This window comes from Microbacterium sp. Z11_20 (assembly GCF_057197605.1).
In genome coordinates this window covers 508,405-564,241 of the sequence record NZ_JBXVOQ010000001.1, presented here as the reverse complement: position 1 = coordinate 564,241, position 55,837 = coordinate 508,405, and the positions used below count along the sequence as shown (strand labels likewise).

The following is a 55,837-nucleotide window of genomic DNA, read 5'->3' as shown; positions in this document are numbered from 1 at the left end:
GCCCGGCGCGACCTCGCGCGACGAGCTTGATCCAGATGAGCGCCTTCTCCCCCACCTGGAGCAGGTACGCGCGGCGATCGCCGATCGGGATGGAGTACCCGCCGACCTCGCTGATGGCCTCGGTCGCGCCGGCGAACCATTCGGGGCGGTCGCGCACGACCAGTCCGGAACCCTCGATGCCCCCGTTCTCCTCGTCGGCGAAGAACGTCAGCACGAGGTCGCGTTCGGGCTGGCCGCCGGAACGGAGGATGTCGGCGACGGACGTGAGGATCATCGCGTTCATGTTCTTCATGTCCACCGCGCCGCGGCCCCACAGGAGCCCGTCACGGATCTCACCGGCGAACGGGTCGACGCTCCAGTCCTCCGCGATCGCGGGGACCACATCGAGGTGCCCGTGCAGCACGAGCGCGGGCTTGTGCGCATCACGTCCCGGCACGCGCGCCATCACGTTGGTACGGCGCGGGATGGGCTCGTAGTACTCGGGCCGCAGTCCGAGCGTCTCCAGATAGGCGCCGACGTACTCGGCCGCCTCACGCTCGCCCTCGGCGCGGCCGCCGCCGTAGTTCGACGTATCGAAGCGGATCAGTTCGGAGGCGATTCGGGCGACTTCGGGGTAGTCGGACGAGCTCGGTGCCATGCCGACTACGCTACCGGTCGCGCGAGTCCGCCCCGTGTTGCGCCGGGGCCCCTCCTCGAGCGCCGTCGGTCCCCGAGGGGGGACGGGCGATTATCGACGCCCTGCGCCGACGTGCTAATCTCGATCTTCGGTTGCGAAACCGATACACCCATGCGCGGGTGGCGGAATAGGTAGACGCGCTAGCTTGAGGTGCTAGTGCCCGTATAGGGCGTGGGGGTTCAAGTCCCCCCTCGCGCACAGAACGAAAAGGGTCCCGATAGGGGCCCTTTTCGCATTCCCCCCGCGCCGGGGCGACCGGCCGGGAGGGCCGGCGTGCAGGGGTGGTTTCCCGGATCGCGGCGGGCGGATAGCGTCGATGGCGGCGGGCCCCGTTCCCGGCGCGCCTGTCGCGTGCGGCAGAGCACCACCGGAAGGAGCATCCGTGTCCGTTCTCGAGCCCAGCCTCATCCCCGTCTACGACGAGGTCGTCCGCCGCAACCCCGGGGAGGCGGAGTTCCACCAGGCCGTGCGCGAGGTGTTCGAAAGCCTCGCTCCCGTCGTGGCGAAGCATCCGCAGTACGCCGACGACGAGATCATCCGCCGGCTGTGCGAGCCCGAGCGCCAGATCATCTTCCGCGTGCCGTGGACCGATGACGCGGGGCGCGTGCAGTTGAACCGCGGGTTCCGCGTGGAGTTCAACTCCGCGCTCGGCCCCTACAAGGGCGGCCTCCGCTTCCACCCGAGCGTGTACCTGGGCATCGTGAAGTTCCTCGGGTTCGAGCAGATCTTCAAGAACGCCCTCACCGGCATGCCCATCGGCGGCGGGAAGGGCGGCAGCGACTTCGACCCCAAGGGCCGCTCGAACGGCGAGATCATGCGGTTCTGCCAGTCGTTCATGACCGAGCTGTACCGCCACCTCGGCGAGCACACCGATGTCCCCGCCGGCGACATCGGGGTCGGCGGCCGCGAGATCGGCTACCTGTTCGGTCAGTACAAGCGCATCACGAATCGTTACGAGTCGGGCGTTCTCACCGGCAAGGGCCTCACGTGGGGCGGATCGCAGGTGCGCACCGAGGCGACCGGGTACGGCGTGGTGTTCTTCGTCGACGAGATGCTGCGCGGTGCCGGCGACGGTCTGGAGGGCAAGCGCGTCGTCGTGTCGGGCTCGGGGAACGTCGCCATCTACGCGATCGAGAAGGTGCACCAGCTCGGGGGCACGGTCATCGCGTGCTCGGATTCCGCCGGATTCGTCATGGATGAGGGCGGCATCGATCTCGATCTGCTGAAGGAGATCAAGAACGCCCGGCGCGGACGCATGAGCGACTACGCCGACGAGCGCCCCGGCGCGCAGTTCGTCGCCGGCGGATCGATCTGGGACGTGCCGTGCGATATCGCGCTCCCGTGTGCGACGCAGAACGAGTTGGACGCCGACGGCGCTCGGGCCCTGGCCCGCGGCGGGTGCCGCATCGTGGCCGAGGGCGCCAACATGCCCACGACCCCGGCGGCGATCCGGGCGCTGCGTGAGGCCGGCGTGCAGTTCGCGCCGGGTAAGGCCGTCAACGCCGGTGGTGTGGCCACGAGTGCGCTCGAAATGCAGCAGAACGCCTCGCGCGACTCGTGGACGTTCGCGCACACGGAGGAGCGGCTCGAGCAGATCATGCGCTCCATCCACGACCGGTGCCTCGAGACCGCGGACGAGTACGGCGTCCCGGGCGACTACGTCGCCGGAGCGAACATCTCCGCGTTCATCCACGTCGCCGACGCGATGCTCGCGCTCGGGCACATCTGACCGGCGATCAGCCGAGGCTCACGCCGAAGGCGAGTCCGACGAGGTAGGTCACGGCGGCGGCGCCGTAGCCGATCAGCAACTGGCGCAGCGCGCGGCGGAGCGGGGATGCTCCGGAGAGGAGGCCCACCGTCGCACCCGTGCCGAGCAGCGCCACGCCCACCAGCACGAGGGCCACGGCGACGGCGGCCAGTCCGGAAAGCCCGAAGATCCACGGCAGGACGGGGATGATCGCACCGGAGGCGAAGAAGAGGAAGCTGGAGGACGCCGCGCGCCACGCGCTGCCGACGATCTCGTGCGCATCGCCCGGTTCGGGTTCCCCGGCGCGCACGGCTCCGCGGCCGGACACCTGCGCTGCCGAGACGATGCGGCGCGCGCGCTCCAGGGACTCGTCGACGGGGAGTCCGCGCGTGCGGTAGACCAGCGCGAGCTCGTTGGCGTCGAGGTCGAGGTGCGGCAACGCGTCGTCGGCGTACTCGTTCGGTTCGGTGGCCTGGAGCAGCTCCCGCTGCGACCGCACGGAGACGAACTCGCCCGCGCCCATCGAGAGCGCACCGGCGAGGAGCCCGGCGATTCCGCTGAACAGGACGAACCCGGGCGCCACCCCGGCCGCGCCGATCCCCATCACCAGCGCGAGGTTGGAGACGAGTCCGTCGTTCGCGCCGAAGACCGCCGCGCGGAAGGTGCCGGAGAGCCGGCGGCGGCCCCGGGCGGCGAGCCCCCGCACGACCTCGTGATGCACCTTCTCGTCCGCGGCCATCGCGGCCGTCGCGTACGGCTCGTCGTCGTACGGCGAGCGTCCCTCGGCGTTCTGGGCGAGGGCGAGGACGAACAGCCATCCGAACCGGCGCGCCATCCAGGTCAGTACGCGAGTGCCCGCGCCCGGGCGCGGCAGGCGCGGGAGCTCGTCGCCGAGCAGATCGAGCCAGTGCGCGGCATGTCGGTCCTCGGCCTCGGCGAGGGCCAGGAGGATCGCCCGCTCCTCGCCGCTCCGACGCGTGGCGAGCTCCCGGTACACGCGGGCCTCGGCACGCTCATCGACGAGGTAGCGCGCCCATCGGCGACGGTCTCGGTCGGTGGGTGCGGCGGGCGCGCGGGTCACGAAGGCTCCGTTCGGGGTGGGATGCTTCCACGCTATCCATGCGCACCCGGCTGTCCGCTGCCGGGGTCGGAACTGCCAGCATTTCGGGGATCCGAAGCGCCCAGGACGGCGGGAGACGGCGCGCCTCCTGTGTCACGAGTGGACGCGCCTGCGCAGCACGTCGATGCGGGCCTGCAGTTGCGCCACGGTGGCGTGCGAGACGGCCGGGCCCCCGCACACCCTCCGCAACTCCGCGTGGACCAGTCCGTGCGCTTCGCCCGTCTGCCGCGCATACAGACCGACGAGGCTGTTGAGGAGCTGCCGCTGCTCTTTGAGGGTGCGGTGCAGCGGCTGCGGCAGGGTCGCCTCGGGGGGTTCGGCTGTCGTCTCGGGCGACGAGCGCGACTCCCGCGCCTCGCGTGACGTGCGGTGACGCGACTGGCGTGACACGCGCGACATCAGCACCTCGTGAACCTGGTCGGGCTCCAGGAGCCCGGGGATTCCGAGGAACTCCTCCTCCTCGGGGGTTCCCGGCAGCGCCAGCTGGCCGAAGTCCTTGCCGTCGTACATGACCCGGTCGAAGTGGGCGCGGGACCCCAGCGCCTGGAAGGCGAACTCCTCGGTGAGGCCGTCGGATGCCTTCTCGTCACGCTCGGCGGCGTCCATGAGGTCTTCTTCGGCGTTCCACTGGTCGTCGTCGGAATCGCGGTCCAGAGCGTGGTCGCGCTGACGCTCCAGCTCGCCGGCGAGGGCGAGGAGGATCGGCACGTTGGGGAGGAAGACGCTCGCCGTTTCGCCGCGCCGCCGCGCCCGCACGAAGCGCCCGATCGCCTGGGCGAAGTACAGCGGGGTGGCCGCGGACGTGGCGTACACGCCCACCGCGAGGCGAGGCACGTCCACCCCCTCCGACACCATGCGCACCGCCACCATCCATCGACTGGTGCTCTGGGAGAACTGCTCGATGCGCGTGGAGGCCTCGGCTTCGTCGGAGAGGACGACGGTGGGCGGCTCCCCGGTGAGGTCGGCGAGGATCGCGGCGTAGGCGCGCGCGGCGGTCTGGTCGGTGGCGATGACGAGGCCGCCGGCGTCGGGGATGTGCTCGCGCACCTCCGTGAGGCGCCGATCGGCCGAGCGGAGCACCGCGGGGATCCACTCGCCGTGGGGATCCAGCGCGGTACGCCATGCCTGGGCGGTGATGTCCTTGGTGTTGTCCTGGCCGAGCTGGGCTTCCATCTCGTCGCCGGCCTTCGTCCGCCACCGCATCTGCCCGGCGTAGACGAGGAACAGGACGGGGCGCACGACGCCGTCTTCCAGCGCCCGGCGGTACCCGTACGCGAAGTCGGTGCGCGAGACCCGGATGCCCTTCGCGTCGGGGTGGTACTCGACGAAGGGGATCGGGGCCGTGTCACTGCGGAAGGGGGTGCCCGACAGGAGCAGCCGGCGGGTGGCGCGGCTGTACGCCTCGCGCAGCGCATCGCCCCAGCTGAGTGCGTCGCCGCCATGGTGCACCTCGTCGAGGATCACGAGGGTGCGCGCATCGAGCGTCAGGCGGTGATGCACGGATGCCTTGACGGCGACCTGCGCGTAGGTGACGGCGACCCCGTGGTACTGCCGGGAGGGTGCCGCATGCCGGTTGCTGAAGGACGGGTCGAGCCGGATGCCGACGCGGGCCGCCGCATCCGCCCACTGGGTCTTCAGGTGCTCCGTGGGGGCGACCACCACGATCCGATCGACGACGCCCCGCCGCACGAGCTCGCTCGCCAGGCGCAGCGCGAACGTCGTCTTGCCGGCGCCGGGGGTGGCCGCAGCGAGGAAGTCGCGCGGGCCCTTCCCCACGCCGTCCGGGCCGTCGAGGCCGAAGTAGGTGTCGAGGGCTTCGGCCTGCCACGCACGCAGGCGCTGGGCCGTTCCCCACGGCGCGCGTTGCGGATAGGTCGGTGAGAGGTGTTCGGCCGCGAAGCTGCCGAAGTGCGCCTCGTTCCCCAGGGGATTCTCGGGGGTGAGGACCGGGTCTTCGTCCACGTTTCCTCCCCTCTCCGATCGACGCGACTCACTACCCTAGGCGATGCCGCCGACCTCTCCGCGCGGGTGGGAGGGGTAGCCGGTGGCCCGGGTGGGAGGGGTAGCCTGTCGCCCGGAGGAACGATGACGACAGACCCCGACGTCCCCGACCACGCCCCCGTCACCACGCACCCCGGAGCCCACCCCTGGCGCCGCTACGTCGCGATCGGCGACTCCTTCACCGAGGGCGTCGGCGACCCCGAACCCGGCTCCCCCGGCGAATTCCGCGGCTGGGCCGACCGGGTCGCCGAGGTGCTCGCCGCCCAGGCCGACGACTTCGCGTACGCCAACCTCGCGGTGCGCGGAAAACTCATCGCGCAGATCGCTGCGGACCAGATCGAGCCGGCCCTCGCGCTTCGGCCCGACCTCATCACCCTCTCCGCCGGTGGGAACGACGTCATCCGCCCGGGCACCGATCCGGATGCCGTCGCCCAGCAGTTCGAAGACGCCGTGGTGCACCTCACCCGCGACGGGGCGACGCTGGTGGTGTTCACCGGCATCGACACGAACTTCACGCCCGTGTTCCGCGGCATCCGCGGCAAGGTCGCGATCTACAACGAGAACGTCCGCGCGATCGCCGAGACCTACGGCTGCGTCGTGGCCGACCAGTGGGGTCTGAAGGTGGTGCAGGACATGCGGTTCTTCACCGACGACCGGTTGCACTACAACTCCCTCGGGCACCATGAGGTCGCGCGCATGGTGCTGCGCGCCCTGAACGTCCCGAACGACCTGCAGCCGATGCAGCCCGACCCGCTCCCCAGGACCACGTGGCGGGCCGCCCGCGCCCACGATCTCGTGTGGGCGCGCGAGCACCTCATGCCATGGGTGCTCCGGCGCCTGCGTCACAAGTCCTCGGGCGACCTCGTCACGCCCAAACGCCCTGAGCCGCTTCCGGTCGCCGCCGCTGCTGCTGCCGCCGCAGCCGCCCTGGCCCACGGGGCGGATGAGGCGGAGGCGGAGGAAGCCGCCCGTGCCGCCGCCCGTGGCCGGGGCTTCTGACGCGACCAGCGAGGACCCGCACCCCCGGGGCTAGTGGCGCAGGGCCCACAGGGCGACGGCCGATGCCGCCGCGACGTTGAGGGAATCCACTCCCCCGGCCATCGGGATGGTCACGATCGTGTCCGCCGCCGCGAGCGCCCGACGGCTCAGGCCGTCGCCTTCGGCGCCGAGGAGGAGCGCCACGCGGCCGGGGCGGGAGGCGGCGAATTCGTCCAGGGGCACCGCTGTGTCCGACAGGGCGAGCGCGGCCAGGTGCAGCCCGGCCTCGTGCAGCAGCGGGCCCGCCGCATCCCATTCGGGAAGACGCGTCCACGGCACCTGGAACACCGTCCCCATACTGACGCGGACGCTCCGGCGGTAGAGCGGGTCGGCGCACCGCGGCGTGACCAGCACGGCATCGGCCCCCAACGCCGCGACGCTGCGGAAGGCGGCTCCGACATTGGTGTGATCGACGATGTCTTCGAGCACGACCACGAGGCGCGCACCGGCGACCACCTCGGCCACCGGCCTGAGGGCGGGCCGGTGCATCGCCGCCAGCACGCCACGGTGCACCGCGTAACCGGTCACCCGCGCCGCGATCTCCTCCGAGACCACGTACACCGGCGCATCCCCGGCACCCTCGACCGTGGACATCAGCTCCTGCGCGTCGTCGATCCACTTCTCCTGCACCAGCAGCGACCGCGGCCGGTGACCGGCGGCGAGGGCACGCGCGAGCACTTTTGCCGACTCGGCGATGTAGAGCCCCTCGGCCGGTTCGCGCACGCGGCGGAGGGCGACGTCGGTGAGGTCGCGGTAGTCGCCCAGCCGCGGGTCGGCGGCATCCGTGATCTCGATCGTGCGCATGTTCTCACTCTGCCAGCAGGGCGGCGGCCCGCCGCCGCACGCCTACACTCGGAGGCGGAGGTGGGCCCGTGGCTGCTGTGTTCGCGCAGGATGCTGCGACGTCGGCTGCGCTCGGCCGTGCGGTGGACGCTCTGGCCGGACGCCGCCTCGCGATCCTCACGGGCGCGGGGGTGTCCACCGACTCGGGAATCCCCGACTACCGCGGGGCGGGCGCGCCGGTGCGCACCCCCATGACCGCGCAGCAGTTCCTCGCCGGCGAGGACGCTCGACGCCGCTACTGGGTGGGCAGCCATCTGGGGTGGCGCACCTTCGCCGGGGCACAGCCCAACGCCGGTCATGCCGCCATCGCGGACCTCGAGCGCTCGGGCGTGGCGACGGGGGTCATCACGCAGAACGTCGACGGGCTGCACATCCGCGCGGGCAGCCGCCGGGTGGTGGAACTCCACGGCACGATGCGGCGCGTGTTCTGCACGCACTGCGGCCAGGTGTTCGACCGGCGCGACCTCGCCGAGCGGATCGAGGCGGACAACCCGTGGCTGCGGGTGGATCAGGACCTGCCACTCGGACCGGACGGCGACGTCCGCCCCGAGACCGTGGAGGGCTTCCGCATTCCCGCCTGCACGGTGTGCGGGGGGACCTTGAAGCCGGATGTGGTGTTCTTCGGGGAGTTCATCCCCGCGGAGAAGTTCCGGGAGGCCGAGCAGCTGTTGCACGCCAGCGGTGCCCTGGTCGTGGCGGGGTCCTCCCTCGTCGTGAACTCGGGGATGCGTCTGGTCGAGCGGGCGCGGCGGCGCCGCATCCCCGTGGTGATCATCAACCGCGGCGAGACCCGCGCCGACGCGCGCGCGACGGTCAAGATCGACGCCGGCACGAGCGAGGTGCTCACCGCCCTTCGCGCGGCCCTCACCGCCGACCCGGCCCCTGACCCCGGTTAAACTCGTGCGGTGACGCTCCTCACCCTCATCCGCCACGGCGAGACCGACTGGAACCGTGACGGACGCGTCCAGGGCGCGACCGACATCCCCCTCAACGACACCGGCCGCGCTCAGGCACGGGAGGCGGGGATGCTGCTGGCCGGGCACCGCGACACCGACACCCCGCTCGTCGTGGTCTCCAGTGATCTCTCGCGGGCCGCCGAGACCGCCGACATCATCGCCGACGTCCTGGGCGTCGCCGCTCCCTCGCGATATCCGGGGCTCCGCGAGCGGGCGTACGGCGACGCGGAGGGGCTGACCGCCGCCGAATTCCACGAGCGCTGGGGCACCTGGCACGGCGCGGAGGTGCCCGGCGCCGAGGCGTGGCCCGACGTCCGCGAGCGCGCGGTGCGCGCCATCCGCGAGGTGGTGCGCGACGCGCGGATCGCCACGGCACCGCGTGCGCCGGAGGTCGTCGCCGTCGCCCACGGCGCCCTCATCCGCCAGGTCATCCGTCACGCCAGCGGCGAGGAACTGCCGCCCGAGGGCGAGCGCCTCCCCAACGGATCGGCGCACACGTTCCTCGTCGAGCGCGACCACATCCGGCTGCTGTCCTACGTCGGCGCGGCGTAGAACGCGCGCGGCACCGGAGGCGCGGCACCGCGACCCGGGGCGTGCTCAGAGTCGTGAGCGCTCCAGGATGCGCCGGGCGTGGACGAGCACGGGTTCGTCGACCATCCGGCCCTCGTAGCGGAACACCCCGCCCGCGTTCTCCGCGGCGCGGAGCACCCCCTCCGCCCACGCGACGCTGGCGGCATCGGGAAGATAGGCCGCGCGGATGATGGCCGCCTGGGACGGGTGGATGCACGCGGTCGCACCGAACCCGGAGGCGGCGGCGTCCTCGGCTTCTGCCCGGAGCCCCGCGACGTCGGCGATGTCGAGGTGCACGGCATCGATCGCCGCCTTGCCGTTCGCCCGGGCGGCCAGGAGCACCCGCGACCGGGCGTAGCGGGCCACATCGCGGTACCGGCCGCTCCCGTCGCGGCTGGACGTGCCGCCGAGACTTGCCACGAGGTCTTCCGCCCCCCACATGAGGGCCACGACCCGGTCGGATGCGGCGAGTGCCTCCGCCTCGGCGACCCCCTTCGCCGTCTCACACAGCGCGACGATGCGGAAGCGGGGGTCAAGCGCCCGCAGTGCCGGCACCGACTCGCTCTTGGCGACCATGACCGTGCGGAAATCGGTCTGCGAGAGGGTCGCCAGGTCGGCCACGAACGCGTCGGTTCCCGGCGCCGATACGCGCACGATGGTGCGGTCGGGATCGAGGTCGGCGTCGATGAGCGCACCACGAGCGGCGGTCTTGTCTCCCGGGGCGACGGCGTCCTCGAGGTCGAGGATCACCCCGTCGGCGCGGGCGGCGGCCTTCGCGTAGCGCTCGGGACGGTCGGCCGGGCAGAAGAGCAGCGCGGGCCCGAGCGTGAACCCGCTCACGATCGGCCCTCCGCATCCTCGCGCCACATCAGGACCGTGCGCGTCGCGGTGGCCACGACCGTGTCGAGCTGCGAGCGGCCGGTGTGCCGCATCGTCACGATGCCCTGCCCCGGTCGTGAGGCCGACGGGCGCGCCGCGAGGATCTCGGTGTCGGTGTAGAGCGTGTCGTCGGGAAACAGCGGCGCGGGGAACGCGATGTCCGCCAGTCCCAGCTGGGCCACGAGAGTCCCCTGCGTGAGCTGGTCCACCGACGCACCGACCATCGTGGCCAGGGTCCACAGGGAGTTCACGAGCGGCCGTCCGAACGGCTGGGTCGCCGCATACGCGGCGTCCACGTGCAGCGCCTGCGGATTGGCGGTCAGGGAGGAGAAGAGGATGTTGTCGGCCTGTGTCACCGTCCGGCCGGGGCGATGGAGGTACCGTGCTCCGACCTGGAACTCCTCGAACCACAGGCCACGTTGCACGATGCCGCTCACGTCATCACGCTACCCGGTCAGGCCCAGCGCGCGTGAGATGACCAGCAGCTGCACCTCCGTCGTGCCCTCGCCGATCTCGAGGATCTTCGAGTCGCGGTAGTGCCGTGCCACCGGGTACTCATTCATGAAGCCGTTGCCGCCGAACACCTGGGTGGCATCGCGCGCATTGTCCATCGCGGCCTCTCCTGCGACGAGCTTGGCGATGGCGGCCTCCTCCTTGAACCGCTCCCCCACGTCGCGCAGGCGCGCGGCGTGCAGCCACGCCAGACGCGCCGTGTGCACGCGGGCGCGCATGCGGGCGAGGAGGAACTGGATGGACTGCCGTGACGACAGTCGCTCGCCGAAGACCGTGCGGCTCTTGGCGTAGTCGACGGCCGCCTCCAGGCATCCCTCCGCAGCGCCCGTGGCCAGGGCGGCGATCGCGATCCGCCCCTCGTCGAGGATGTGGAGGAAGTTCGCGTAGCCGCGGCCGCGCTCGCCGAGGAGGTTGCCCTCGGGCACGCGCGCGCCGGTGAAGGCGAGCGGATGCGTGTCGGAGGCGTGCCAGCCCACCTTGTCGTAGCCCGGTCCCACGACGAATCCGGGGGTGCCGTGGGGAACGATGATGGTCGAGATCTCCGGGCGACCGTCGGCGCCGCGGCCGGTCACCGCGGTGACCGTGACGAACCGCGTGATGGCGGTGCCCGAGTTGGTGATGAACTGCTTCGTGCCGTCGATCACCCACTCGCCGTCCTCCAGCCGCGCGGTCGTGCGCGTCGCGCCCGCATCGCTCCCGGCTTCGGGTTCGGTCAGACCGAACCCGGCCAGTGCGCGGCCGGCGAGCAGGTCGGGGAGAAGGTCGGCTCGCTGCGCGTCGGTGCCGAAGCGGAAGACCGGCATGGCCCCGAGGCTCACCCCGGCCTCGAGGGTGATGGCGATGGATTGGTCCACACGCCCGAGCGCTTCGAGTGCGACGCAGAGTGCGGCATAGTCGCCGCCCTGGCCGCCGACCTCTTCGGGGAAGGGCAATCCGAACAGCCCCAGATCGCCCATCTGGGCGACGATGTCCAGCGGCAAGGTCGCCGTGCGGTCGGCCTCGTACGACCGGGGCGCCACGACCTCATCGGCGAAGGCGCGGACCATTCCGGCGAGCTCGCGCTCGTCCCCGGTGAGTCCGACGGTCAGGGTGTCAGTGCGCACGGCGCTCCTCCTCGGCATGGGGTTCGACGTCGGCCACGCTCTGGTCGCGGGCAACGGACGCCCCGACGGCGACCCGCAGGCGCGCGATCCCGTCGCGGGGGGCGGTGAGGGTGTGCTCCATCTTCATGGCCTCGATGGTCAGCATCCGGTCACCGGCGGCCACGCGCTCGCCGTCGGCGACGTGGAGGGCGACCACGGTTCCCGGCAGGGGCGCGTCCAGCGAGGGAGCGATAGCCGCCGATGCGTGACCCTCGAGCCGGCGCATCGTCGCCTCGCGTCGCGAGACCGGTACGACCCGCACCGTCGACCCGGCGTGGTGCACCCACACGCCCTGCCCCGCCTCCCGGGCGATGACGGCGCGGGGGGATGCGGCCGTCTCGCCGCCGACGGCGACCATGCCGGCAGCGGTGTCGAAGACCGTGTCGGTGACGCGGCGCCCGCCGCCCGTCCGCCAGCCGTCCCCGCGTGCCCAGAGTTCCCCGCGAGGAGGCGCGAGCGCGTCGCGCGCGGCGGCGAGGACCGCCTCCGACGGCGGGCCCGGTGCGGCAGGCGGCAGGCGGTCCAGCAGCCCGGTATCGAGGTCGCCGCGACGCACCCGCTCGTCGGCGAGCACCGTCCGCAGGTAGGCGATGTTGGTCTCCACACCCAGGAGCACGGTGTCTGCGAGGGCGGCATCCAGCCGCGCCAGGGCACTTCCCCGATCGGGGCCACCGGCGATCACCTTCGCCACGAGCGGGTCGTAGTCCACGCCCACGCTGCTGCCCGTCTCCACCGCACCGTCGGTACGGGCCCCTGGCGCCGATCGCCACACGAGCACGTCACCGGTGGCGGGGAGGAAGCCGCGTTCAGGACTCTCCGCGTAGACGCGGGCCTCGATCGCCCACCCCCGGATCCTCACGTCCTCCTGGCCGAACGGCAGCGGCCGGCCCGCCGCGATCTGCACCTGCTGCTCGACGAGGTCGAGTCCGGTGACCAGTTCCGTGACCGGATGCTCCACCTGCAGGCGCGTGTTCATCTCGAGGAAGAAGAAGTCGTCGGGGCGCTCTCCCGAGACGAGGAACTCGACGGTTCCGGCGCCCCGATACTGCACGCTGGCCGCCGCCGCACAGGCTGCCGCTCCCAGGCGCTCGCGCAATGCCGGACCGACGACCGGTGACGGCGCCTCCTCGATCACCTTCTGGTGGCGTCGCTGCAGAGTGCACTCCCGTTCGCCCAGATGCACGACGGTGCCGGCCGCGTCGCCCAGCACCTGCACCTCGATGTGGCGGGGCGCGGAGATGAACCGCTCGAGCAGCAGCGTGTCGTCGCCGAACGCCGCCGCAGCCACCCGCCGCGCCGTCGCGAGCGCGGACGCGAGGTCTCCGGCGTCGCGGACGACCTCCATGCCCTTGCCGCCCCCGCCGGCCGACGGCTTCACGATCAGCGGGTAGCCCACCTCGGCCGCCCGCTCGGCGATCTCGGCGTCGCTCATCCCCTCCGCTCCGAAGCCCGGAACGATGGGGACCCCGGATGCGGCGACGTGATCGCGCGCGCGGATCTTGTCGCCCATGACCTCGATCGCGCGCTCCCCCGGACCGATGAAGACCAGGCCGGCGTCCTGGCACGCGCGGGCGAAGGCGGCGTTCTCGGAGAGGAATCCGTAGCCGGGGTGGATCGCCTGCGCCCCCGTCGCCCGTGCGGCGGCGAGGATCGCCTCGGAGTCGAGGTACGACGATCGCGCCGCGGCCGGGCCGATGCGCACCGCGACGTCGGCCTCGCGCACGTGGGGCTCGCCCGCGTCGGCGTCGCTGTAGACGGCCACCGAGCGGATTCCGAGGCGCCGGAGTGTCCGCAGGATGCGCCGCGCGATCTCCCCGCGGTTCGCCACGAGTACGGTGTCGAACCCTTCGACAGGCTCAGGGACCGCCCTTCCGCCAGGCTCAGAGGTCGGGTGCACTCTCATGGCGCTCACATCCGGAAGACGCCGAAGCGCGGGTCGGGAAGCGGGGAACGTGAGACGACCTCGAGGGCGAGGCCGATCACGGTGCGGGTGTCGGCGGGGTCGAGGATTCCGTCGTCCCACAGCCGCGCGGTGGCGTAGTACGGGTCGCCCTGCGCGTCGTAGCGCTCGCGGATCGGGGCGCGGAACGCCTCCTCGTCCTGGGCGGACCACTCCTGACCCCGCGCGTCGAGCTGATCGCGCTTGACCGTGCCCAGCACCGCGGCCGCCTGGGGCCCGCCCATCACGGAGATGCGAGCGGCCGGCCAGGTCCACAGGAATCGCGGGTCGTACGCCCTGCCGCACATCGCATAGTTGCCGGCCCCGAAGGATCCGCCGATGATGACGGTGAGCTTGGGCACGCGGGTCGTGGCGACGGCGGTGACCATCTTGGCCCCGTCCTTGGCGATGCCTCCCGCCTCGGCATCCTTCCCCACCATGAATCCGGAGATGTTCTGCAGGAACAGCAGCGGGATGCCCCGCTGGTCGCACAGTTCGATGAAGTGCGCGGTCTTCAGCGCCGATTCACTGAAGAGCACGCCGTTGTTCGCCACGATGCCCACAGGATGCCCGTGGATCCGCGCGAACGCGGTGACCACCGTGGTGGCGTACTCCCGCTTGAACTCGTGCACCGACCCGGCGTCCACGAGCCGGTCGAGGACGGCGTGGACGTCGTAGGGCTGGGCCACGTCGACCGGTACGACGTCGTAGAGGGTGGCGGGGTCGGCCACCGGCGGAACGGATGCGACAACCTCCCACGCTCGGGGAGGGGGCGGCGGAAGCGTCGCGACGATGTCGCGCACGATCTCCAGCGCGTGCTCGTCGCTCTCGGCCAGGTGGTCGACCACCCCGGAGCGGCGCGCGTGCACCTCACCTCCGCCGAGCTCTTCGGGCGTGACGGTCTCGCCGATCGCGGCCTTCACCAGGGGTGGTCCGCCGAGGAAGATCGTCCCCTGCCCCCGCACGATCACGCTCTCATCGCTCATGGCCGGGACGTACGCGCCCCCGGCCGTGCACGAGCCCAGGACGGCTGCGATCTGCGGGACGCCGGCGGCCGACAGATGCGCCTGGTTCCGGAAGATCCGGCCGAAGTGATCGCGGTCGGGGAACACCTCATCCTGCAGGGGCAGATACGCGCCGCCCGAATCGACGAGGTACACGCACGGGAGGCGGTTGTCGCGGGCGATCTCCTGCGCGCGCAGATGCTTCTTGACGGTGAGGGGGAAGTACGCGCCGCCCTTGACGGTCGCATCGTTGGCGACGACCATCACGAGCCGCCCGTGCACCAGCCCGATGCCCGCAATGACGCCGGCTGAGGGCGCATCGCCGTCGTACATTCCTTCCGCGGCGAGCGGCGCGACCTCGAGGAACGGGCTCCCCTCATCCAGCAGCCGATCCACCCGGTCGCGAGCGAGGAGTTTTCCGCGCGCGACGTGGCGCTCGCGGGAGCTCTCCGGTCCGCCCAGGGCGACCTCGGCGAGACGCCGACGGAGGCGTTCGGCCAGCTCGGCCTGCGTCGGGCCGGTATCGGTCGTGGTCATCAGCGCAGCAGCATCGCGCGGCCGGGGGCGCGGAGCACCCCGGCGACGTCGGTGAGGAAGCGGGCGGCTTCGACACCATCGGCGAGCCGGTGGTCGAAGGACAGGGTGAGGGTGACCACGTCGCGGAGGGCGACGGCGTCCTCGTGCTCCCATGGTCGACGCCGCACAGCGCCGACGGCCAGGATGCCGGCCTCCCCCGGGTTCAGGATCGGTGTTCCCCCGTCCACCCCGAAGACGCCCACGTTCGTGATCGTGAAGGTGCCGCCGGTCAGCTGCGCGGGTGAGAGCGTGCCGGCGCGGGCGGTGGTGACGATCTCCCCGATCGCGTCGGCGAGGTCGACCAGGCTCAGCGTCTCCGCATCCGGGAGGTTCGGCACGACCAGGCCGCGGTCGCTCGCGACGGCGATGCCCAGGTTGACGTAGGACGGCTGGAGGATCTCGCCGGCCTCCTCGTCCCAGCGCGAACCGAGCACGGGGGTACGCCCCAGTGCGAGGCAGACCGCCTTCGCGACCACCGTGAGGATGCCGATGCGATGCCCGTCCAGCGCGCGGTCGTGCGCCAGCTCGTCGAGGAGCCGCAGCGTCTCGGTGACGTCGATCGTCACGAACGTGGCCGCGTGCGGCGCCGTGAAGGCGCTTCGCACCATCGCGGCGGCCGTGTGCTTGCGGACGCCCCGGATCGGGATGCGGGTGACCCGCGTGTCGCCGACGGCCCCCGGTTGCCCGCCGCTCGGCAGAGGGCTTTGACCCGCGGGGAGAGGCCGGACCGCGGCCTCGACATCCGCCCGCGTGATGGGGCGATCCTCCACTCCGAGCGAGTCGAGGTCGACCCCCAGGCTCTTCGCGAGCCGGCGGACGGGAGGGGTCGACCGCGGGCGTTGCCGGTCGCCCTCGCCGCGGGTGGGAACCGGGTCCGGCGCGAGGGGTGCACGTCCGCGCCGGGCCCGGCGGTGCGGACGGGCACCGGAGCGTCCGACGGCGCCGTACCCGACGAGGGTCGCCTGCCGCGCGCCGGCGTTCTCCGGCGCGTCGCCGGGCGAGGCCGTCGGGGATTCCACCGCCGCGGGGGTGGCCTGCTCGACGGCGGGTGGGGCGGGCATCTCGGCGGCGGGACCCTCCGGCGACGCGTCATCCCCCGCGATCGCGAAGGTCACCAGCGGCGCACCGACCTCGATCGTGTCGCCGGGGTCGGCGTGGAGGCGATGCACGGCTCCCGCGTAGGGCGAGGGCAGTTCGACGACGGCCTTGGCCGTCTCCATCTCGGCGATGGTCTGGTTCAGCGCGACCTCCTCGCCCTCGGCGACGAGCCACTGCACCAGCTCGGCGTCGGTGAGGCCCTCGCCGAGGTCGGGGAGGCGGAATTCCTGAATCATCACCGCACGTCCTGCAGGTCGCGCGGGCGGTCGAGCACCCGGTCGACCGCGTCGAGGATGCGGTCGAGGTCGGGGAGATGGTGACGCTCGAGCTTCGCCGGCGGATACGGGATGTCGTGGCCCGTCACCCGCCGCGGGGCGGCTTCGAGGTAGTCGAAGCAGCGCTCGGTGATGCTGGCCACCAACTCCGCTCCGACCCCGGCCTCACGGGCCGCCTCGTGGCTGACCACGGCACGGCCGGTCTTGCGCACCGAGGCGGTGACGGTGCCGTAGTCCACCGGAGAGATCGAGCGCAGGTCGATCACCTCGATGGAGACGCCCTCGTCCTCCGCGGCGATCGCGGCGTCCAGTGCGACCGGCACCTGGGCGCCGTAGGTCACCAGGGTGACATCCGTGCCCTCCCGGACGACGCGCGCGAGCCCCATCGGGGGCTCATCGGCCAGATCGAGCTCGAGGTCGACCTCGCCCTTGGTGTGGTACAGCCGCTTGGGTTCGAAGAAGACCACCGGATCGTCGCTTGCGATGGCCTGGCGCAGCAGCACGTAGGCATCGCGCGGATCGGATGCGGCCACCACCCGCAGCCCCGCGGTGTGCACGAAGTACGCCTCCGGCGACTCCGAGTGATGCTCGGCGGCGCCGATGCCCCCGGCCCACGGGATGCGGATGGTGAGGGGCATCGTCACCGCGCCGCGGGTGCGGTAGTGGAGCTTGGCGACCTGGCAGACGATCTGGTCGAACGCCGGATAGACGAAACCGTCGAACTGGATCTCCACCACGGGCCGATAGCCGCGATAGGCCAGTCCCACGGCGGTGCCCATGATGCCCGCCTCGGCCAGGGGCGTGTCCACCACGCGCTCGGCGCCGAACCGATCGAGCAGGCCGTCGGTCACGCGGAAGACTCCGCCGAGCTTCCCGATGTCCTCGCCCATCACGAGCACCCGGGGGTCGTCCTCCATCGCAGAGCGCAGGCCCGCGTTCACGGCCTGCGCGAGAGTCAGCGTGGTCATGAGCCCACCTCCGTGTCGGCGAATCCGGCGAGGTACGCCTCGTAGTCGCGGCGCTGCTCGGCCAGCCCCGAGTGCGGCTCGGCGTACACCGTGTCGAGCACCTCCAGCGCCGGGCGCGTCCGTGCCCCGATGCAGGCCGCGCGCACCTCCGCGGCCAGCGCGTCGGCTGCCGCGGCGACCTCGGCCACGGCGGCATCGTCCAGGACGCCCTCGGCGCGCAGGTACGCCTCGAAGCGGGTGATCGGATCGCGTCGCGCCCACGCCTCCACCTCGGCCGCGTCGCGGTACCGCGTGGGGTCGTCGGCGGTGGTGTGCGGTCCCATCCGGTAGGTCACCGCCTCGATGAACGTCGGCCCGTCGCCTCGGCGGGCGCGCTCGCGCGCCCAGGTCATCGCTGCGTAGCAGGCCAGAACGTCGTTGCCGTCCACCCGCACGCTCGGAACGCCGAATCCGGGGGCGCGCGCTGCCAGCGGCACCCGGGACTGCACGTCGACCGGTTCGGAGATGGCCCACTGATTGTTCGAGCACACGAACACCACCGGCGCCTGGTACGACGCGGAGAACACCAGCGCCTCGCTGACGTCGCCCTGGCTGGTCGCGCCGTCGCCGAAGTAAGCGACGGCGATCTCATCGGCCCGGTCGCGCTGGATCCCCATCGCGTAGCCGGTGGCGTGCAGCGAGTGCGCGCCGATGATGATCTGCATCGGGGCCATGCGGAGCCGCACGGTGTCGTAGGCGGCGTGGGCCTCGCCGCGCCACGCCAGGATGAACTCCGACGGCCGTCCGCCGCGGGCCAGGAGGACGCCGGTCTCCCGGTAGCTGGGGAAGATCATGTCGGTGCCGGCCAGGGCGTGCGTCGTGCCCACCTGCACGGCCTCCTGGCCGCGGGCCGGGGGCCACAGGCCGAGCTGGCCCTGTCGTTGCAGGGCGAAGCCCTCGGCATCGACGCGGCGAGTGAAGACCATGTCGCGGTAAAGGGTGCGCAGGAGCGCCGGATCGGGATCCCCCAGCCACGGGTCCAAGGCGGGGTCGGGCACACGCTGGCCGTGGGGGGTGAGCAGCCGCACCGCGTCGTCCCCAGTCAGGGCGAGGTCGGCGGCAGGGGTAGGAGCGGGCACCATTGTCAGTCCTCCAGGTCGGCCCTCGGCCCTCGTGGGGCCGGGGAGCGTCCGGCGCCGGCAGCGTCGCCGAACACCGCGACCATACGTCCGCCGCGCACCTAGCTCAAGGCTCCCGCGCAGTATTGAGCAGGTTGCGCTACTTCGCCGGTTCTTGGCTGCTAGGGTTGCGCATCATGTCTCATCTGGATGCTGTCGACCTCGACCTCCTCCGCGCCCTCGCGGATGACCCGCGCGCCACGGTCGTCGCCCTGGCCGATCGCCTGGGCATGTCGCGCAACACGGTTCAGGCGCGCATGGCCCGTCTGGAGCGGACCGAGGTGCTGCTGTCGTACGAGCGCGCTCTCTCCCCCGCCGCCATGGGCTTTCCGATCGAGGCGTTCATCCACGTGACCGTGCGACAGGCCGAACTCCCCCGCATCCGCGCCGAACTCGAGCAGATCCCCGAGATCCTCCAGGCGCACGGCATGAGCGGACAGATCGATCTCGTGGCCCGCGTGGCGTGCCGCGACACCCAGCATCTGTTCGACGTCGATGCGCGGATCCTTGCGGTCGACGGGGTCGAGCGCACCGAGACCTCCCTCGTGATGCGGGAGATCATCCCCTATCGCGTCGGCCCGCTCATGGAGCTGGCACGGCGGGAGCGGTAGCGACCTCCCGCGGGACGGCTGCCGGGTCGGCCCGGACGAGGACGACGCCGGCGAGGATCAGGACTCCGCCGGCTGCTTGGACGAGCGAGGGGGCTTCGCCCAGCAGCATCCACGCGAAGATCATCGCGAAGAGCACCTCGGTCAATCCCACGAACGAGGCCAGCCGTGCCCCGATGCGCGGCACGGCGAGGATGCCGAGGCCGTAGCCGAACGCCGTCGCCACGAGGGCGACCCACGCGATCGAGACGAACCACGGCATGCTCGCACCCAGGACATCGGTGGTCACGGCCGGCGCGACGAAGGGCAGGACGCCGACCAGGCACAGCACGCCCGTCAGCACGGCGCCCACGAACAACCCACCGGCTGCCAGAGCGACCGGCGGCATCGCCGCGGTGGTGCGCTCGGCGAGGGCGAAGTACGCCGCCAGGCACACCGCGGCGCCGAGGGCCAGCAGCATCCCGATCGGATCGAATGCCGCGCCGGTGAGGTCGATCACGAAGACGAGTCCGACCACGGCCACCGCCGTGCCGCCCAGCACGAGAGCGGACGGGCGCCGATGCGTGCGCATCCACACCCAGGCCACCAGGAGGACGGGGGCGATGTACTGCACGAGCAGGGCGATGGCCACCGGCATCCGCTGCATCGCGGAGAAGAAGAACAGCTGGCAGCCCGCGACGCCGGTCAGGCCGAAGCCGACGATGAGCGCCCCGTGCCGCCGCACGATGCTGCGGTCGCGGACGAACGCCCGGATCAGCCACGGGGAGAGCAGGAGGGCAGCGCCCCCCATGCGCAGGAGGAGCGCGGCACCCACCGACCACCCCGCCTCCAGGAGCGGCTTGACCACCGGACCGCTCGAGGCGAACCCCAGGGCCGAGGCGAGTCCGATGACCACGCCGGCGGTACGCGACGTGACGGCGAGCGGGTGTGCGATCGTCGCGGTCATGCGGTCACCTGTCAGGAGTGTTCGGTCGGTACACTTGTGACACTACGGCAGGCGAACGTCAGGAGTCAACGTGGTATTCATCCATGACACGCAGATGTCGCTCACGGCGGCAGTCCTCCTTGTCAACACGCTCCCCGACACCTCGTCCGCGGGGGTGGACGCCCTGACGACGGTGGACGATCTCAACCGGTTCCTCCACGGGCAGCCCTACAGCGGCCGGATCGACCGGGACGCCGAGGAGCTCGCGCAGGTACGCGGCATCCGCACCCGGCTGCACGAGCTGTGGCAGGTCGACCGCGACGGGGCGGTACCGCTGGTGAACGCGATGCTCGTCGATGGCCGGGCCCTCCCCCAGCTCGTGACCCACGACGGAGTCGAGGAGTGGCACATCCATGCCACCGACGGCGACGCTCCTCTGCACACCCGCATCCTCGTCGAGACCGCGATGGCCTTCATCGACGTCATCCGCGCCGACGAGTACGGGCGGGTGCGCGTGTGCTCCGCGGACGACTGCCGCTCGGTCTACATCGACTACTCGCGCAACGGGTCCAAGCGCTACTGCGACACGGGCAACTGCGGCAACCGCATGAACGTCAACGCGTATCGGCGCCGGAAGGCTCGAGAAAGCGCCTGATGGCGTCGGCGGCCTGCGCGGGCGTCTCGTAGTGGATGAGGTGTCCCACGTCGGCGATCTCGACCAGCTCCGCACGCGGGAAGAGCGTGGCCAGCCGCCGCTCCGCCTCGATCGGGGTGATGTCGTCGCGGACGGCGGCGACCAGAAGCACCGGCTGAATGATGCGCGGCGCGAATTCGCGCACGTCGTGCGACACCGATGTGAGGAACGCCTGGTGCAGCACATCGCGGTCGGAGAACCGGGAGAAGTAGAGGTCGTGCTGCTCGTGCACGAAGCGGCGGAGGCTCCGGTCCTTCGTCTTGGCCATGGCGAGGCTCATGACACGCACGATGACGCGGTTGCGCAGGAGCGCCTCGCCGATCCGGCGAGGGAGGCGCGCACCGGCCCAGTAGTAGAAGACCGCCAGCCGCGTGAGGACGCCGCGGGGTCCTTCCAGCGCCGGAGCGCCGATGGGGTTCACCAGCACCAGAGCGGGGGTGCCGAGACCGCCGGCCACGGCTGCCGCCGACACGATCGAGCCGAACGAATGCCCGAGGATGACGGCCCCCGGGGCGACCGCGCCCGCGAAGGCGGCGAGCCACTCCGCGTACAGCGCGAGGTCGTGTCTCCGGCCGGGGATCGGGGCTGTCTCGCCGAACCCGGGGAGGTCGGGTGAGAGGACGCGGACGCCGGGCAGGTGCGCGATCACCGGCTCCAGGCCGTGGTGCTCGCCGCGGAAGCCGTGCACGGCGATCACGGTGGTCACCGCATCCGCATCGCCGTAGGTCCAGTACGCCGTCGTTCCGCCGAGCACCTCCGCCTCGCGCCGCTCGACGGCGACGCGGGACAGCAGCGGGGCGTAGGGATTCGGCATCCCTCGAGTCTACGGAGTGCGGCCTTGCGGGCCCGTCCGTGCGCCTCTCCGGCGATGTCGGATGCCGCGCATAGCGTGTGGGGCATGCACCGCACGGAGCGACCCGAGCCGCTTCCGCTGTTCCAGGCCCCGGAGTGGACGCGCGTCATCGGGGTGTTCGACCTCGAGACCACCGGTGTGGACGTGGCGCGCGACCGCATCGTCACCGCGCACGTCGGGGTGCTCGACGCCGACGGCGCGGTGCTGACCGCCCGCGACTGGCTCGCCGACCCGGGGGTCGCGATCCCCGACGGCGCCGCCGCCATCCACGGCATCTCCACCGAGCACGCCCGCACGCACGGGCGCGATGCCGCGGCCGTGGTCGCCGAGGTGGTCGAAGCCCTTGCAGGAGTGTTCGCCGCGGGCATCCCTGTCGTCGCCTACAACGCGCCGTACGACTTCTCCCTCCTCAAGCACGAGACGCTCCGCCACGGGGTGACCCCGCTGGCGTCGCCCTCGCCCGTCATCGACCCGCTCGTGGTCGACAAGCGGTACGACCGCTACCGGCGCGGCAAGCGGCCGCTCTCGGTGGTCGCAGAGCACTACGCCGTCCGCCTGGACGGCGCCCACGAGGCATCCGCCGACGCCGTCGCGGCCGGCCGGGTGGCGCTCGCCCTGGCCGAGCGGTTCGCCGCGTGGCTGCCCCCCACGCTCGAGGAGCTGCACACGCGGCAGATCGGGTGGGCGCGATCGCAGGCCGAGAGCCTCACGGAGTACTTCGTGCAGATCGGCCGCCTAGACCCCGACGACAGCCTCGACGGCCGCTGGCCCATCCGCTGACCCCTCCCGTCCCGTCCGTCCCCCGTCCCCCGCCGAGAAACGACGATCCGGACGAGAAACGGCGCGGCGCGGCGTTTCTCGTCCGGGATGTTGTTTCTCGATGCGGGCGGGAACGACGAAGGCCCCGCCGAAGCGGGGCCTTCGAGGAGCGGAGCTTACTTGCCGCCGAAGTTCTTGAAGCGCTGGTTGAACTTCTCGACGCGACCGGCCGAGTCCATGATGCGCTGCTTGCCCGTGTAGAACGGGTGCGAGGCGGAGGAGATCTCCACGTCGATGACGGGGTACTCGACGCCGTCCAGCTCGATGGTCTTGGCGCTCGACACGGTCGAACGGGTGAGGAACGTCTCGCCCGAGCCGAGGTCGCGGAACACGACGGCGCGGTACTCGGGGTGGGTGTCAGTCTTCATGCGGAATCCTTGCGGTTGGGCGTGGTCCATCAGGACCGGGAAAGTCTGCAGTGCCTGCGGCACCAACCACCTACTCTACCAGCCCCGGCTCGGGGGCTGGAACAGTCAGGATGCGGCGCGCGCGGCGTAGCGACCGCCGTCTTCGTTCAGCACGATCCGGGTGCCGAAGGTGGCGGTGAGGTTCTCCGCCGTGAGCGCCGAGGGGATCGGGCCCGCCGCGACGACAGCGCCGTCGCGCAGCAGCAGGACGTGGGTGAATCCGACCGGGATCTCCTCGACATGGTGGGTGACCATCACCATCGCCGGCGTGGTCGGCGCCTGCGCGTAGCCGGCCAGAAGGGTGAGAAGTTCTTCGCGGGCGCCCAGATCGAGGCTGGCGGTCGGCTCGTCCAACAGCAGCAGTTCGGGGTCGGTCATCACGGCGCGTGCGATCTGCACGCGCTTCTGCTCGCCGTCCGACAGCGTTCCGAACGTGCGATCGGCGAGGTGATCCAGGCGCCACTCGCTCAGCACGCGCAGCGCGCGCCGCTCGTCGATGTCCTCGTACTCCTCGCGCCAGCGACCCATCACCGAGTACGCGGCGGTGAGCACCACGTCCAGCACCGTCTCCTCCGGCGGCACGCGGCGCGCCATCGCGGAGGAGGCGAAGCCGATGCGCGGACGCAGCTCGAACACGTCGGTGCGCCCGAGCCGCTCGCCGAGGATCGTCACCGTTCCCGACGTGGGGTGAATCAGGGTGTCGGCGAGCTGGAGCACCGTGGTCTTCCCGGCGCCGTTGGGTCCGAGGATCACCCAGCGTTCGTCGTCGGATACCGTCCAGTCCAGGTGCGCGACGATGTCGCGGGCGTTCCGGCGGACGACGACGTCGGAGAACTCCAGGACCTCAGGCATGCGCCCAGCCTATCGGCCGGTGCCGGCCAGACCGGCGTACAGCGCGGCCGTCTGCTCGGCGATCCGCGCCCAGCTGAACTCCTCCGCGGCGCGCCGGCGCCCCGCCTGGCCGTACTCGGCCGCGCGCGCCGGATCGGTCACGACCTCCGTCAGCACGCGCGCGAGGTCGTCGACGAAGCGCTGCGGATCGACCGGGGTCCCCGTGCCGTCCTGGACCTGCTCGATGGGGACGAGGCGTCCGGTGACCCCGTCGGCGACGACCTCGGGGATGCCGCCGGTCGCGGTGCCCACGACGGCGGCGCCGCACGCCATGGCCTCGAGGTTCACGATGCCCAGCGGTTCGTACACCGACGGGCACACGAACGTCGTGGCTGCGGTCAGGATCGCCGAGAGCTCGGTGCGCGGGAGGAGCCGGTCGATCCAGACGACCCCCTCGCGGGTGGCCTGGAGCCCGCGGACGAGCTCCTGTACCTCGGCGAGGATCTGCGGGGTGTCCGGCGCCCCGGCGCAGAGCACCAGCTGCACCTCCGGTGGCAGCTGCTCGGCCGCGCGCAGGAGGTACGGGAGGCCCTTCTGCCGCGTGATGCGCCCGACGAACACCACCGAGGGGCGGGCGGGATCGATTCCGGCTTCCGCGAGGAACGCCGCATCCTCCACCGGATGCCACGCCTCGGTGTCGATGCCGTTGTAGATCACGTGCACCTTGGCGGGATCGAGCGCGGGGTAACTCCGCAGGATGTCGGTGCGCATCCCCTCGCTCACCGCGACGATGGCGGCGGCGCCCTCGTAGGCGGTCTTCTCGATGTAGCTGGAGACGGCGTAGCCGCCGCCGAGCTGCTCGGCCTTCCACGGCCGCAGCGGCTCCAGGCTGTGCGCAGTGACCACGTGCGGGATGCCATGGAGGAGGGAGGCGAGGTGGCCGGCGAAGTTCGCGTACCAGGTGTGGCTGTGCACGACGTCCGCCCCGGCGACATCAGCGACGATCTCGAGATCGGTGCCCAGGGTCTGGATCGCACCGTTGGCCGTAGCCAGCTCGGCCGGAACCGCGTAGGCGCTCGTGCCCTCCTCGTCACGCGCGGCACCGAAGGCGCGGACGCGCACCTCGATGGAGAGACGCAGCGCGCGCACCAGCTCCGTCACGTGCACACCGGCCCCGCCATAGATCTCGGGGGGGTATTCCTTGGTCACGATGTCGACGCGCATGAGGGAACGGTAGTACAGGTGTCAAGGGCGCGTGGGCGGGTGGTTCCCTCGCAGCACGCACCCTAGGGTTGGTTCATGCCAGCAGCGCCGAAGGTCTTCGGAATCATCCTCGCCGGGGGCGAGGGAAAGCGACTCATGCCCCTCACGGCCGACCGGGCCAAGCCCGCGGTGCCCTTCGGCGGACAGTATCGGCTCATCGACTTCGCGATCTCGAACCTGATCAATTCCGGTTTGCAGCAGCTGGTGGTGCTCACCCAGTACAAGTCGCACAGCCTCGACCGGCACATCTCGCAGACGTGGCGGATGTCGCCGATGCTCGGCTCGTATGTCGCGTCGGTGCCGGCGCAGCAGCGCCTGGGTAAGCGGTGGTTCTCCGGCTCGGCCGACGCCATCCTGCAGAGCCTGAACCTCCTGAACGACGAGAAGCCCGACATCGTCATGGTGATCGGCGCCGACCACGTGTACCGCATGGACTTCGGTCAGATGCTGGAGGCGCACATCGCATCCGGCGCGCGCGCGACGGTCGCCGGCATCCGCCAGCCGATCTCCCTGGCGAACCAGTTCGGCGTGATCGACGTCGATCCCAAGGACAACATCCGCATCCGCGACTTCCTGGAGAAGCCCCAGAATCCGACGGGGCTCTCGGATGCTCCGCACGAGGTGCTCGCGTCGATGGGCAACTACATCTTCGACGCCGATGCCCTCATCGAGGCCGTGCAGGTGGACGGCGAATCCCCCACGTCCAACCACGACATGGGCGGGGACATCGTCCCCTACTTCGTCGAGCGAGGCGAAGCCGCCGTGTACGACTTCAAGCGCAACGACGTGCCCGGTTCGACCCCGCGCGACCGCGCCTACTGGCGCGACGTGGGAACGATCGACTCGTTCTACGACGCGCACGCCGACCTGATCGCGACGCTGCCGATCTTCAACCTGTACAACACCGCGTGGCCGATCTTCTCGCAGACCGTCAATTCGCCGCCGGCGAAGTTCGTGCGCGACTCGGTGGGCCGCATCGGCAATGCGATCGACTCGATCGTGTCGCTCGGTTCGGTGCTGTCCGGCACGCATCTCGAGCGCAGCGTCGTGGGCCCGTGGACCCTCGCCGGCGGCGGATCGACGATCACCGATTCCGTGCTGTTCGACCACGTGCACGTGGGAGCGGGGGCGCGGGTGCACCGCGCGATCCTCGACAAGAACGTCATGCTCGCCGACGGTGCCACCGTCGGGGTGGACCGGGAGCGCGACATCGCGCGCGGCTTCACCGTCACCGACACCGGCATCACCGTCGTCGGCAAGGGCGTCCGCGTCGACGCCTGACCACTCGGATCGGATGCGGGGGGCGGGTCAGACGCCGACGCGCTGGAACGCGTCGAGGCTGATGCCCTGCTCGAGGATGAGCTTCGACCACTCGCGGGCGGTGTGGAGGCTGTGGTCACGGTAGTTTCCGCAGCTGAACGCGTCGACGCCGGGGATGTCGGCCTCCGTCGCCTCCTCGGCGATGAACCGCAGGCTATCGCGCAAGGCCGCGACGAGCTCCGGCAGGGGCGGTTCGCCCCACGCGATGAGGTGGAACCCGGTGCGGCAGCCGAACGGGGAGATGTCGATGAGACCCTCCATCCGGTCGCGCAGGAGGCTGGCGAGCATGTGCTCGATCGTGTGGATACCGGCGGTGGGGATCTCCCCCTCGTTGGGCTGGACGAAGCGCACGTCGAAGTTCGAGATGACGTCGCCGCGCAGGCCCTGCTCCGTGCCGATGAGACGGACGTAGGGCGCCTTCACGGCGGTGTGGTCCAGGGTGAAGCTCTCGACGTCGGCCATGGCGGATTCTCCTCGGGTGGCGAAGCGGGCGTCGCGCGCGCGACCTTCCGAGCCTACGACGGCCGGGCAGTCGCCGGCTCCCGGATGACGCCGTGAGGCACGCTAGGGTCGAGGCCGTGCCCGACGCCACCCGCCTGCTCGTCGTTCTCGACGCCGACTCCACCCTCCTCCGCAACGAGGTCATCGAGCTCATCGCCGATGAGGCGGGCCGGGGCGCGGAGGTGGCTGCGGCCACGGAGGCGGCGATGCGGGGCGAGGTCGACTTCGCCGAGAGCCTCCGTGCGCGCGTCTGTGAGCTGCGCGCAGTGCCGGTATCGGCGTTCACTCGGGTGATCTCGCGGGTCCAGCCGACGCCCGGCGTGCGGGAGCTCGTCGCCGCTGTGCACGACCGCGGCGGCATCGTGGGAGTGGTCTCCGGAGGCTTCCACGAGGTGCTGGACGAGATCGCGCCGCGTCTGGGCGTGGATCGCTGGCGCGCGAACCGTCTGGAGGCCGACGGCGGCGTGCTCACCGGACGCGTCTCCGGCCCGATCATCGACGGGGCGGGGAAGGCCGCGACGCTGCGCGAATGGGCCGATGAGCTCGGCGTCCCGCTCCAGCGGACGATCGCCGTCGGTGACGGAGCGAACGACCTCCTCATGCTCGCCGCCGCCGGGCTCGGCATCGCCTTCAACGCCAAGCCGGCCGTCCGCGAGCGCGCCGACCTCGTCATCGGTCCCGTCGACCTCGCGCAGGTGATCGCGCTCCTGCCGTGATCGTGTCGGAGGCCCGGCGTAGCGTGCGGTCATGGACGTCATCCTCGTACCCGGTCTCTGGCTGGACGCCTCCACCTGGGACACCGTCATCCCCGCGGTGGAGGCGGCCGGTCATACCGCTCACCCGCTGACCATGCCCGGCATGGGCGAGCCCGCCGACAGCTCGTCCGAGATCGGCATCGCCGACTGGGTGGCGGCGGTCGTCGCAGAGATCGACCGTCTTTCCGGGCCCATCGCGCTCGTCGGTCATTCCGGCGGTGGCAACGTGGTGTGGGGCGCCGCGGACGCGAGGGCCGACCGCGTGGCGCGCGTGGTGTTCGTGGACACCTTCCCTCCTGCCGACGGCGGATCCATCTGGGAGTTCCCGATCATCGACGGCGTCATCCCCTTCCCCGGGTGGGACACGTTCGAGGACGCCGAGGTGGGCGACCTCGACGAGGCGACGAGAGCGGCGGCCGCCTCCCGGACCCTGTCCGTTCCGGCGCGCGTGCCGACCGACCCGATCCGCCTGACCGACACCCGCCGGTATGCGGTGCCGGCGACGATCCTGACCGGCACGATGCCCGCGGCCGACCTCCGAGAGATCATCGCCGCAGCGCCCGGCTGGGCCGCCGACCTCGCCGCCCTCCAGGACCTCGAGATCGTGGAACTGCAGTCCGGCCACTGGCCGCAGCTCTCGCAGCCGGTCGAGCTGGCTCGCCTCTTGGCCGCCGCCCTGCGGTGACCGACCAGCGGTGACCGACCCGGGTTCGGCGGGGTATCAGTGCCCCATGCCGAGGCCGCCGTCGACCGGGATGACGGCGCCCGCGATGTACGCGGCGTCGTCGGAGGCGAGCCACGTCACGACGCCGGCGACCTCGTCGGTGGTCGCGAAACGTCCGACGGGAACCCGCCCCTTGTACTCCGCCTGGGTGGCTTCGGGCAGTTCGGCCGTCATGTCGGTCTCGATGAATCCCGGCGCCACGACGTTGGCCGTGATGCCGCGCCCACCCAGTTCGCGCGTCAGCGAGCGCGCGAAGCCGACCAGCCCGCTCTTGGAGGCGGCGTAGTTGATCTGTCCGGCGGAGCCCAGGAGACCCACGACGCTGGAGATGAGGATGACGCGGCCCCACCGGGCACGCAGCATCCCCTTCGACGCACGCTTGACGACGCGGAACGCTCCACCGAGGTTCGTCGCGATCACCGAGTCGAAGTCCTCTTCGCTCATGCGCAGGAGCAGCGTGTCCTTCGTGATGCCGGCGTTGGCGACGACGATCTCCACGGGCCCGAGCGTGGCCTCGATCTCCCGGAAGGCCGCGTCGACGGCTGCGGCATCGGTGACGTCGGCGCGGACGGTCAGGGTGCCCATCGGCCCGTCGCCCGAGCGCGCGGTGACGGCCACGCGGTATCCTTCCGCGACGAACCGCTCGGCGATCGCACGGCCGATGCCGCGGTTTCCACCGGTGACGAGCACGACGCGATCGGTCGCCATGAGCACGCTCCATTCCAGGCGAGGGGATGAGACGGCCCCAGCCTAGGCGAGCGGGAGGAGCCGCGTTTGACACCACGACGACGGCGCTGGGACTCTGGGAGCATCCGAGCAGAAAGGGGCCCGCCGTGAGCGACCCCGCTTCACCCTCCCCCGACGACACCGCGGCGATCCCGCCGGTTCCGCCTCCGCCTCCCGCCGTCCCGCCGTACGCCGCTGCCACCGGGGCCGCACCCGCCGCGCCGCAGAGCTACGCCTCGCTCCCGGCGCACCCCACTCCGCAGGGCTACCCGGCGCCGCAGGGGTACGGCCCGCCTCCCTACCCGGCGCCGCAGGGGTACGGCCCGCCGGCGGGTTATGCGCAGCCGTCGCCGTACGCGGGAGCGGCCTACCCGCAGCGCAAGACCGACGCGCTCGCCATCGCATCGCTCGTGTGCGCGATCGGTGGCATCGTCTTCTCCTGGACGATCGTCCTCGGGCTCGCGTCGATCGCCGCCGTCATCCTCGGCCACCTCTCCCTCAAGCGCCTGAAGACCTCGAACGACGCCGGTTACGGCATGGCGATGGCCGGCACCATCATCGGATGGGTGGGGGTCGGAATCCTGATCCTGCTCGTCATCTTCGCCGTCGTCCTTCCGATCCTCCTGCTCCTGGGCATCGTGGGCGCCGCGACGACGTACAGTTCCTGAGCCTTCGTCCCGGGTGCCCGGCGTAGTCTGGGAGGACCGTGAAATCCTCCTCCCGCGCGCTCTCCGCGACGTCGCTGCCCCGCGCTCCCCGCGACGACGCCGGCTCGCGGTTTGCCAAGTACATGATCACGATGGGCATCCGCCTCGCGTGCATCCTCGGCATGGTCCTCATCACGCCCCACGGGTGGTACACCTGGGTGCTGGCGATCGGGGCGATCTTCCTCCCCTACATCGCGGTGGTGATCGCGAACGTCGGCCAGGACACGCGCCGCACGGTCGCCGAGCACCCCGAGCGCGCGCTCACCGAACCGGCTGCGGCCTCCGCGCCGCCGGCTCCCGCCCCCAGCGTGATCCGCATCTCCGAGAGCACGGCACCGGACCAGGGACGGCGCACGCCATGACGGCGGATTGCTCCCGAGCAGGATGCCGCGACGCGGCCTCCTGGCGGATCACGTGGCGGAACCCCCGCATCCACACCGCCGACCGGCGGAAGGAGTGGGTGGCGTGCGACGCGCACGTGACCTACCTCCGCGACTTCCTGGCCGCGCGCGACTTCCCGCTCGAGGTCGCTCCGCTCTCCACGGCCGAGGTGACGTCGTGAGCCGCCGGGACGCCCCGGCCGCGGTGCGGTGGACGGCCTACGTCGCAGTCGCCATCGTGTTCGCGATCGCCTGCGGGTTCCTCTCGAATTGGCAGTTCGCCCGCAACGAGGAACGAGCCCGCCAGCTCGCCCTCGTCGAGGCCAACTACGACCAGAGCCCCGTGCCGCTGGACGCCGTGCTCTCCCCCGGCGGAGAACTCGACCCCTCGGACGAGTGGACGCCCGTGGAGGTCACCGGGCGCTACCTCCCGGACGCGCAGCAACTCGTCCGCAACCGCCCGCACGGAGGCACGGCGGCCTTCGAGGTGCTCGTTCCCTTCCGCCTCGACGACGGGCGCACGCTCCTGGTGAACCGCGGCTGGGTGCCCCCGGGAACCGACCAGCCCGATCCCGACGTGGTCCCGCCACCCCCGGCCGGCGATGCGACCGTCATCGTGCGGCTCCGGCCCGGCGAGCCGCTGCCCACCTCGGGCCGCACCGCCGGCGAGGGTCAGGTGCCCACCATCCACCTCCCGCTCATCGCGGAGCGAACCGCGCAACCGTCACTGGAAACCGGCGCCTACGGGATGCTCGTGTCCGAGGATCCCGCGCCGGCGACGGCTCCCGAGGCGGTCGCCTCTCCGTCCGAGGATCCCGGTCCGCACCTGTCCTACGCCGTGCAATGGATCCTGTTCGCCGTCATGGGCTTCAGCTTCATCATCTACATCCTCGTGACCGAGCGTCGTCACGCGCGCGAGGACGCCGAGGCGCGGCGTCCTCGCCGCCGCGACCGCGACGCCGAGGCCGAGGACGCGCTGCTGGACGCCTGAGCCGCTCCGGTATCGTCCGCCGGTACCCACATCGGCCGAGGCCGGCGAATCAGGCCAGGGCGATCAGGTCGGCGTAGTCGCGACCCCAGATGTCTTCCACGCCGTCGGGCAGGATGAGCACGCGTTCGGGGTTGAGGGCCTCGACGGCGCCCTCGTCGTGGGAGACCAGCACCACGGCGCCCTCATAGTGCGCCAGGGCACCGAGGATCTCTTCGCGGGACGCCGGGTCGAGGTTGTTCGTGGGCTCGTCCAGGAGCAGCATGTTCGCCGACGACACCACGAGCGTGGCCAGCGACAGCCGCGTCTTCTCGCCTCCGGAGAGCACGCCGGCGGGCTTGAGCACGTCATCGCCGGTGAACAGGAACGACCCGAGCACCTTGCGGGCGTCGGTCGCGGTGATGTCCGGCGCTGCCGACATCATGTTCTCCAGCACCGACCGGTTCACGTCGAGGTTCTCGTGCTCCTGTGCGTAGTAGCCGATCTTCAAGCCGTACCCCGGCTCGATCACGCCGGTGTCGGGCTTGTCCACCCCCGCGAGCATGCGCAGGAGCGTCGTCTTGCCGGCGCCGTTGAGCCCGAGGATGACCACGCGGGACCCGCGGTCGATGGCGAGGTCCACGTCGGTGAAGATCTCCAGCGACCCGTACGACTTCGACAGCCCCCGTGCCATCAGCGGAGTCTTGCCGCACGGCGCAGGTTTGGGGAAGCGGAGCTTGGCGACGCGTTCCTCCTGGCGGACGTCGTCGAGGCCGGCGAGCATCTTCTCGGCGCGCGCGACCATCTGGTGGGCTGCGGCCGCCTTGGACGCCTTGGCACCGAAACGAGCGGCCTGCTGCTGCAGCACGGTCGCCTTCTTCTCGACGTTGGTGCGCTCCTTCTTGCGGCGCTCCTCGTCCGCCACCCGCTGACGCAGGTAGTTCTTCCAGTTCATGTTGTAGACGTCGATCACCTGACGGTTCGCGTCGAGGTAGAACACGCGGTTGACCGTCTCGCCGACGAGTTCCACGTCGTGGCTGATCACGATCAGCCCGCCCTTGTAGCCCTTGAGGAACTCGCGCAGCCACATCACGCTGTCGGCGTCGAGGTGGTTGGTCGGCTCGTCGAGGATCATCGTCTGCGCGTCCGAGAACAGGATGCGCGCCAGTTCGATGCGGCGTCGCTGGCCGCCCGAGAGGGTCTTGAGCGGCTGGTCGAGGATCCGGTCGGGAAGCGACAGGTTGTGCGCGATGGAGGCGGCCTCGGCTTCGGCCGCGTAGCCCCCCAGGGCCTCGAAGCGCTCGGTGAGGTTCCCGTACCGCCGCATCGCCCGTGCCGCGACATCGACGTCGTCGTCGGCCATCTGCAGCGACGCCTCGTGCATCCCGATCGCGAGGGAACCCAGGCCCCGCGCGTCGAGGATGCGGGTGCGCGCGAGCATCTCCGGATCGCCCGACCGCGGGTCCTGCGGCAGATAGCCCAGTTCGCCGGATCGGTCGACGCGCCCCTCGCTGGGCTGCAGGTCGCCTGCCAGCACCTTCGTCAACGTGGTCTTGCCGGCGCCGTTGCGTCCGACCAGACCGATCTTGTCGCCGTCGGACACGCGGAACGACACGTCCGACATGAGGACGCGGGCGCCCACGCGGATCTGAAGGTCGTGCACGGCGAGCACAGCGGATGTCCGATCTATCAGCAGGAGGGGGTTCGAGGTGGCCGATGGCCAGCCCTCTAGTATAAGCCGCCGCGCCCGCCCAGCCTTCCCAGGACCGGGGGCCATCCGCCGCGCGGACCGTCCCCGATTTCTCGTCGTCGAGCGATCGCAGTCGCGGCGAACGCGCAGAGGTGCATAAACTAAGGCCACCCTTACCTAACTTCGAGGAGATCCCCGTGCCCCGCATCCGCACTGCCGCCGCCCTCGCGGCCGGAGCCGCCCTCGTGCTCACCGGCTGTTCCACCGCGAGCCAGACCTCCGACGCCGGGGATTCCGCCGGCAACGGCGACGTGTTCCCGGTGACGATCGAGCACGCTTTCGGCGAGACGGTCATCGAATCCGCCCCCGAACGCGTCGCCACGGTGGCGTGGGGCAACCACGAGGTTCCCCTCGCACTGGGAGTGGTCCCGGTCGGGATGGAGAAGGCCACGTGGGGCGATGACGACAACGATGGCGTCCTCCCCTGGGTCGAAGAGCGCCTCGAAGAGCTCGACGCCGAAACTCCCGTGCTCTTCGACGGCGGGGACAGCATCGACTTCGAGGCGGTCAATGACACGCAGCCGGACGTCATCCTCGCCTCTTACTCGGGCCTGACCCAGGAGGACTACGACACCCTCTCCAAGATCGCTCCGGTCGTGGCGTACCCCGAGGTCGCGTGGGGCACCTCTTACCAGGACATGATCCGCCTGAACTCGACGGCGCTCGGTCTCGCGGAGGAGGGCGAGGCGCTGATCGAGGACCTCGAGGCGGAGGTGGATGCGGCGCTCGAGGAATACCCGGCGCTGGCTGAGGGCACAGCCCTCTTCTCGTACCTGGATCCGACCGATCTGAGCCAGATCGGCTTCTACACCAGCCACGACACGCGTCCCGGGTTCCTGGCCGACCACGGAATGCCCCTGCCGAGCATCGTCGAGGAGGAGTCTGCGGGCACGGAGGAGTTCTACGTGACCGTCAGCGCCGAGGAGGCCGACCGTTTCGCGGATGTCGACGTCTTCGTGACCTACGGCGACCCCGACGGCGAGCTCGTCGCCCAGCTGCAGGCCGACCCCCTCCTCTCGCAGATCCCCGCCATCGCCGAGGGACGCATCGCGGTGCTCGAAGACAGCACCCCGCTGGCGGCGTCGGCCAACCCGACCCCGCTGTCGATTCCGTGGGGCGTGCGGGACTACTTCGCCGTGCTCTCGGCCCCGCTCGGCTGAGACCGATGACCCTCCTCCAGCGGCAGGCGTCGCTGCCGGACACCGCACTCCTGCGGCGTCCGGCAGCGGTACGTCTGTTGTGGCTCGGCGCCCTCGTGGTGGCCCTGCTGCTGCTGGTGGTCGCGTCCGTCGCGTTCGGCACCCGTACGGTGTCGCTCGCGGAGATCTGGGGCGGGCTCAGCGGCACCTCCGCCGGCGTCGGCGAGGGCGCCGTGGTCGCGCGTCTTCCGCGGACAGTGCTCGGGATCCTCGTCGGTGCCGCGCTGGCGCTGTCGGGGATGACGATGCAGGCGGTCACGCGCAACCCGCTGGCCGACCCCGGCATCCTCGGGGTGTCCGGGGGTGCGGCCCTGGCCGTGGTGATCGGAATCGCCTTCTTCGGGCTGTCGAATCCCTACGGCTATCTCGCATTCGCCACCGTGGGAGCCGCGGCCGCGGCCGTCTTCGTCTACGCGGTGGGTTCTCTCGGCCGGGGCGGAGCCACCCCGCTCAAGCTCGCCCTCGCGGGCGCGTCCATCACCGCCGCATCCATGTCTCTCGTCAGCGCGATCCTGCTCCCCCGGGTCGACCTCCTCGAGACGTTCCGGTTCTGGCAGATCGGGGGCATCGGCGGCGCCACGTGGGACCGGATCGGCGTCGTCCTGCCTGCCCTCGCGCTCGGCGCCCTCGTGTGCGTGTTCACTTCCCGGGGGATGAACTCGCTCGCTCTCGGCGACGACATGGCCACGGGGCTCGGTGAGCGCGTGGCCCGGACGCGCCTGATCGCCTCGTCCGGCGCCGTTCTCCTCTGCGCCGCCGCGACGGCGATCGCCGGGCCGATCGCCTTCGTGGGGCTTGTCATTCCTCACCTGTGCCGCCTGCTCGTGGGAACCGACCACCGCTGGTTGCTCCCTTACTGCGCCCTCGCCGGCGCGAGTCTCCTCCTCCTCGCCGATGTGGTCGGGCGCGTCGTCGCCCGGCCCTCCGAGATCGAGGTGGGCATCATCACGGCTCTCATCGGCGCACCGGTGTTCATCGCGATCGTGCGGCGCCAGAAGGTGCGGGAACTGTGAGCGTCGCGGTCGTCCTCGCGGGGCGGCGGGCTCGCATCCGACGGCACGCCGCCGTCACGGTGGTGCTCGCCGCCCTCTGCGTGGGGTTGTTCGTGGTCAGCCTCATGGTCGGCCGCACGTTCTACGACCTGTCGGATGTCCTGCGTGTCGTCCTCGGCGAGACGGTGCCCGGCGCGTCCTTCACGGTCGGCGAGCTCCGCCTCCCCCGGGCGGTCCTGGCGATCCTCTCGGGCCTCGCGTTCGGCGTCGGGGGCGTCATCTTCCAGACGATGCTGCGCAATCCTCTCGCCGCGCCCGACATCATCGGCATCACCTCCGGCGCCAGCGCTGCCGCGGTGGTGGCGATCGTGCTCCTCTCGCTGAACCAGACCGCGGTGTCCTTCTTCGCCCTCGGCGGCGCTCTGGTCACCGCGACCGCGATCTACCTCCTCTCCCATCGCGGCGGCTTCGCAGGCACCCGTCTCATCCTCATCGGCATCGGGGTGGCCGCGATGCTCGACAGCGTCGTGACGTACGTGCTGTCACGGGCGGCCGCGTGGGACCTGCAGACCGCGATGCAGTGGCTTACCGGCAGTCTCAACGGCGCGTCATGGGGCTCGATCGCGCCGCTGATGATCGCCACCCTCGTCCTCGTCCCCGTGCTCCTCGGCAGCGGCCGCGACCTGGGGGTGCTGCGTCTGGGCGATGACTCCGCCACCGCGCTCGGCGTCTCCGTGCACCGCACCCGGGTGCTCCTGCTGATCGGCGCGGTGGCGCTCCTGGCCTTCGCGACCGCCGCCGCGGGGCCGATCGCGTTCGTGGCCTTCATGGCGGGGCCCATTGCGGCGCGCATCGTCGGCCCCGGAGCATCCCTCATCGTTCCGGCCGGACTGGTCGGAGTCGTCCTCGTCCTCGCCGCCGACCTCATCGGACAGTTCGGCTTCGACAATCGCTACCCCGTCGGTGTCATCACCGGCGTCCTCGGGGCCCCCTACCTCGTCTATCTGCTCATCCGGACCAACCGCTCGGGAGGCTCCCTGTGACCGTGTCACACCAACTCGCCGCCGAGGACGTGACCCTGGCGTACGGTGACCGCGTGATCGTGGAGGGTCTGGACCTCATCATCCCGCCCGGCCGCATCACGGCCATCGTCGGCGCCAACGGCTGCGGCAAGTCGACGCTGCTGCGCGCCCTCGCCCGCCTCCTCCGCCCCCGGCAGGGATCCGTGGTCCTCGACGGGAAGGCCGTGCACACCCGCCCGTCGCGCGAGGTCGCCCGCACCCTCGGCCTGCTCCCGCAGAGCCCGATCGCCCCCGAAGGAATCGCCGTCGCCGACCTCGTCGGGCGGGGGCGTCATCCGCATCAGAAACCCCTCGCGCGGTGGAACACCCGGGACTACGAGGTGGTCGCGCAGTCGCTCGAGGCCACGGGTATCGCCGATCTCGCCGACCGCGCCGTCGACGAACTCTCCGGCGGACAGCGCCAGCGGGTCTGGATCGCGATGGCGCTCGCGCAGGAGACGGACATCCTCCTGCTGGATGAGCCGACGACGTTCCTGGATGTCGCCCACCAGATCGACGTCCTCGACCTCATCACCGACCTCAACCGCGATCGCGGCACCACGACCGTGATGGTCCTGCACGACATCAACCTGGCGGCCCGCTACGCGGACCACGTGTTCGCGATGTCCGACGGCGAGGTGGTCGCCGGCGGCCCACCGGCCGAGGTCATCACGAGCGACCTCATCCGTGACGTGTTCGGCCTGGAGTCTCTCGTGGTTCCCGACCCCGTCTCCGGCACCCCCCTCGTCCTCCCCCGCGGCCGCCACCACGCCACCGCCGTCTGAAACGGATCCCATGACTGTGAGCACCGTCGCCACCAATCGCTTCTTCCACGCGCGCGTTCAGGCGATCACCGACGTCACCCCCAGCTTCCGCCGCTTCACCTTCGCCGGCCCCGATCTCGCCGACTACGGCGACCCGGGGCTCGATCAGCGGATCAAGATCGTGTTCCCGACCGAGGTCGCCGGCATCCACGCCATGCCGACCGACGAGGACTGGTACACGCGGTGGCGGGCGCTCGAGCAGGCAGCCCGACCGCCGTTCCGCACGTACACGACGCGCGCCGTGCGCAACGACGTCTCGGAAGTCGACGTCGACATGGTCGCGCACGAGGTCCTCGGTCCGGCTTCGGCGTGGATCGATCGCGCCACGATCGGCGATGAGGTGCTGATCTTCGCGCCCACCACGGCGCACACCGGCGTGAGCTTCGGCATCGACTTCGTCCCGCCCGCGGCCACGGGGTCCTACCTCCTGGCCGGGGACGAGACGGCGGCGCCCGCGATCTCGGTGATCCTGGAGCACCTGCCGCCGACGGCCCGTGGGGTGGTCGTGCTGGAGGTTCCCGATGCGAGGGACGCCGCCTATCTCCCGCGGCATCCCGGATTCAGCTATCGCGTCGCCGCGCGTGGCTCGGCCCCCCGGCACGCGCACCTCAAAGCCGCTGTCGTGGCCGCCGCGGCAGAACTCATCCCTCCCGGCCACGGTGCCGAGGTCGAGGAGGTCGACGTCGACGAAGGCATCCTGTGGGAGGTCCCCCGCACCGCCAAGGGCGGTGCGGCGCTCAAGAGCGCACCCCTGTACGCGTGGCTGGCGGGCGAAGCCGGCGCGATCAAGACCCTGCGCCGGCACCTCGTCGCAGAGCATGGGGTCGACCGCCGCGCGGTGGCCTTCATGGGCTACTGGCGCGAGGGTCGCGCGGAGAGCTGACCGGAGAGCGGGGCGCTCGCCCCGCCGAAGCAGATCCGCGAGCAACCGACGGGACCAAGGTCCCTGGTCCCCGGTGGACCGAGGACCGACGATGAGTTATGGCTCCCCCCGCCACGTCCCCCTCCTCTGTCCTCGCCGCGGCCGGCGCCATTGCTCTCGGCTGCCTCCTCGTGGTCGGATCGCTTCCGGCCGGAGCAGCGCCGGGCGACCCGATCGGCCCGATCAACCCGGTCACCCAGCCTGTGAACGGGTCGCCGGCGAACGGCAACTTCCTGGTCTTCGTGGAAGACGACGTCGCACTCGACGGCGATGAGGCGGAGGGAACCGTGGCCGCCGGAGGCGATCTCTCGTTCTCCTCGGGGTACAACATCTTCGGCGGCCGACCGACCGTGACGGCGCCGGGCGACGCCCAGCACATCGCGCTGTACGTCGGCGGGGGCATCACCTGGGATCCGGACGGCCAGATTCTTCGCATCCTCCAAGGGGGCTACGTGAAGGTGGCGGATACCACCACCTACCTCGCGCTGGACACGGACAGCAACGGCGCTGCCGCCCCCCTCCGTGTGGTGGAGCCGGGCGCCTCCTACGACTCGACACCCCGCATCGAAAGCGTCGTCACGCAACCCGCCGCCTCGGTGGGCGAGCCTGTGCCCTCGGACGTGCTCGACATCGCAAGCGCCTACGAGCTGTACCGGGACACCTCCGCCACCCTGGGCACGTGCGCGACCACGGTGACACTGCTCCAGCGAGACGACGGGCAGCCGGCCACGCGCCCGGTGCCCGCCGGGGGGAACGTTCGGGCGCCCCTCGTCTCCGGAGTGACGAATGTGCTCTCTTTCACCGCAGAGGAGTTCGCCGGGCTCGGTGAGCTCGTCATCGATCCCGCGCCCAGCAGCACGACACCGCTGCTGGTCAACATCACGGGCGATTTCAACGGCGAGATTCCGGGTATGCCGGGCCTCAGCGGCGCTTCGGCGCCCTACACCCTCTGGAACTTCGTCGACGCGACGAGCGTGCTCGTCACAGGCGGAGACAGTCTGCGCGGCACGATCTACGCTCCGCGCGCACAGCTGAACTGGCAGGTCACGCAGAATATCGAGGGTAACGTGATCGCTGCGTCGTTCATTCACGGCGGCGTTGCAGGCCGCGGGCCGCGCGAGGTGCACGACTTCCCGTTCGCGACCACTCTGTCGTGCGTCGAAGCGGGGCCAACGCCGACGCCAACCCCAACCCCGACCCCCACCCCGACCCCGACGCCCACGCCCACGCCCACGCCCACGCCCACTCCGACTCCGACGAGCACAGCCCCCACGCCCGCTGAGCCCACCGCGACTCCCGGCGGGAGCGCGTCGGGTCCCCTGACGCCGGATCCGTCCATCAGCACACTCCCGGCGACGGGAGGCAACGCTTCCGGTGGCGCCGTGCTCTGGCCTCTGGGGGCACTGCTCATCGCGGGGGGCGGGACATTCTTCGCGGCAGCACGCCGCCGTCGCAAGGTCTAGCGCGAGAGGCGCCGGCGGTCACGTCCGCTCGCGCGCGCGACCCAGACGAAGCCCCGGCACGAGCGCGAACACCGCCAGGGCGGCCGCGATCGCGAAGACCGCGGGGAAACCCAGCCCCGTGCCGGTCAGTGCGGTGAAGACCAGGCCCATCACGGCGATCGTCATGGCCGTTCCGAGCGAGTCGGAGATCGACAGCGCCGAGGAGTGGAAGCCCTGATCGTGCGGCGCGGAGTAGGCGAGGGTCAAGACCGTCAGGCGGGGATACATCAGCCCCATCCCGCCGCCGGCGAACGCCCACCCCGCGATCAGCAGCGCGGGGTGGACGTGAAGGAGCGCCGTGAGGAACGCCGTGACGGTCGCGGTGGTGAGCATGGCCGTACCGATCACGGCGATGCGCGTGTTCCCGAGGCGATCTCCGATCCGCCCCTGGATCTCCGCCGCGGTGGCCCACGACAGCGCGGCCGCGGTGAGAGCCAGCCCTGCCCACGTGGGCGAGAACCCGTACTCGTCGATCAGCAGGTACGGGATGTAGACCTCGGCGCCGAAGAGCGCTCCGGCGATCAGCCCGCGCATCAGCACGACGCTGGGGAGCCCCCGCCCCAGAAGCAGCGTCCGGGCGGGGAGGAGAGGACGCACCGCCAGGCCGATGACGACGACGGACCCGATCACTCCCGCCCACGACAGTGCGCCGAGCTGACCCGAGAGTCCGAGAGCCAGGGCCCCCAGCGCGACTGCGGCCGCGCACGCCAGCCGCGGACCGACGCGCTGCGTCGCGGGGTGGTCCGTTCCCAGCGGCTGCCCGTGCAGCCGTGCGACGACCATGGCGAAAGCGACGACCGTGAGCGCCGCGACGCCGAGGAAGACCCACCGCCAGTGCAGGAACTCCGCGACGGCGCCGGCGAGGAAGGGCCCGACCAGCGACGGAACCACCCATGCCGCCGAGAACGCCGCGAACACGCGTCCGTGGAGCATCGGCGGGTACATGCGCGCGACGACGACGTACAGTGCCACGGTCTGTCCCCCCGTGCCCAGCCCCTGGATCAGACGGCCGACGACAAGCACTTCCATCGTCGCGGCGAGCCCGGCGATGACCAGTCCCACGACGAAGAGCACCACCGCGGTGGTCAACGGGGCGAGGACTCCGCCGCGGTCGCACCACGCCCCGACAGCGACCATCCCGATGACGCTGGTGGCCAACGTGCCGGAGAAGGCAACGGCGTACAGGGCGTCGCCGTCGAGGTCGGCACTGACAACCGGCATCACGGTGGTCACGGCGAGTGACTGGATGGCCGCGAGGAAGATGAGCGCGACGGCCCCCGCGGTGACCCAGACGAATGGAGCTCCCCAGACCCCCGTCCTCGCCGACGTGTTCCCGCTCACGCCCTGGCCAAAGCGCCGATGCGCTCCATGGCCTCGCGGAGGACCTCCGGCGAGCAGCCGAAATTCACCCGCACCCGGCCGGCGCCCTCGTTCCCGAACATCGGACCGTGGTGGAGCGCGACGCGGGCCTCCCGCCGGATGTGCACGGCGGGGTTCTCGCCCCACCCGTACGCCGACAGGTCGATCCATGCGAGGAATCCGGCATCAGGAACCCGGTAGACCGCCTCGGGCAGCTGCTCGGCGAGCAGGTCCGCGAGTAGGCGCCGGTTCTCATCGAGTGCGGCCAGCTGCGCGTCCAGCCAGGCGTCGCTTTCGGGTGCGAACGCCGCGACGGATGCCAGGGCGCCGAAGTGCCCCGTGCGCCACTCCACCTCGGCAGGGAGCGCACGGATCACCCCGGCGTGCTCGTCGGACGCGGCCACCATCAGTGCGCACTTCAGCCCCGCGAGATTGAAGGCCTTGCTCGCGCTGACGAGCGCGAAGCCGACGCGTGCCGCGTCATCGGACGCCGACAGGAACGGCGTGAAGACGACGTCCGGTTGGGTCAGCGGCGCGTGGATCTCGTCGCTGACGACGATGGCGCCGTGCCGGGCCGCGATGCTCGCGAGCTCCGCCAGATCCCCGCGCCCGTGCACGGTCCCGGTGGGGTTGTGGGGGTTGCACAGCAGCACCACGCGGGCGCCGTCGGCCAGTGCTCGCTCGATTCCCGCGAGATCCAGCCGCCACCCGTCCTCGCCCCGGTGGAGCGGGACGCGTTCCACGACTCCCCCTGCCTCGGGGACGCCGTCGTAGAAGGGCGGGTACACCGGCGGGGTGACCACGACCCGGTCGCCGGGACTGATCACCGCGCGCAGCACCTCGACGAGCCCCATCATGACGTCGCACGTCGACCGCATGCGGGCGGGGTCGGGGTTCCAGCCGAACCGGCGCTGAGCGAACCCCGCGTACGCCACGCGCAGCCCCGGGTCGGGGGGCGTGTAGCCGGTGTCACCGCGCTGCACGGCTTCAGTCAGCACCCGCGTGATGGCGGGGGCGAGCGGGTAGTCCGTCTCGGCGACGAAGAGGGGCAGGACGTCGTCGGGGTAGGTGCGCCACTTCGCACTCGACCGTTCGCGCAGGAGATCGATCGGCAGGGCCTTCAGGGGGGTGACGCTCACCCGACGAGCCTACGACAGGAGCTCGGAGTCCTCGGGTGCGGACAGACCGCCCCCCGCGAACGGTCCACTCTCGCGGGCCGAGTCGTCAGATGGCGAAACCGAGCGCGCGCATCATGTCGCGCCCGTCATCGGTGATCCGCTCGGGACCCCACGGCGGCATCCACACCCAGTTGATGCGGAAGCGCTCGACGACGCCATCCAGGGCCTGAGCCGTCTGCTCCTCGAGCACGTCCGTGAGCGGGCAGCCGGCCGAGGTCAGGGTCATGTGGATGACAAGCGCGTCGTTCTCGTCGTCCCACGCGAGGTCGTAGATGAGCCCGAGGTCGACGACGTTGATCCCCAGCTCGGGGTCCATGACGTCCTTGAGCGACTCGGTGACCTCGTCGTACTTGTCGGGAGCGAGTGTTGCGGTCATGTAACGATCCTAAGCTCCGAGACGCCCTCAGGCGTCGACCGACGTTCCGGCTTCGGTGATGAAGCGGTCGTAGCCCTCTTCCTCGAGCCGGTCGGCGAGCTCCGGGCCGCCCTCCTCGACGATGCGACCGCTGACGATGACGTGCACGAAGTCGGGGCGGATGTAGCGGAGGATGCGGGTGTAGTGCGTGATGAGCAGCACCCCGAGGTCGCTGGAGGACTTGGCGCGGTTCACGCCCTCCGACACGATCTTCAGCGCGTCGACGTCGAGGCCCGAGTCGGTCTCATCGAGCACCGCGATCTTCGGCCGGAGGAGCTCCAGCTGCAGGATCTCGTGCCGCTTCTTCTCGCCGCCGGAGAAGCCCTCGTTGACGTTGCGCTGGGCGAACTTCGGGTCCATGCGCAGGTTCGTCATGGCGTGCTTCACGTCTTTGGTCCAGGCGCGGATGCTGGGAGCTTCGCCGTCGATCGCCGTCTTGGCGGTGCGGAGGAAGTTCGTCACCGTCACTCCGGGGATCTCCACCGGGTACTGCATCGCGAGGAAGAGGCCGGCGCGGGCGCGCTCGTCGACTGTCATGGCCAACACGTCTTCGCCGTCCAGCGTGATCGTGCCGGAGGTGACGGTGTACTTGGGGTGCCCGGCGATCGTGTAGGCGAGCGTCGATTTTCCGGAGCCGTTGGGGCCCATGATCGCGTGGGTCTCCCCCGTGCCGATCGTCAGCGTGACGCCGTTGAGGATGGGCGTGGTGCCTGCATCCGTCTCGACCGTCACGTGGAGGTCGCGGATTTCGAGGACAGACATTCAGACTTCCTTCGTTCGGGTGGGGTCGATGAGCACATCATCGCCGTCGATCTCGACGACGTAGACGGGCACCGGCTCGAAAGCCGGCAGGTTCAGGGGGTGTCCGGTGCGCAGCGAGAACGACGAACCGTGCGCCCAGCACTCCAGCGTGTCGCCTTCCACGAAGCCCTCGGCGAGGGACACGTCGCCGTGCGTGCAGGTGTCGCCGATCGCGTGCACCTCGCCGTCGGAGTCGAGGACGACCGCGATGGGAACGCCGTCGACCTCCACGCGCAGCGGAGTATCCGCTTCCAGAGCGCTGAGGGCGCACACGCGTGCGGCGCTCACAGGGCGTCTCCTTCGGCCAGCTCGCGTTCGATCTCGGCGGTGAGTTCGTCCTCCAGGTCGGGGACGCCGACGCGCTGGACGATCTCGCTGAGGAAGCCCAGCACCACCAGGCGCCGTGCTTCGTGTTCGCCGATGCCCCGCGCCTGCAGGTAGAAGAGCTGCTCGTCGTCGAAACGTCCGGTCGCACTCGCGTGGCCGGCGCCGAGGATGTCTCCGGTTTCGATCTCCAGGTTCGGGATGGAGTCGGCCCTGGCACCGTCGGTGAGGACGAGATTGCGGTTGGCCTCGTACGAGTCGGTGCCCACCGCATCCCGGCCGATGAGGACATCGCCGATCCAGACGCTGCGCGCACTGACGCCCTGGAGAGCCCCCTTGTAGAGCACGTCGCCGACGGTGTGCGCGCCCTTGTGGTGCAGGTACACCTGCGATTCGAAGTGCTGCCCGGCGTCGGCGAAGGAGAGCCCGAACAGGCGCCCCTCGGCACCCGACCCGGCCAGTTCGACCGACGGATTGACGCGGACGACCCCGCCGCCGAGGGTCACGACGCCGTGGGTGAGCTTGGCGTCGCGGTCGACGCGCGCCTGGTGGGCGGCCGCGTGGACGGCGTCGTCGTTCCAGCGCTGCACCGTCAGCACGGTGAGCTGAGCTCCGTCGCGGACGATGATCTCCACGTTCTGCGCGTACTGGGCAGACCCCGTGTGGTACAGCACGACCGTCGCGCGGGAATTCGGCTGCGCCTCGACGACCACATGAGAGGATCCGAAGCCATCGACACGCTCGCCGACGAGGTCGACGCGGAGCGGTTCGGCCAGTTCCTCGTTCGCGGGGATGCGGATGTGGATCCCCTCGCCGGCGCGCTGCCACGCGATGGCGGCGGGGAGGTCTTCGGGGCGGAAGAACTCACCGCGCACGTCGGTGCCCGCGCGGAGGTACGCGGCGGCATTTCCGGCCGCCACGCGCACCGCGGAGGGTCCATCGGCGGGGGCGAGCACGCCCTGCATCCGCTCGATCGGCGTGTGCTTCCAGTTCACCTCGCGGCCCGTGGGCATCCCGAAGTCGGCCGGGTCGAAGGACCAGGGCCGTTCGGAACGGGTCTGAATGGGCGCGGAGGGCGCGTCGGCCCGGCCCCATCCTCCGTCGGTGTGCGCTCGGCTTCCCGGCAGGGGGGTGGTGGTGGTCGTCATTTAGCCGACGGATCCTTCCATGCCCATCTCGATGAGCTTGTTCAATTCGAGGGCGTATTCCATGGGCAGTTCACGCGCGATCGGCTCGATGAACCCGCGCACGATCATCGCCATGGCTTCGTCCTCGGGCATGCCGCGGGACTGCAGGTAGAAGAGCTGCTCTTCGCTGACCTTGGAGACCGTGGCCTCGTGCCCGAGCTGGACGTCATCCACGCGGATGTCGATGGCCGGATAGGTGTCGCTGCGGGAGATCGAATCCACCAGCAGCGCGTCGCAGCGCACCGTGTTGGCGGAGTGGTGGGCATTGGCGTCCACGCGGACCTCGCCGCGATAGCCGGCCCGCCCGCCGCCGCGCGCGATCGACTTCGAGACGATCGAGGACTGCGTGTACGGCGCCATGTGGACCATCTTCGCGCCGGCGTCCTGGTGCTGACCGGGGCCCGCGAAAGCCACCGACAGGGTCTCGCCCTTGGCGTGCTCGCCGACGAGGAAGATCGACGGGTACTTCATCGTGACCTTGGAGCCGATGTTGCCGTCGACCCACTCCATCGTCGCGCCCTCGTGGGCGACCGCGCGCTTGGTGACGAGGTTGTACACGTTGTTCGACCAGTTCTGGATCGTCGTGTAGCGAACGCGGGCGTTCTTCTTCACGATGATCTCGACCACGGCCGAGTGCAGCGAGTCGCTCTTATAGATCGGTGCGGTGCAGCCCTCGATGTAGTGCACGTACGAGCCCTCGTCGGCGATGATCAGCGTCCGCTCGAACTGACCCATGTTCTCGGTGTTGATGCGGAAGTACGCCTGCAGCGGGATCTCGACGTGCACGCCCGGGGGAACGTAGACGAACGAGCCGCCCGACCACACCGACGTGTTCAACGCCGCGAACTTGTTGTCGCCGGCGGGGATGACCGAGCCGAAGTACTCCTCGAAGAACTCGGGGTGCTCGCGCAGGGCCGTGTCGGTGTCCATGAAGATGACGCCCTGGGCCTCGAGCTGCTCGTTGATCTGGTGGTAGACGACCTCGGACTCGTACTGGGCGGCCACGCCGGAGACGAGTCGCTGACGCTCGGCCTCGGGGATGCCGAGGCGCTCGTACGTGTTGCGAATGTCCTCGGGGAGGTCTTCCCAGGTCTGCGCCTGCTTCTCGGTGGAGCGCACGAAGTACTTGATGTTCTCGAAGTCGATGCCGCTGAGGTCGGCGCCCCACGTCGGCATCGGCTTGCGCTCGAACAGTTGCAGGCCCTTGAGACGGGTCTTCAGCATCCACTCCGGCTCGGCCTTGAGCGCCGAGATGTCGCGTACGACGGCCTCACTGAGACCGCGTCTCGCGCTGGCGCCCGCAGCGTCGGCGTCGTGCCATCCGAATTCGTAGACCCCGAGGCTCTCGAGTTCGGGTCGGTCGATCAAGACATCAGTCATGTCGGTCACTCTCCTCTCGAGCCGCAACGGTTTCATCCGCTCCGGCATTCCACGTCCTCCGTGGAGTTCCGGAGGGGGGACGCCGCTGGTGGGCCCGCTCAGTGGCGCGAATCACGCGCCTAGACTGTCAGTGGTGCGAAATGCGCAAGCGTCGCATCCCGAACCCCTTGATTCTACAGGTTCCGGCCCTTCCCCGGGGCCGCCGCCGACTCGTCGGTCGCGGCCGGGAGAACCGTCCAGGAGGCGACCCCCATGTCCGTGCAGACCCCCGCGCCGATCCGCACCCGAGACACGCGGAGACTGCGGGAGCGGCTCCCGGCAACGGTGGACCGCCGCGTCATCGCCGCGGCGTGGGCGACCCTGATCGTGCAGGTCGGCATCGTCGCCACGGGCGGACTCGTGCGCCTCACGGGCTCCGGCCTCGGCTGCCCGACGTGGCCGCGGTGCACTGCGGAATCCCTGATCCCCACCGAGGCGATGGGGATCCACGGCGCCATCGAGTTCGGCAACCGCCTGCTGACCTTCGTGCTCGTGGCCGTGGCGATCGTGACGTTCGTCCTGGTGTTCCGGGTGCGGCGCACCCGGCGCGACCTGTTCTGGCTCGCGCTGATCATGGGGCTGTACGTGCCGCTGCAGGCGATCATCGGCGGCATCACGGTACTCACGAACCTCAACCCCTACGTCGTGGGCCTCCACTACTTCGCCTCGGTGGTGCTGGTCGCCCTCTCCGCCGTGTTCGTCGCCCGCGTGTACCGGAGCCCCGGCCCCCACGTCCGCGCCGTGCCCGCGTGGTACGCCGGGCTGACCCACCTCACGAGCGCGCTCGTGCTGGTCACGGTGGTCGTCGGCATCCTCGTGACCGGCTCGGGCCCGCACGCGGGCGATGGCGGGGCGGCCCGCAACGGCCTGAACCCCGAGTTCATGCAGCACGTGCACGCCTGGCCGGCGTACGCGCTGGTGGCGGCGACGGTGATCCTCTTCCTCGGCGCCTGGCAGACCCCGAGCCGGTTGCGGCTGCGGCTGTGGGTCGGACTCCTGCTCGCGGTGGAGGTCGCGCAGATCGTCGTGGGACTGTGGCAGGCCCGCACCGGGCTCCCGATCGTGCTCGTGAACATCCACATGGTGCTCGCGGTGCTCTCGGTCGCGGCCATGACCGCGGTGGTCATGCACCTCCGGCTTCCAGCGGGCGATCGGCCTCCTCATAGGTGATTCATCGGCCCCGCGGAGGCGATGTGCGGGGCGATAGGCCAAGCTGGAGGGATGCCGCGGCCGACCGTGCCCGGAAACCTCTAGGAGTACATCCGTTATGACCTCTCGCCCCAGCCTTGTCCGCAGCATCCCGTTCTGGATTCTCCTGGCCGGATCGCTCGTCCTCACAGGCGTCGGCGCATGGCTCGTCCTCGACCGCCTCGAGCGCATCGAGTCCGCGATCGTCAGCCAGTCCGCCGAGGCCACGATCGAGGTCTACGTCGGTCAGCCCGCCGTCCTGGCCGCCGCGATGATCCTGGGCGCCGGACTCGTCGGTCTGCTGCTGACGCTGGCCGTCGCCGCCTTGAGCACCCTGCGCGCCCGCCCGGCCGCCGAGGAGGTCGAGTCGATCGACTGGACCGCCGACGAGGACACCGCCCCCGCGCCCGAGTACAGCGCCAGCGGCGCCGCATCCACCGCGCCCGCCGCATCCACCACCGCACCCCCCGCGTACGTCGCCCCGGCCGTGCACGCCGACCCGGCCCTGCACGCCGACCCGGTCATCGCCGAGGACCCCGACGTCGAGACCCCCAGCACCGCGACGCCGCCCACGAACGCGCGCGACTGACACGAAAAACAACGATCCCGCCGAGAAACAGCGCGACGCGCTCCGTCTCGGCGGGATCGTCGTTTCTCGGCGACGGGTGCCGCGTCAGAAGGGCAGCAGCGGGTCGACCGCGATGGCGACGAAGAGCAGCGTCAGGTACGTGATCGACGCGTGGAACACGCGCATGGGCCGCGTCTCCGTACCCCGCACGGCGCGCGAGTACAGGCGGTGCGATTCATAGACGAACCAGCCGCCGAACACCAGCGACGACACCGTGTAGACCAGGCCCATCGAGGCGACCGGGATGAGCAGGAGCGAGCACGCGACCGTCGCCCAGGCGTACAGGATGACCTGCAGACCCACCTGCGAGCCGCTGCGGGTCGCGCCGAGCATGGGCACATCGACCCCCTCGTACTGGTCCTTGTACTTCATCGACAGGGGCCAGTAGTGCGGCGGGGTCCACAGGAACACGAGCACGAAGAGGATGAGCGCCGACCAGCTGAGCGTCCCGGTCACCGCAGACCAGCCGATGAGCACCGGGAAGCACCCCGCGATGCCGCCCCACACGATGTTCTGCTCGGTGCGGCGCTTGAGCAGCATCGTGTAGATGACGACGTAGAAGAAGATGGCGGCGGCCGAGAGCGCGGCAGCGACCCAGTTCGTGGTCACCAGCAGCCACACCGTGGATGCGGCGGCGAGCACCCACGCGAAGACCAGGGCACCGCGCGGGGAGACCTCCCCGGTCACCAGCGGGCGGTTCTCGGTGCGCTGCATGTGCGCATCGATGTCGCGGTCAAGGTACATGTTGAACGCCGCCGCGGATCCGGCACTCATCGATCCGCCGATGACCGTGGCCAGGACCAGCCACAGGTTCGGCAGCCCGTTCGCGGCGAGGATCATCACCGGAACGGTCGTGACCAGCAGCAGTTCCAGCACGCGGGGCTTGGTGAGGGCGACGTACGCGCGGACAGTGCGGCGCACCGAGCGATGGGCGGTCGGCAACGGCGTATTCGTCGTCGTAGAGATGTCCATCGCCCCCTGTGTCGCACGCCGTTCGGGTGCCCTCCAGTCTAGGCCATGGTGGTACGGCCGCCGTTCCCGAGCCGTCATCGCCGGCCCCGTGGGTGGCCGCCTTCGCTATGCTGAAAACGAAGCGCGCCCAGCGCATCCTCCCCCTGACCCTCGTGGATCGAGGCCCCGGATCGCATGCGGCTGGGCGCCGGATCAGAAAGGCGACCGGGTGTCGGACTTGCAATGGGATGAGATCGATCGACGTGCGGTGGACACCGCCCGAGTGCTGGCGGCGGACGCCGTGGAGAAGGTGGGTAACGGCCATCCCGGCACGGCGATGAGCCTGTCGCCGGCGGCGTACCTCCTGTACCAGCGGGTGATGCACCACGACCCTGCCGACACGCACTGGCCGGGGCGCGACCGCTTCGTCCTGTCCGCGGGACATTCCTCGCTCACCCAGTACGTGCAGCTGTACCTGGGCGGGTTCGGACTGGAGCTGTCCGACCTGCAGGAGCTGCGCACGTGGGGCTCGAAGACCCCCGGGCACCCCGAGTACGGCCACACCGACGGCGTGGAGATGACGACCGGCCCGCTGGGCCAGGGCTTGTCCTCCTCGGTGGGCTTCGCCTACGCGGCTCGTTACGAGCGCGGCCTGTTCGACCCGGATGCTCCGCAGGGCGAGAGCCCCTTCGACCACTTCGTGTACGTCATCGCGTCCGACGGCGACCTCGAGGAGGGCGTCACCAGCGAAGCGTCGTCACTGGCCGGACACCAGGGGCTCGGCAACCTCGTCGTGATCTACGACTCCAACCAGATCTCGATCGAGGACGACACCAACGTCGCTTTCACCGAGGATGTCGCGAAGCGCTATGAGGCCTACGGCTGGCACGTGCAGACGGTCGACTGGAAGAAGAGCGGCGAGTACGTCGAAGACGTGCACGAGCTGTACGACGCGATCGAGGCCGCGAAGGGCGAGACCGACAAGCCGTCGATCATCGTCCTCAAGACCATCATCGGCTGGCCCTCCCCCGGCAAGCAGAACAGCGGCAAGATCCACGGCTCGGCTCTCGGCGCCGACGAACTCCGCGCCACCAAGGAGGTGCTCGGCTTCGACCCCGTGCAGAACTTCGCCGTCGCCGATGATGTGATCGCGCACACCCGCTCGCTCGTCGAACGCGGCGAGGCGGACAAAGCCGCGTGGCAGGAGAGGTTCGACGCCTGGGCCGCGGCCAACCCCGAGCGCAAGGCGCTGTGGGACCGCCTGCAGTCCCGCGAGCTTCCCGCCGACATCGCCGACGCCCTCCCCGCCTTCGAGTCGGGCAAGGAGGTCTCCACGCGTGCCGCCTCCGGTACGGTCCTCAACGCCCTCGCTGCCGAGCTTCCCGAGCTGTGGGGCGGTTCTGCCGACCTCGCCGAATCGAACCTCACCACGATCAAGGATGCCCCCTCCTTCATCCCCGAGCGGTGGTCCACCCACGAGTGGGACGGCACGCCGTACGGGCGCGTGCTGCACTTCGGGATCCGCGAGCACGCCATGGGCTCGATCCTCAACGGCATCGTGCTGCACGGTCCGACCCGCCCGTTCGGCGGGACGTTCCTCATCTTCAGCGACTACATGCGCCCGCCGGTGCGTCTGGCCGCACTGATGAACATCCCGACGGTGTTCGTGTGGACGCACGATTCCATCGCCCTCGGCGAGGACGGCCCCACCCACCAGCCGATCGAGCAGCTCGCCGCCCTCCGCGCCATCCCGAACTTCACGCTGGTGCGTCCCGCGGATGCGAACGAGACGGCCGTGGCGTGGCTGGAGATCCTCCGCCGCACCGGGGGCCCTGCCGGCCTGGCGCTGACCCGCCAGAACATCCCGGTGTTCCCGCGCGGTGAGGGCGCCGCATCCGGTGATACCTTCGCGTCGGCGGAGTCCGTCGCCCGCGGCGCCTACGTGCTGGTGGATGCCCCGGACGGCACGCCGGACGTCATCCTCATCGGCACCGGGTCCGAGGTGCAGGTGGCCGTCGCCGCGCGCGAGCAGCTCGCCGCGGAGGGCGTGAACGCCCGCGTCGTGTCGGCCCCCTCGCTGGAGTGGTTCGACGAGCAGGATGCGCAGTACCGCGAGTCGGTGCTGCCGTCCTCGGTGCGCGCACGCGTGTCCGTCGAGGCGGGCATCGCCCTGCCGTGGCGCGGCATCGTCGGGGACTCCGGCCGGTCGGTCTCGATCGAGCACTTCGGCGCATCCGCCGATTACAAGACCCTGTTCCAGAAGTTCGGCATCACCGCCGAGGCCGTCGTCGAGGCAGCGCGCGAGAGCATCGCGGCCGCCGGCGCGGCTGCGAAATAAGCACAAGGAGAACTGTCATGAGCACCCCCACCGCCCGCCTCGTCGCCGAGGGCGTGAGCATCTGGCTCGACGACCTGTCGCGCCAGCGCATCCTCACCGGCAACCTGGCCGACCTCATCGCCACGCGCAACGTGAGCGGGGTCACCACGAACCCGACCATCTTCGCCGGCGCCCTCTCCCAGGGCGAGGCGTACGAGGCTCAGGTGCGTCAGCTCGCGGCCAAGAACGCCTCCGTCGACGACGCGATCTTCGAGATCACCACGGACGACGTCCGCGCGGCCTCCGATGTCTTCGCACCGGTGTTCGCCCAGACCGGCGGTGTCGACGGGCGCGTGTCGATCGAGGTCTCCCCTGAGCTGGCGCACGACACCGAGGCCACCATCGCCCAGGCGAAAGAGCTCGCCGCAGCCGTCGACCGCCCGAACGTGCTGATCAAGATCCCCGCCACCAAGGCCGGCCTTCCCGCCATCACCGAGGTGATCGGCGCGGGGATCTCCGTCAACGTCACGCTGATCTTCAGCCTGGAGCGTTACGCCGAGGTCATCGACGCGTACCTCACCGGGGTGGAGATGGCCCAGGCCGCGGGCCACGACATCACCACGCTGCAATCGGTCGCCTCGTTCTTCGTCTCCCGCGTCGACACCGAGGTGGACAACCGGCTCGACGCCGTCGGCACCGCCGAGGCCACCGCGCTCAAGGGCCAGGCAGGACTCGCCAACGCGCGTCTGGCGTACGAGCTGTACGAGCAGAAGTTCGCCGAGCCGCGCGCCACCGCGCTCCTGGAGGCAGGCGCCACCGTGCAGCGCCCGCTGTGGGCGTCGACCGGCGTGAAGAACCCGGATCTCCCCGACACGCTCTACGTGACCGAACTGGTAGCGCGCGGCGTCGTGAACACGATGCCGGAGAAGACGCTCGAGGCGACCTTCGACCACGGCGTGATCGAGGGCGACACGGTGACCGGCAGCTACGACGCGGCGCGGGAGGTCTTCGCGAATCTCGCCGACGCGGGCGTCGACTTCGCCGACATCACTCAAGTGCTCGAGGACGAGGGCGTGGAGAAGTTCATCGCCTCGTGGCACGAGCTGCAGGAAACCGTCTCGAAGGCGCTGGAGGCCGGCACCGCGGAGGCCGCTTCGTGAGCTTCGAGATCCATGTCTCCGGGCGTCCCAAAGAGCTCGTGGACACGATCGTTCCTGGGTTGGCGGCATCCCTCGTCGCCTCCGGCATCACCGCCGGCGATGCGACCCTGTGGGGCGCGGCCGCCGAACCGGAGGCGTCCCGTCGCCTGGGATGGGTGCAGGCCGTGTCGAACTCGCGCCCCCTCGTGCCGGAGATCGAAGCCCTCCGGGCTGAGCTCGTGGCGCAGGGCCTGACTCGCGTCGTCCTGACGGGTATGGGCGGGTCATCCTTGGCTCCCGAGGTCATCGCCCAGACCGCGGGTGTGCCGCTGGTGATCCTCGACTCCACCTCCCCCGGCCAGGTGCTCGCTGCGATCGACGGCGATCCCGAGGCGGGGGGACTCGAGCGCACCGTGCTCGTCGTCTCGTCGAAATCGGGCTCGACCATCGAGACGGATTCCGTCAAGCGCGCGTTCGAAGCCGCTTTCGGTGATCTCGGCATCGACCCGGCGTCGCGCATCATCGTCGTCACCGACCCCGGCTCCCCGCTGGAGGAGTCCGCCCGCGCCGACGGCTACCGGGTCTTCGCCGCCGACCCCGAGGTGGGCGGACGCTACTCGGCTCTGACGGCCTTCGGACTGGTGCCGGCGGGCCTGGCCGGCGTCGACATCGCCGAGCTGCTCGACGAGGCCGAGGCGACGCTCCTGGAGGTGGCCATCGACGGCCCGGACAACCCGGCGCTCGTTCTGGCTGCTGCAATCGCGGGCGGAGACCCTCGCCGCGACAAACTGGGTCTCGTCTCCGACGGCACCCACATCCGCGGACTTCCGGACTGGATCGAGCAGCTCGTCGCCGAGTCGACGGGTAAGAGCGGCACCGGGATCCTCCCCGTGGTGCTGCTCCCCGTCTCCCCGGAGGTGGAGGAACCGCCCGCCGACCTGCAGATCGTCCGCTTCGTCGACGATGCCGAGCACTTCCGCCTCTTCGAGAGCCACTTCGATGAGATCCTCGTGAGCGGCTCGCTCGGCGCCCAGTTCATCGTGTGGGAGTACGCCACCGCGATCGCCGGGCGGATGCTGGGGATCAACCCCTTCGACCAGCCCGATGTCGAATCCGCCAAGGACGCCGCGCGCGCCTTGCTGGATGCCAGCCCCGCCCCGTCCGCTCCCGCCTTCACGACCGACGGCGTCGAAGTCCGGGTCAGCCACCCCGCGCTCGGCGCAGCCGGGACGCTGGCCGGCGTGCTGGATGCGTTATGGGCGAGCATCCCGGCCGACGGCTACGTGGCCATCCAGGCCTACGTGAACCGGCTGGCGCTCCCCCAGCTGCAGGGGCTGCGCGAACTCGTCGCCGCCGACTCGGGCCGTCCGACCACCTTCGGCTGGGGTCCCCGGTTCCTCCACTCCACCGGGCAGTACCACAAGGGCGGCCCCGCGACGGGGGTCTTCCTGCAGATCATCGAGCAGTCGGAGGTCGACCTGGAAATTCCTGGGCGCCCTTTCACGTTCGGATCACTGATCCAGGCGCAGGCCGCCGGTGACGCGACCGTCTTGGCCGAAGGCCACGAACGCCCGGTCGTGACTGTGACATTGACCGATCCGCAGGTCGAAGTGCTCTCGCTCTTCGAAGCTGCTCAGTAAGGCGAGGAATGACCGTAGAGATCTCGCGGGGACACAACCCGCTCCGAGACCCGGATGACCGGCGTCTCAGCCGCATCGCCGGACCCAGCGCCTTGGTGATCTTCGGGGTCACCGGAGACTTGGCGCGCAAGAAGCTCATGCCGGCGGTGTACGACCTCGCCAACCGTGGCCTCCTTCCCCCCGGCTTCGCCCTCGTCGGGTTCGCCCGCCGCGACTGGGAGGACCAGGACTTCGCTCAGGTCGTCCACGACGCGGTCAAGCAGTACGCGCGCACCGAGTTCCGCGACGAGACGTGGAAGGAGCTCCTCGAAGGCATCCGCTTCGTGCCGGGCGAGTTCGACGACCCTGAGGCCTTCCGTCGCCTGCGGGAGACGGTCGAGACGCTCGACGTCGAACGGGGCACGCTCGGCAACCACGCCTATTACCTCTCGATCCCGCCGAAGGCCTTCCCCGTCGTCGCTCAGCAGCTGAAGGCGTCCGGACTCGTCGGCGATAACGCCGACGACGAGACGGGCTGGCGCCGCGTCGTCATCGAGAAGCCGTTCGGGCACGACCTGGCCTCCGCGCGCGAGCTCAACGCGGCGCTGGAGACGGCGTTCCCGGCCGACTCGATCTTCCGCATCGACCACTACCTCGGCAAGGAGACGGTCCAGAACATCCTGGCGCTGCGCTTCGCGAACGAGCTGTACGAGCCGATCTGGAACCGCAACTACGTCGATCACGTGCAGATCACGATGGCCGAGGACATCGGGGTCGGGGGGCGGGCCGGCTACTACGACGGTATCGGCGCCGCGCGCGACGTCATCCAGAACCACCTGCTGCAGCTGATGGCGCTCACCGCGATGGAAGAGCCCATCAGCTTCGACGCGAAGAACCTCCGCGCCGAGAAGGAGAAGGTTCTCGCCGCTGTCCGCCTTCCCGAAGACCTCTTCCTCGCGACCGCCCGCGGCCAGTACGCCGGCGGATGGCAGGGCGGGGAGCAGGTCACCGGCTTCCTCCACGAGGACGGCATGGACCCCGCCTCGACGACGGAGACGTACGCCGCCATCAAGCTCGAGGTCAACACCCGCCGCTGGTCGGGTGTGCCGTTCTACCTGCGCACGGGCAAGCGACTGGGCCGGCGGGTCACCGAGGTGGCCGTCGTCTTCAAGCGCGCGCCGCAGCTGCTGTTCAGCCGCAGCCAGACCGAAGAACTCGGCCAGAACGCGCTCGTCATCCGGGTGCAGCCCGATGAGGGTGTCACGATCCGGTTCGGCTCGAAGGTCCCCGGCGACGGCACGCAGGTGCGCGACGTGACGATGGACTTCGGCTACGGGCACGCCTTCACCGAGGCGAGCCCCGAGGCGTACGAACGTCTCATCCTCGATGTGCTCCTGGGCGACCCGCCGCTGTTCCCGCGGCACGAGGAGGTCGAGCTGAGCTGGAAGATCCTCGATCCGATCGAGCGCTTCTGGGCGGAGCAGGGCGGCGCACTCGAGCAGTACTCCCCTGGGTCGTGGGGTCCGGCATCCGCCGACGAACTCCTCGCCCGCGACGGCCGCAGCTGGAGGCGCCCGTGATCATCGACCTGCCCGACACCACAGTCAGCAAGATCTCCAAGGCGCTCGTCAACGTGCGCGAAGAAGGCGGCGCGGTCGCCCTGGGGCGCGTGCTGACCCTCATCATCGTGACGCACCACGGCGCAGAGGAAGCGGCCATCGAGGCCGCGAACGACGCGTCGCGGGAGCATCCCATGCGCGTCATCGTGCTGCTGATCAATGACGAGGACGACACACCGCGGCTGAACGCGGAGATCCGTGTCGGCGGCGACGCCGGCGCCAGCGAAGTGGTCGTGCTGCGCGTCTTCGGCGAAGCCGGGTCCAACGCCGAGAGTCTGGTCACGGGCCTGCTGCTGCCGGATGCCCCGGTGGTGGCGTGGTGGCCCGCCGATCCGCCGGACTCGCCGGCGCACTCGGAGGTGGGGCATATCGCCCAGCGCCGTATCACCGACGCGTCGAACCAGCCCGACCCCGCGGCGTGGGTGGACGGTCTCGGCAGCCACTACTCCCCCGGTGACACC

55 protein-coding genes and 1 tRNA gene (2 of these 56 running past the window's edge) are annotated in these 55,837 nt (G+C 70.7%); 28 read left to right on the top strand and 28 right to left on the bottom strand.

All coding sequences use genetic code 11. From position 1 onward, the window contains the following. Positions 1–637, bottom strand: partial view of a M20/M25/M40 family metallo-hydrolase gene (locus AC2DFQ_RS02730; RefSeq protein WP_484509368.1) — the 5' end (the start) only. The gene continues 665 nt to the left of window position 1, outside the view; 637 of the gene's 1,302 nt are visible here — the first part of the coding sequence; its start codon is at positions 635–637; the stop codon falls past the left edge of the window. A 152-nt stretch (positions 638–789) separates the two neighbouring features. On the opposite strand from AC2DFQ_RS02730, the gene AC2DFQ_RS02725 reads away from it, so the two are divergent. Both AC2DFQ_RS02725 and gdhA read left to right on the top strand, forming a co-directional pair. Beyond that, positions 790–874, top strand: a tRNA-Leu gene (locus AC2DFQ_RS02725). 184 nt (positions 875–1,058) lie between these two features. Further along, positions 1,059–2,405, top strand: a complete 1,347-nt coding sequence (gene gdhA / locus AC2DFQ_RS02720; protein ID WP_484509369.1) for an NADP-specific glutamate dehydrogenase — start codon at positions 1,059–1,061, stop codon at positions 2,403–2,405. Positions 2,406–2,412: 7 nt separating this feature from the next. On the opposite strand, the gene AC2DFQ_RS02715 is transcribed toward gdhA, so the two are convergent. Both AC2DFQ_RS02715 and AC2DFQ_RS02710 read right to left on the bottom strand, forming a co-directional pair. Beyond that, positions 2,413–3,504 carry a VIT1/CCC1 transporter family protein gene (locus AC2DFQ_RS02715; protein WP_484532868.1) on the bottom strand — a complete coding sequence of 364 codons (1,092 nt, stop codon included), beginning with the start codon at positions 3,502–3,504 and terminating at the stop codon, positions 2,413–2,415. A 132-nt stretch (positions 3,505–3,636) separates the two neighbouring features. After that, the gene (locus AC2DFQ_RS02710) at positions 3,637–5,469 is read right to left on the bottom strand and encodes a DEAD/DEAH box helicase (RefSeq protein ID WP_484533126.1); all 1,833 of its coding nucleotides are present in this window, start codon (positions 5,467–5,469) and stop codon (positions 3,637–3,639) included. Between the two features lie 159 nt (positions 5,470–5,628). On the opposite strand from AC2DFQ_RS02710, the gene AC2DFQ_RS02705 reads away from it, so the two are divergent. Continuing rightward, positions 5,629–6,543, top strand: a complete 915-nt coding sequence (locus tag AC2DFQ_RS02705) for an SGNH/GDSL hydrolase family protein (RefSeq protein WP_484532867.1) — start codon at positions 5,629–5,631, stop codon at positions 6,541–6,543. A 30-nt stretch (positions 6,544–6,573) separates the two neighbouring features. On the opposite strand, the gene AC2DFQ_RS02700 is transcribed toward AC2DFQ_RS02705, so the two are convergent. Further along, entirely contained in the window at positions 6,574–7,386 is an 813-nt protein-coding gene (locus AC2DFQ_RS02700; protein ID WP_484532866.1) for a TrmH family RNA methyltransferase, read from the bottom strand. Positions 7,387–7,454: 68 nt separating this feature from the next. On the opposite strand from AC2DFQ_RS02700, the gene AC2DFQ_RS02695 reads away from it, so the two are divergent. Next, the gene (locus AC2DFQ_RS02695) at positions 7,455–8,321 is read left to right on the top strand and encodes a Sir2 family NAD-dependent protein deacetylase (RefSeq protein ID WP_484509373.1); all 867 of its coding nucleotides are present in this window, start codon (positions 7,455–7,457) and stop codon (positions 8,319–8,321) included. A gap of 9 nt (positions 8,322–8,330) precedes the next feature. Next, entirely contained in the window at positions 8,331–8,933 is a 603-nt protein-coding gene (locus AC2DFQ_RS02690; protein WP_484509374.1) for a histidine phosphatase family protein, read from the top strand. A gap of 45 nt (positions 8,934–8,978) precedes the next feature. Here the strand turns inward: AC2DFQ_RS02690 and AC2DFQ_RS02685 are convergent, their stop codons facing one another. The 8 genes from AC2DFQ_RS02685 to pdhA are packed head-to-tail and all read right to left on the bottom strand — an operon-like array spanning position 8,979 to position 18,466. Further along, positions 8,979–9,794: an HpcH/HpaI aldolase/citrate lyase family protein gene (locus AC2DFQ_RS02685; protein ID WP_484533125.1), complete on the bottom strand. Its 816-nt coding sequence runs from the start codon at positions 9,792–9,794 to the stop codon at positions 8,979–8,981. Beyond that, positions 9,788–10,267 carry a MaoC family dehydratase gene (locus AC2DFQ_RS02680; protein ID WP_484532865.1) on the bottom strand — a complete coding sequence of 160 codons (480 nt, stop codon included), beginning with the start codon at positions 10,265–10,267 and terminating at the stop codon, positions 9,788–9,790. Before AC2DFQ_RS02680 ends, AC2DFQ_RS02685 begins: the two co-directional genes overlap by 7 nt. A 9-nt stretch (positions 10,268–10,276) precedes the next feature. Beyond that, positions 10,277–11,464 carry an acyl-CoA dehydrogenase family protein gene (locus AC2DFQ_RS02675; RefSeq protein ID WP_484532864.1) on the bottom strand — a complete coding sequence of 396 codons (1,188 nt, stop codon included), beginning with the start codon at positions 11,462–11,464 and terminating at the stop codon, positions 10,277–10,279. Then, on the bottom strand, positions 11,436–13,388 hold the full coding sequence (locus tag AC2DFQ_RS02670) for an acetyl/propionyl/methylcrotonyl-CoA carboxylase subunit alpha (protein ID WP_484532863.1): 1,953 nt from the start codon (positions 13,386–13,388) through the stop codon (positions 11,436–11,438). The genes AC2DFQ_RS02675 and AC2DFQ_RS02670 overlap by 29 nt, the downstream gene beginning before the upstream one ends. Positions 13,389–13,393: 5 nt before the next feature. Then, entirely contained in the window at positions 13,394–14,965 is a 1,572-nt protein-coding gene (locus tag AC2DFQ_RS02665) for a carboxyl transferase domain-containing protein (RefSeq protein ID WP_484532862.1), read from the bottom strand. Further along, positions 14,965–16,338: a dihydrolipoamide acetyltransferase family protein gene (locus AC2DFQ_RS02660; protein ID WP_484509380.1), complete on the bottom strand. Its 1,374-nt coding sequence runs from the start codon at positions 16,336–16,338 to the stop codon at positions 14,965–14,967. Before AC2DFQ_RS02660 ends, AC2DFQ_RS02665 begins: the two co-directional genes overlap by 1 nt. Beyond that, the gene (locus AC2DFQ_RS02655) at positions 16,338–17,345 is read right to left on the bottom strand and encodes an alpha-ketoacid dehydrogenase subunit beta (RefSeq protein ID WP_484532861.1); all 1,008 of its coding nucleotides are present in this window, start codon (positions 17,343–17,345) and stop codon (positions 16,338–16,340) included. The genes AC2DFQ_RS02660 and AC2DFQ_RS02655 overlap by 1 nt, the downstream gene beginning before the upstream one ends. Beyond that, positions 17,342–18,466 carry a pyruvate dehydrogenase (acetyl-transferring) E1 component subunit alpha gene (pdhA, locus tag AC2DFQ_RS02650; protein WP_484532860.1) on the bottom strand — a complete coding sequence of 375 codons (1,125 nt, stop codon included), beginning with the start codon at positions 18,464–18,466 and terminating at the stop codon, positions 17,342–17,344. The genes AC2DFQ_RS02655 and pdhA overlap by 4 nt, the downstream gene beginning before the upstream one ends. A gap of 173 nt (positions 18,467–18,639) precedes the next feature. Between pdhA and AC2DFQ_RS02645 the strand changes: the two genes are divergently transcribed. Then, positions 18,640–19,113: an Lrp/AsnC family transcriptional regulator gene (locus AC2DFQ_RS02645; RefSeq protein ID WP_484532859.1), complete on the top strand. Its 474-nt coding sequence runs from the start codon at positions 18,640–18,642 to the stop codon at positions 19,111–19,113. Here AC2DFQ_RS02645 and AC2DFQ_RS02640 read toward each other — a convergent pair. After that, complete coding sequence (locus AC2DFQ_RS02640) at positions 19,085–20,056, bottom strand: EamA family transporter (RefSeq protein WP_484532858.1); 972 nt, start codon at positions 20,054–20,056, stop codon at positions 19,085–19,087. The two genes, AC2DFQ_RS02645 and AC2DFQ_RS02640, sit on opposite strands and share 29 nt — an antisense overlap. Positions 20,057–20,126: 70 nt before the next feature. Between AC2DFQ_RS02640 and AC2DFQ_RS02635 the strand changes: the two genes are divergently transcribed. Continuing rightward, the gene (locus tag AC2DFQ_RS02635) at positions 20,127–20,690 is read left to right on the top strand and encodes a CGNR zinc finger domain-containing protein (protein WP_484532857.1); all 564 of its coding nucleotides are present in this window, start codon (positions 20,127–20,129) and stop codon (positions 20,688–20,690) included. Here AC2DFQ_RS02635 and AC2DFQ_RS02630 read toward each other — a convergent pair. Beyond that, on the bottom strand, positions 20,650–21,543 hold the full coding sequence (locus AC2DFQ_RS02630) for an alpha/beta fold hydrolase (protein ID WP_484532856.1): 894 nt from the start codon (positions 21,541–21,543) through the stop codon (positions 20,650–20,652). The genes AC2DFQ_RS02635 and AC2DFQ_RS02630 overlap by 41 nt on opposite strands. 84 nt (positions 21,544–21,627) lie before the next feature. Between AC2DFQ_RS02630 and AC2DFQ_RS02625 the strand changes: the two genes are divergently transcribed. Beyond that, entirely contained in the window at positions 21,628–22,362 is a 735-nt protein-coding gene (locus AC2DFQ_RS02625) for an exonuclease domain-containing protein (RefSeq protein ID WP_484532855.1), read from the top strand. Between the two features lie 155 nt (positions 22,363–22,517). On the opposite strand, the gene AC2DFQ_RS02620 is transcribed toward AC2DFQ_RS02625, so the two are convergent. From AC2DFQ_RS02620 to glgA, 3 genes are all read right to left on the bottom strand, one after another. Then, complete coding sequence (locus AC2DFQ_RS02620) at positions 22,518–22,769, bottom strand: type B 50S ribosomal protein L31 (RefSeq protein ID WP_484509388.1); 252 nt, start codon at positions 22,767–22,769, stop codon at positions 22,518–22,520. A gap of 105 nt (positions 22,770–22,874) precedes the next feature. After that, positions 22,875–23,660, bottom strand: a complete 786-nt coding sequence (locus tag AC2DFQ_RS02615) for an ABC transporter ATP-binding protein (RefSeq protein ID WP_484509389.1) — start codon at positions 23,658–23,660, stop codon at positions 22,875–22,877. Between the two features lie 9 nt (positions 23,661–23,669). Further along, complete coding sequence (gene glgA, locus AC2DFQ_RS02610; protein ID WP_484532854.1) at positions 23,670–24,863, bottom strand: glycogen synthase; 1,194 nt, start codon at positions 24,861–24,863, stop codon at positions 23,670–23,672. A gap of 75 nt (positions 24,864–24,938) precedes the next feature. Here glgA and glgC point away from each other — a divergent pair, with 75 nt between their 5' ends. After that, complete coding sequence (glgC, locus tag AC2DFQ_RS02605) at positions 24,939–26,183, top strand: glucose-1-phosphate adenylyltransferase (protein WP_484532853.1); 1,245 nt, start codon at positions 24,939–24,941, stop codon at positions 26,181–26,183. 27 nt (positions 26,184–26,210) lie between these two features. Here the strand turns inward: glgC and AC2DFQ_RS02600 are convergent, their stop codons facing one another. Then, positions 26,211–26,684, bottom strand: coding sequence for an S-ribosylhomocysteine lyase (locus AC2DFQ_RS02600; protein WP_484509392.1), 474 nt, complete (start codon positions 26,682–26,684; stop codon positions 26,211–26,213). A 116-nt stretch (positions 26,685–26,800) separates the two neighbouring features. Between AC2DFQ_RS02600 and serB the strand changes: the two genes are divergently transcribed. Further along, positions 26,801–27,439, top strand: coding sequence for a phosphoserine phosphatase SerB (gene serB / locus AC2DFQ_RS02595; RefSeq protein WP_484532852.1), 639 nt, complete (start codon positions 26,801–26,803; stop codon positions 27,437–27,439). A gap of 31 nt (positions 27,440–27,470) precedes the next feature. Continuing rightward, positions 27,471–28,163, top strand: a complete 693-nt coding sequence (locus tag AC2DFQ_RS02590; RefSeq protein WP_484532851.1) for an alpha/beta fold hydrolase — start codon at positions 27,471–27,473, stop codon at positions 28,161–28,163. 36 nt (positions 28,164–28,199) lie between these two features. Here the strand turns inward: AC2DFQ_RS02590 and fabG are convergent, their stop codons facing one another. Continuing rightward, positions 28,200–28,910, bottom strand: coding sequence for a 3-oxoacyl-ACP reductase FabG (gene fabG / locus AC2DFQ_RS02585; RefSeq protein WP_484509395.1), 711 nt, complete (start codon positions 28,908–28,910; stop codon positions 28,200–28,202). 125 nt (positions 28,911–29,035) lie between these two features. On the opposite strand from fabG, the gene AC2DFQ_RS02580 reads away from it, so the two are divergent. Genes AC2DFQ_RS02580 through AC2DFQ_RS02565 form a run of 4 tightly spaced genes read left to right on the top strand, consistent with a single transcriptional unit; the run spans position 29,036 to position 31,006 of the window. Then, positions 29,036–29,596 (top strand): DUF4190 domain-containing protein, encoded by a 561-nt coding sequence (locus AC2DFQ_RS02580; RefSeq protein ID WP_484532850.1) that lies wholly within the window; start codon positions 29,036–29,038, stop codon positions 29,594–29,596. Between the two features lie 38 nt (positions 29,597–29,634). Then, positions 29,635–29,997 carry a DUF3099 domain-containing protein gene (locus AC2DFQ_RS02575; RefSeq protein ID WP_484509397.1) on the top strand — a complete coding sequence of 121 codons (363 nt, stop codon included), beginning with the start codon at positions 29,635–29,637 and terminating at the stop codon, positions 29,995–29,997. Then, positions 29,994–30,197: a hypothetical protein gene (locus tag AC2DFQ_RS02570; RefSeq protein WP_484509398.1), complete on the top strand. Its 204-nt coding sequence runs from the start codon at positions 29,994–29,996 to the stop codon at positions 30,195–30,197. Before AC2DFQ_RS02575 ends, AC2DFQ_RS02570 begins: the two co-directional genes overlap by 4 nt. Next, a complete protein-coding gene (locus tag AC2DFQ_RS02565) occupies positions 30,194–31,006 on the top strand; it encodes an SURF1 family cytochrome oxidase biogenesis protein (RefSeq protein WP_484509399.1) in 813 nt (270 codons plus the stop codon). Before AC2DFQ_RS02570 ends, AC2DFQ_RS02565 begins: the two co-directional genes overlap by 4 nt. A gap of 49 nt (positions 31,007–31,055) precedes the next feature. Here the strand turns inward: AC2DFQ_RS02565 and AC2DFQ_RS02560 are convergent, their stop codons facing one another. Next, the gene (locus AC2DFQ_RS02560; protein ID WP_484509400.1) at positions 31,056–32,654 is read right to left on the bottom strand and encodes an ABC-F family ATP-binding cassette domain-containing protein; all 1,599 of its coding nucleotides are present in this window, start codon (positions 32,652–32,654) and stop codon (positions 31,056–31,058) included. 215 nt (positions 32,655–32,869) lie between these two features. Here AC2DFQ_RS02560 and AC2DFQ_RS02555 point away from each other — a divergent pair, with 215 nt between their 5' ends. From AC2DFQ_RS02555 to AC2DFQ_RS02530, 6 genes are all read left to right on the top strand, one after another. Further along, positions 32,870–33,892: an iron-siderophore ABC transporter substrate-binding protein gene (locus AC2DFQ_RS02555; protein ID WP_484532849.1), complete on the top strand. Its 1,023-nt coding sequence runs from the start codon at positions 32,870–32,872 to the stop codon at positions 33,890–33,892. Positions 33,893–33,897: 5 nt separating this feature from the next. Next, positions 33,898–34,944, top strand: coding sequence for a FecCD family ABC transporter permease (locus AC2DFQ_RS02550; RefSeq protein ID WP_484532848.1), 1,047 nt, complete (start codon positions 33,898–33,900; stop codon positions 34,942–34,944). Then, positions 34,941–35,966, top strand: a complete 1,026-nt coding sequence (locus tag AC2DFQ_RS02545) for a FecCD family ABC transporter permease (protein WP_484532847.1) — start codon at positions 34,941–34,943, stop codon at positions 35,964–35,966. Before AC2DFQ_RS02550 ends, AC2DFQ_RS02545 begins: the two co-directional genes overlap by 4 nt. Continuing rightward, entirely contained in the window at positions 35,963–36,769 is an 807-nt protein-coding gene (locus tag AC2DFQ_RS02540) for an ABC transporter ATP-binding protein (RefSeq protein WP_484509404.1), read from the top strand. The genes AC2DFQ_RS02545 and AC2DFQ_RS02540 overlap by 4 nt, the downstream gene beginning before the upstream one ends. Positions 36,770–36,779: 10 nt before the next feature. Beyond that, on the top strand, positions 36,780–37,691 hold the full coding sequence (locus AC2DFQ_RS02535; RefSeq protein ID WP_484509405.1) for a siderophore-interacting protein: 912 nt from the start codon (positions 36,780–36,782) through the stop codon (positions 37,689–37,691). A 98-nt stretch (positions 37,692–37,789) separates the two neighbouring features. Further along, positions 37,790–39,193 carry a collagen-binding domain-containing protein gene (locus AC2DFQ_RS02530; protein WP_484532846.1) on the top strand — a complete coding sequence of 468 codons (1,404 nt, stop codon included), beginning with the start codon at positions 37,790–37,792 and terminating at the stop codon, positions 39,191–39,193. A gap of 18 nt (positions 39,194–39,211) precedes the next feature. On the opposite strand, the gene AC2DFQ_RS02525 is transcribed toward AC2DFQ_RS02530, so the two are convergent. From AC2DFQ_RS02525 to sufB, 7 genes are all read right to left on the bottom strand, one after another. Next, on the bottom strand, positions 39,212–40,573 hold the full coding sequence (locus AC2DFQ_RS02525; protein WP_484509407.1) for an MFS transporter: 1,362 nt from the start codon (positions 40,571–40,573) through the stop codon (positions 39,212–39,214). After that, on the bottom strand, positions 40,570–41,730 hold the full coding sequence (locus tag AC2DFQ_RS02520) for a MalY/PatB family protein (protein WP_484532845.1): 1,161 nt from the start codon (positions 41,728–41,730) through the stop codon (positions 40,570–40,572). The genes AC2DFQ_RS02525 and AC2DFQ_RS02520 overlap by 4 nt, the downstream gene beginning before the upstream one ends. Positions 41,731–41,815: 85 nt before the next feature. After that, positions 41,816–42,145: a metal-sulfur cluster assembly factor gene (locus AC2DFQ_RS02515; RefSeq protein WP_484509409.1), complete on the bottom strand. Its 330-nt coding sequence runs from the start codon at positions 42,143–42,145 to the stop codon at positions 41,816–41,818. 27 nt (positions 42,146–42,172) lie between these two features. Beyond that, positions 42,173–42,946 carry a Fe-S cluster assembly ATPase SufC gene (sufC, locus tag AC2DFQ_RS02510; RefSeq protein ID WP_484509410.1) on the bottom strand — a complete coding sequence of 258 codons (774 nt, stop codon included), beginning with the start codon at positions 42,944–42,946 and terminating at the stop codon, positions 42,173–42,175. Continuing rightward, positions 42,947–43,273, bottom strand: coding sequence for a non-heme iron oxygenase ferredoxin subunit (locus AC2DFQ_RS02505; RefSeq protein WP_484509411.1), 327 nt, complete (start codon positions 43,271–43,273; stop codon positions 42,947–42,949). Continuing rightward, a complete protein-coding gene (sufD, locus tag AC2DFQ_RS02500) occupies positions 43,270–44,457 on the bottom strand; it encodes a Fe-S cluster assembly protein SufD (RefSeq protein WP_484532844.1) in 1,188 nt (395 codons plus the stop codon). The genes AC2DFQ_RS02505 and sufD overlap by 4 nt, the downstream gene beginning before the upstream one ends. After that, positions 44,458–45,876 carry a Fe-S cluster assembly protein SufB gene (sufB, locus tag AC2DFQ_RS02495; RefSeq protein ID WP_484509413.1) on the bottom strand — a complete coding sequence of 473 codons (1,419 nt, stop codon included), beginning with the start codon at positions 45,874–45,876 and terminating at the stop codon, positions 44,458–44,460. Between the two features lie 252 nt (positions 45,877–46,128). Between sufB and AC2DFQ_RS02490 the strand changes: the two genes are divergently transcribed. Further along, entirely contained in the window at positions 46,129–47,085 is a 957-nt protein-coding gene (locus tag AC2DFQ_RS02490; RefSeq protein ID WP_484532843.1) for a COX15/CtaA family protein, read from the top strand. Between the two features lie 97 nt (positions 47,086–47,182). Beyond that, positions 47,183–47,692 carry a dinucleotide-utilizing enzyme gene (locus tag AC2DFQ_RS02485; RefSeq protein ID WP_484532842.1) on the top strand — a complete coding sequence of 170 codons (510 nt, stop codon included), beginning with the start codon at positions 47,183–47,185 and terminating at the stop codon, positions 47,690–47,692. Between the two features lie 84 nt (positions 47,693–47,776). Here the strand turns inward: AC2DFQ_RS02485 and AC2DFQ_RS02480 are convergent, their stop codons facing one another. Further along, positions 47,777–48,703: a heme o synthase gene (locus AC2DFQ_RS02480; RefSeq protein WP_484532841.1), complete on the bottom strand. Its 927-nt coding sequence runs from the start codon at positions 48,701–48,703 to the stop codon at positions 47,777–47,779. Positions 48,704–48,911: 208 nt separating this feature from the next. Here AC2DFQ_RS02480 and tkt point away from each other — a divergent pair, with 208 nt between their 5' ends. The 5 genes in view from tkt to AC2DFQ_RS02455 are tightly spaced (at most 17 nt apart) and all read left to right on the top strand, a layout consistent with a single transcriptional unit that may run on beyond the window. Continuing rightward, positions 48,912–51,020: a transketolase gene (tkt, locus tag AC2DFQ_RS02475; RefSeq protein ID WP_484532840.1), complete on the top strand. Its 2,109-nt coding sequence runs from the start codon at positions 48,912–48,914 to the stop codon at positions 51,018–51,020. A 17-nt stretch (positions 51,021–51,037) separates the two neighbouring features. Further along, positions 51,038–52,159 carry a transaldolase gene (gene tal, locus AC2DFQ_RS02470; RefSeq protein ID WP_484532839.1) on the top strand — a complete coding sequence of 374 codons (1,122 nt, stop codon included), beginning with the start codon at positions 51,038–51,040 and terminating at the stop codon, positions 52,157–52,159. Beyond that, the gene (locus tag AC2DFQ_RS02465) at positions 52,156–53,778 is read left to right on the top strand and encodes a glucose-6-phosphate isomerase (protein ID WP_484532838.1); all 1,623 of its coding nucleotides are present in this window, start codon (positions 52,156–52,158) and stop codon (positions 53,776–53,778) included. Before tal ends, AC2DFQ_RS02465 begins: the two co-directional genes overlap by 4 nt. A gap of 8 nt (positions 53,779–53,786) precedes the next feature. Next, a complete protein-coding gene (gene zwf / locus AC2DFQ_RS02460) occupies positions 53,787–55,337 on the top strand; it encodes a glucose-6-phosphate dehydrogenase (protein ID WP_484532837.1) in 1,551 nt (516 codons plus the stop codon). Then, positions 55,334–55,837, top strand: partial view of a glucose-6-phosphate dehydrogenase assembly protein OpcA gene (locus tag AC2DFQ_RS02455; RefSeq protein ID WP_484509421.1) — the 5' portion only. 444 nt of this gene lie beyond the right edge of the window; 504 of the gene's 948 nt are visible here — the first part of the coding sequence; the start codon lies at positions 55,334–55,336; the stop codon falls past the right edge of the window. The genes zwf and AC2DFQ_RS02455 overlap by 4 nt, the downstream gene beginning before the upstream one ends.

Excerpts from the sequence above, each read along its gene's own strand:
- fabG (WP_484509395.1), bottom strand. The coding sequence starts at position 28,910 with ATGGCGACCGATCGCGTCGTGCTCGTCACCGGTGGAAACCGCGGCATC.
- AC2DFQ_RS02700 (WP_484532866.1), bottom strand. The coding sequence starts at position 7,386 with ATGCGCACGATCGAGATCACGGATGCCGCCGACCCGCGGCTGGGCGAC.
- AC2DFQ_RS02620 (WP_484509388.1), bottom strand. The coding sequence starts at position 22,769 with ATGAAGACTGACACCCACCCCGAGTACCGCGCCGTCGTGTTCCGCGAC.
- sufB (WP_484509413.1), bottom strand. The coding sequence starts at position 45,876 with ATGACTGATGTCTTGATCGACCGACCCGAACTCGAGAGCCTCGGGGTC.
- AC2DFQ_RS02665 (WP_484532862.1), bottom strand. The coding sequence starts at position 14,965 with ATGACCACGACCGATACCGGCCCGACGCAGGCCGAGCTGGCCGAACGC.
- AC2DFQ_RS02670 (WP_484532863.1), bottom strand. The coding sequence starts at position 13,388 with ATGAGAGTGCACCCGACCTCTGAGCCTGGCGGAAGGGCGGTCCCTGAG.
- AC2DFQ_RS02550 (WP_484532848.1), top strand. The coding sequence starts at position 33,898 with ATGACCCTCCTCCAGCGGCAGGCGTCGCTGCCGGACACCGCACTCCTG.
- AC2DFQ_RS02535 (WP_484509405.1), top strand. The coding sequence starts at position 36,780 with ATGACTGTGAGCACCGTCGCCACCAATCGCTTCTTCCACGCGCGCGTT.
- sufD (WP_484532844.1), bottom strand. The coding sequence starts at position 44,457 with ATGACGACCACCACCACCCCCCTGCCGGGAAGCCGAGCGCACACCGAC.
- AC2DFQ_RS02705 (WP_484532867.1), top strand. The coding sequence starts at position 5,629 with ATGACGACAGACCCCGACGTCCCCGACCACGCCCCCGTCACCACGCAC.
- AC2DFQ_RS02645 (WP_484532859.1), top strand. The coding sequence starts at position 18,640 with ATGTCTCATCTGGATGCTGTCGACCTCGACCTCCTCCGCGCCCTCGCG.
- AC2DFQ_RS02490 (WP_484532843.1), top strand. The coding sequence starts at position 46,129 with ATGTCCGTGCAGACCCCCGCGCCGATCCGCACCCGAGACACGCGGAGA.
- AC2DFQ_RS02630 (WP_484532856.1), bottom strand. The coding sequence starts at position 21,543 with ATGCCGAATCCCTACGCCCCGCTGCTGTCCCGCGTCGCCGTCGAGCGG.
- pdhA (WP_484532860.1), bottom strand. The coding sequence starts at position 18,466 with ATGGTGCCCGCTCCTACCCCTGCCGCCGACCTCGCCCTGACTGGGGAC.
- AC2DFQ_RS02515 (WP_484509409.1), bottom strand. The coding sequence starts at position 42,145 with ATGACCGCAACACTCGCTCCCGACAAGTACGACGAGGTCACCGAGTCG.
- AC2DFQ_RS02615 (WP_484509389.1), bottom strand. The coding sequence starts at position 23,660 with ATGCCTGAGGTCCTGGAGTTCTCCGACGTCGTCGTCCGCCGGAACGCC.
- AC2DFQ_RS02480 (WP_484532841.1), bottom strand. The coding sequence starts at position 48,703 with ATGGACATCTCTACGACGACGAATACGCCGTTGCCGACCGCCCATCGC.
- glgC (WP_484532853.1), top strand. The coding sequence starts at position 24,939 with ATGCCAGCAGCGCCGAAGGTCTTCGGAATCATCCTCGCCGGGGGCGAG.
- zwf (WP_484532837.1), top strand. The coding sequence starts at position 53,787 with ATGACCGTAGAGATCTCGCGGGGACACAACCCGCTCCGAGACCCGGAT.
- AC2DFQ_RS02570 (WP_484509398.1), top strand. The coding sequence starts at position 29,994 with ATGACGGCGGATTGCTCCCGAGCAGGATGCCGCGACGCGGCCTCCTGG.
- AC2DFQ_RS02600 (WP_484509392.1), bottom strand. The coding sequence starts at position 26,684 with ATGGCCGACGTCGAGAGCTTCACCCTGGACCACACCGCCGTGAAGGCG.
- AC2DFQ_RS02625 (WP_484532855.1), top strand. The coding sequence starts at position 21,628 with ATGCACCGCACGGAGCGACCCGAGCCGCTTCCGCTGTTCCAGGCCCCG.
- tal (WP_484532839.1), top strand. The coding sequence starts at position 51,038 with ATGAGCACCCCCACCGCCCGCCTCGTCGCCGAGGGCGTGAGCATCTGG.
- AC2DFQ_RS02640 (WP_484532858.1), bottom strand. The coding sequence starts at position 20,056 with ATGACCGCGACGATCGCACACCCGCTCGCCGTCACGTCGCGTACCGCC.
- AC2DFQ_RS02590 (WP_484532851.1), top strand. The coding sequence starts at position 27,471 with ATGGACGTCATCCTCGTACCCGGTCTCTGGCTGGACGCCTCCACCTGG.
- sufC (WP_484509410.1), bottom strand. The coding sequence starts at position 42,946 with ATGTCTGTCCTCGAAATCCGCGACCTCCACGTGACGGTCGAGACGGAT.
- AC2DFQ_RS02675 (WP_484532864.1), bottom strand. The coding sequence starts at position 11,464 with ATGCCGAGGAGGAGCGCCGTGCGCACTGACACCCTGACCGTCGGACTC.
- AC2DFQ_RS02660 (WP_484509380.1), bottom strand. The coding sequence starts at position 16,338 with ATGATTCAGGAATTCCGCCTCCCCGACCTCGGCGAGGGCCTCACCGAC.
- glgA (WP_484532854.1), bottom strand. The coding sequence starts at position 24,863 with ATGCGCGTCGACATCGTGACCAAGGAATACCCCCCCGAGATCTATGGC.
- AC2DFQ_RS02485 (WP_484532842.1), top strand. The coding sequence starts at position 47,183 with ATGACCTCTCGCCCCAGCCTTGTCCGCAGCATCCCGTTCTGGATTCTC.
- AC2DFQ_RS02655 (WP_484532861.1), bottom strand. The coding sequence starts at position 17,345 with ATGACCACGCTGACTCTCGCGCAGGCCGTGAACGCGGGCCTGCGCTCT.
- AC2DFQ_RS02530 (WP_484532846.1), top strand. The coding sequence starts at position 37,790 with ATGGCTCCCCCCGCCACGTCCCCCTCCTCTGTCCTCGCCGCGGCCGGC.